The following is a 57,671-nucleotide window of genomic DNA, read 5'->3' on the forward strand; positions in this document are numbered from 1 at the left end:
ACCGCTCCGTCGACAGCCAGAAAAAAGTGCCGCACTTCGGCGCCAACAACTACAAGGGTGGCCAGGCGATTGGCGATTTTGTGAAAACCAAATTCCCCGACGGCGCGGAGATCATTCTGCTGACCGGTCAGCCGGGCTCTTCCTCCAACATTGAACGCACCAAAGGGATCCGCGACAGCCTGAAGGCGGGCGGGGATAAGTACAAGATCGTCGCCGATCAGACCGGCAATTGGATGCGTTCAGAAGGGATGCGCATCGTTGAAAGCGTCCTGCCTTCGCTGCCGAAACGCCCGCAGGTGATCCTCTCCGCCAATGACGATATGGCGCTGGGGGCGATCGAAGCCCTGCAGAGCCAGGGCGTGAAGCCGGGCGAAATTCTGGTCACAGGCTTTGACGCGGTGCCGGAAGCGCTGGCCCGCGTGCGCGACGGCTGGCTGGCGGTAACGGCGGATCAGCGTCCGGGCTTTGCGGTGCAGACGGCGATGAGCCAGCTGGTGGCCAACGTGCGTGAGAAGAAAGCCATCACCGGGGCTGACTACCCACCGACGCTGATCACCAAAGAGAACCTGCAGCAGGCTGAGCGGATCGGTGAGGCCGGTAACTAATATGTCCCGAGCCGCCTCTGGCGGCTCATCATGAGGAGGAGCAGACCGATGTCGCAACCCTTACTGAAAGTGACCGACCTGGCAAAAAGCTTTTCCGGCGTCTGGGCGCTGAGCAGCGCCCAGCTGACCGTCGGCAGCGGAGAAATTCACGCCCTGCTGGGGGAAAACGGGGCGGGAAAATCGACGCTGCTGAAAGCGCTTGCGGGCGCGCAGCCGCAAACCCGCGGGGAAATCTGGTTTAACGGCGAAACGTTGCCGGTGGATGACTCCCCGGTGGAGCGCCAGAACAAGGGCATTATCACTATCTATCAGGAATTCAACCTGCTGCCCAATATGACCGTCGCGGAAAACATGTTTCTCGGGCGCGAGCCGCGCAAGCGTAACCTGATCGTCGACGAAAAGGCGGTAAACCAGGAGGCGCAGGTCATTCTCGATTACCTGCAGCTGAACGTCGCCCCGACCACGCCCGTCGCCCGTCTGAGCGTGGCGCAGCAGCAGATGGTGGAGATCGCCCGGGCGCTGACCCTCAACGCCCGTTTAATCATTATGGACGAACCGTCCGCCGCGCTGAGCGACAGCGAGGTGGAAAGCCTGCACCGCGTGGTGCGGGAGCTTAAAACCCGTGGCGTGAGCATTATCTATGTCACCCACCGTCTGCACGAAGTGTTCCAGCTTTGCGATCGCTTCACCGTTTTCCAGGACGGCCGCTTCACCGGCACCGGCGCGGTGGCCGAGACCAACGTCGAACAGCTGATCCGCCTGATGGTCGGGCGCGATGTGGCCTTTAACCGTCGTCCCGCCAGCGAAACCCACCATGAGGACAAACCCGTTCGCCTGGCGGTGAAGGGGCTGAGCCGTGAGAAGCCGCCGCTGGATCCGCACGGCATCGCCCTGCATGACATCAGCTTCCACGTCCACGCCGGGGAGGTGTTAGGCATTGCCGGGCTGGTGGGCGCCGGGCGCACCGAAGTGGCGCGCTGCCTGTTTGGCGCAGACGCGTTTACCTCGGGCAGCTTTGAGCTGGACGGCGTGCCGTACCAGCCGCGCGACCCGCTGTATGCCCTCGAACAGGGCGTGGCGCTGGTACCGGAAGACCGTAAAAAAGAGGGGGCGGTGCTGGGGCTGTCGATTCGCGACAACCTGTCGCTCTCCTGCCTCTCCTCGCTGCTGCACTGGCGCTGGTTTGTGAACACCCGCAAAGAGGACGATCTGATTGAGTCCTACCGCCAGGCGCTGCAGATCAAAATGGTCAACAGCGCGCAGGAGGTGCGCAAACTCTCCGGCGGTAACCAGCAAAAAGTGATCCTCGCGCGCTGCATGGCGCTCAACCCGCGGGTGCTGATCGTTGATGAGCCGACGCGCGGCATTGACGTGGGAACCAAATCAGAAGTGCACCAGGTGCTGTTTGACATGGCGAAAAAGGGCGTGGCGGTGATCGTGATCTCCTCCGATCTGCCTGAAGTGATGGCGGTTTCCGACCGGATCATCACCCTGAGTGAAGGCCGGGTCACCGGCGAGATCCACGGCGATGAGGCCAACGAAGAGCGGCTGATGACGATGATGGCCATCAACCACAACGCCCTGAACGCGGCATAACGGAGTTACTCATGACGCAGATGATTTCTAAAACGCAGGTCCCGGTTAAACGTGCCGGACGCATCGATCCCATCGCCTTCTTCGAGCGCTTTGGGGTGCTGATTTTCATGATCCTGCTGCTGATCTTCTTCCAGTCGCAGAACAGCAATTTTTTCTCTGAACGCAATATTTTCAACATTCTGACCGAAGTCTCCATCTACGGGATCATGGCCGTGGGGATGACCTTCGTCATCCTCACCGCCGGGATCGACCTCTCCGTCGGCTCCATTCTGGCAGTGTGCGCCATGACCGCGGCCTACGTGATTAAGGGCGATAACTTCACCACCGTCGACCCGAACGCCTGGGGCGGCATGAGCTGGCTGATTGGGCTGGGGATCTGCCTGGCCATGGGCACGGCGATTGGCTTCCTGCACGGTCTGGGCGTCACCCGCCTGCGCCTGCCGCCGTTCATTGTCACCCTCGGCGGGATGACCATCTGGCGCGGCCTGACGCTGGTGATTAACGACGGCGCGCCGATCGCCGGTTTCGATCAGGGCTATCGCTGGTGGGGACGCGGGGAGCTGCTCGGCATCTCCATTCCAATCTGGATTTTTGCCATCGTCGCCGTCGGCGGCTATCTGGCGCTGCATAAAACCCGCTGGGGCCGCTTCGTCTACGCCATTGGCGGCAACCCGGAGGCAGCGCGTCTGGCGGGGGTGAACGTCAGGCGCGTGCTGGTCAGCGTCTACGTGCTGATTGGCTGTCTGGCGGGGCTGGCGGGCTTCATCCTCAGCGCGCGTCTGGGGAGCGCCGAGGCGGTGGCCGGGATCTCCTTCGAGCTGCGCGTCATCGCCTCGGTGGTGATTGGCGGCACCTCGCTGATGGGCGGCTACGGGCGCATCGGCGGCACCATTATCGGCTCCATCATTATGGGCATTCTGATTAACGGCCTGGTGCTGATGAACGTCTCGGCCTACTACCAGCAGATTATCACCGGATTAATTATTGTTCTGGCGGTGGCGTTTGACACCTACGCCAAGAGCCGTCGCGGCGCACTGTGAGGATCACGATGAAAGAGGTTCGTATTGGATTGATTGGCACCGGGTATATCGGCAAGGCGCATGCCATCGCCTATGCCCAGGCCCCGACGGTGTTCAACCTGCGCGGCAGGCTGGTGCGCGAGATGGTGGCGGAAGTCACGCCGGAGCTGGCGGCAGCGCGCGCCCAGGCGTTTGGCTTCAACCGCTCAACCGGAGACTGGCGGGCACTGGTGGCCGACCCGGCCATTGACGTGGTGGATATTTGTTCCCCCAACCACCTGCATAAAGAGATGGCGCTGGAGGCGATCCGCCACGGCAAGCACGTCTACTCGGAGAAGCCGCTGGCGCTCAACGCCCACGACGCGCGCGAGATGGTCGACGCTGCGAAGCGGGCAGGGGTGAAAACGCTGGTGGGGTTCAACTACATGAAAAACCCGACGGCGCAACTGGCGAAAGAGATTATCGCCCGCGGCGAGATTGGCGAAGTGATCCACTTCTACGGTACCCACAACGAAGACTATATGGCCGACCCGCTTTCGCCGATCCACTGGCACTGCTTCAAAGAGACCGCCGGGCTGGGGGCGCTGGGCGACCTCGCGGCGCATATCGTCAACATGGCCCAGTACCTGGTAGGGGAGATTGAGCAGGTTTGCGGTGATTTAAAAATCGTGGTTCCGGCGCGTCCGGCAAAGGCCGGTTCGTCGGAGATGATCGCCGTCGAAAATGAGGATCAGGCCCACGCGATGGTGCGCTTCGCGGGCGGGGCGCAGGGCGTCATTGAGACCTCCCGCGTCGCCTGCGGGCGCAAGATGGGGCTCTCGTACGTTATCACCGGGACGAAAGGCGCCATCAGTTTCACCCAGGAGCGCATGGCGGAGCTGAAGCTCTATCTGCATGACGATCCGGTGAACCGTCAGGGGTTCCGTACCCTGCTCGTCGGCCCCGCTCACCCGGACTATGGTGCGTTCTGCATGGGCGCGGGCCACGGGATTGGCTTTAACGATCAAAAAACGGTGGAGGTGCGCGACCTGGTAGACGGGATAGCCGCCGACGCGCCGATGTGGCCGGACTTCGAAGAGGGCTGGAAGGTGTCGCGCGTGCTGGACGCGATTGCACTCTCACACCTGCAGGGCCGCTGGCTGAACGTGAACGACATTGTCTGATGAGGTATCAACGTGGAAAAGCAGTTTGATGTGATATGCATGGGCCGCGTGGCGGTAGACCTCTACAGCCAGCAGATTGGTGCCCGCCTGGAGGATGTCTCGAGCTTCGCCAAATACCTCGGCGGCTCGTCCGGCAACGTGGCGTACGGCACCGCACGCCAGGGCCTGCGCTCGTCGATGCTGGCGCGCGTCGGCGATGAACATATGGGCCGCTTCCTGCGGGAAGAGTTAAACCAGGTGGGCTGCGATACCAGCCATCTGATTACCGACAAAGAACGCCTTACGGCGCTGGTGCTACTCGGCATTAAAGACCGGGACACCTTTCCTCTGATTTTTTATCGCGATAACTGCGCGGATATGGCCATTACGGCCAGCGATGTGGACGAAAGCTACATCGCCTCCGCACGGTGTCTTGCCATCACCGGGACTCACCTTTCTCACCCGCAGACCCGCGAGGCGGTGCTGACGGCGCTGGGCTATGCCCGCCGTCACGGCGTACGCACGGTGCTGGACATCGACTACCGTCCGGTGCTGTGGGGGCTGACCTCCTTAGGCGACGGCGAAACGCGCTTTATCGCCGCCGATAAGGTCACCCGTGAGCTGCAGGAGGTACTGCACCTCTTCGACGTCATCGTCGGCACCGAAGAGGAGTTTCACATTGCCGGCGGCAGTACGGATACCCTTCAGGCGCTGGAGCAGGTGCGTGCCGTGAGTCAGGCAACGCTGGTCTGCAAGCGCGGCGCGCTGGGGTGTTCGGTCTATACCGGCGCCATTCCGCCCCGTCTGGACGACGGCCTGACGGTGACCGGCGTGCGCGTGGAGGTGCTGAACGTCCTCGGCGCGGGAGATGCGTTTATGTCCGGCCTGCTGCGCGGCTACCTGAATGACGAGGGCTGGGAGCAGGCGTGCCGCTACGCCAACGCCTGCGGCGCGCTGGTGGTGTCGCGCCACGGCTGCGCCCCGGCGATGCCGAGCAAAATCGAGCTGGATGATTATCTCTCGCGCGCCGCAAGGGTGCCGCGCCCGGATCTCGACCCGCGTCTTAACCATCTCCATCGGGTCACCACCCGCCGTCGGGAATGGCCGGAGCTGTGTGTAATGGCCTTCGACCACCGCAGCCAGCTGGAGGACATGGCGCTGCAGTGCGGGGCGTCGATCGGGCGCATTCCGGCGCTGAAGCAGTTGATCCTGCAGGCCAGCCGCGAGGCGGCAAGCCGTGCCGGGCTGGAGGGCAAAGCCGGTCTGCTGTGCGACGGCACCTTTGGTCAGGACGCGCTGAACGCCATTACCGGCGAAGGGTGGTGGATTGGCCGCCCCATTGAGCTGCCCGGCTCGCGTCCGCTGGAGATGGAACACGGCAACATCGGCACCCAGCTTATCAGCTGGCCGCAGGAGCACGTGGTGAAGTGCCTGGTCTTCTTCCATCCGGAAGACGCCCACGGCCTGCGCCTGGAGCAGGAGCAGAAAATCGCCGAGGTGTACCACGCCTGCTGCCAGTCCGGGCACGAGCTGCTGCTGGAGGTGATCCTTCCGGCCAGCATGCCGCGCAGCGATGAGCTCTACCTGCGCGCCATCTCCCGCTTCTACAACCTCGGCATTTACCCGGACTGGTGGAAGCTGCCGCCGCTCTCAGCCGGTGGCTGGACGGCGCTGAGCGAGATTATTGCGCGCCGGGACCCGCACTGCCGCGGGGTGGTGATCCTCGGGCTGGATGCCCCGGCAGAACAGCTGCGCGCTGACTTCAAAGCCGCAGCGGGACAGGCGCTGGTGAAAGGGTTTGCCGTGGGACGCACGCTGTTTGGCGATGCCTCCCGCGCGTGGCTGAAACACGATATTGACGATGCGCAGCTGGTGGCGCGCATCCGGGACAATTACCTGCAGCTTATCGCCTGGTGGCGCGAGCGCGGACACGCATAATGGAGACGACAATGAGTGTACAACTGGGCATTAACCCGCTGACGTGGACGAATGACGATCTGCCTTCCCTCGGCGCGGAGACGCCGCTGGAAACCTGTCTGAGCGAGGGAAAAGAGGCCGGTTTTGCCGGGTTCGAGCTGGGCAATAAATTCCCGCGCGAAGCGCGCCTGCTTGGCCCCATCCTGCAGCGCCATGACCTGCAGCTGGTTTCCGGCTGGTACTCCGGCCGCCTGCTGGAGCGCAGCGTGGAGGAGGAGATCGCCGCCGTGCAGTCTCACCTGACGCTGCTGCGCGAGCTGGGGGCGAAGGTGCTGGTCTTTGCCGAAGTCAGCGGCTGTATTCACGGCGAGCAGCAGACCCCGGTTCACCTGCGCCCGCGCTTCCCGCAGGCGCGCTGGAAAGAGTACGGCGAGAAGCTCACCGAGTTTGCCCGCTATACGCAGCAGCAGGGCGTGCAGATTGCCTACCATCACCATATGGGCACGGTGATTGAGTCTGCCGACGACGTGGACAATCTGATGACCCACACCGGGGAGGCGGTCGGATTGCTGCTGGATACCGGTCATCTGACCTTTGCCGGGGCCGATCCGCTGGCAGTGGCGCAGCGCTGGGCGTCGCGCATCAACCACGTCCACTGCAAAGACGTGCGTGCCGACGTGCTGGCGGACGTGAAAAACCGTAAAACCAGCTTCCTCGACGCGGTGCTGAGCGGCGTGTTTACCGTGCCGGGCGATGGCTGCGTGTATTATCCGCCGATTATGCAACTGCTGAAGGCGCAGGATTATCACGGCTGGCTGGTGGTGGAGGCTGAGCAGGATCCGGCGATTGCCCACCCGCTGACCTACGCCCGCCTGGGGTATAACAACCTGAGCCGCCTGGCGCGCGACGCCGCGCTTATCTGAGGAGGTGACATGTCACGTTTGCTATCACGCTGGCAACAGCCGGACGCGGTGGGGCGCACCCAGTGCGTTACGCCGGAACGCGCCGGCTGGGGATATGTCGGCTTTGAGGCGTATGAGCTGCAGGAGGGGCAGACGCTGACGCTGCCCGCCGTCAGCGAAGAGCGCTGTCTGGTGCTGGTCGCCGGGCGCGCCTCCATCAGCACGCCTTCCGCGCAGTTTAATGACATTGGCGAGCGGATGAGCCCGTTCGAGCGCATCAGGCCGTGGGCGGTTTACGTCACCCCGCAGGAGACGGTGCAGGTGAAGGCGCTGACGAGGCTGGAGCTGGCGGTCTGCGCCGCCCCCGGAAAAGGCACATACCCGACACGGTTGATTGCGCCGCAGGATATCGATGCTGAAGCGCGGGGCAAAGGCCATAACCAGCGCTATGTGCACAATATTCTGCCAGAAGATAAGCCCGCCGACAGCCTGCTGGTGGTGGAAGTCTGGACCCATGAGGGCTGCACCAGCTCGTACCCGAGCCACAAGCACGACACGGATAACCCGCCGCAGGAGACGTATCTGGAGGAGACCTACTACCATCGCCTCAACCCCGGGCAGGGGTTCTGCATGCAGCGGGTTTACACCGACGACAGAACGCTGGATGAGTGCATGGCGGTCTACAACCGTGATGTGGTCATGGTGCCGAAGGGCTACCATCCGGTGGCGACGATGGCCGGGTATGACAGCTATTACCTCAACGTGATGGCCGGGCCGGTGCGCAAATGGATGTTCACCTGGGAAGAGGACCACGCGTGGATTAATCGCGATTATCCCGCGAATGGCGGGCGCTGAAGCGGGTTAGCCACCAGAACACCAGCGCCAGCAGGCTGACCGAGGCTCCAAGCAGGCAGACGCCCGGCCAGCCGGCATAGTCATACGTCATCGTCGTGCCGAGCGCGCCGAGCCCGCTGCCGACGGCATAAAACAGCATGTAAAGCCCGACCAGCCGGCTGTGCGCCTCGGGACGGGTATGGAAAATCATGCTCTGGTTGGTGACGTGCAGCGCCTGACCGCCCAAATCGAGCAGTATGATGCCGATAACCAGGAACCCGAGTGAATGCTCCATCAGCGACAAGGGCCACCAGGCTAACAGTAAGATACTAAGCGCTGCCGCGCTGGTGCGTTGGGCATATCCCCGATCGGCCCAGCGTCCTGTCTGGCCAGCCGCCAGCGCGCCCACAGCACCAGCCAATCCAAACGCGCCAATCGCTGTATGCGAAAAGTTAAACGGCGGTGCGCTCAGCGGCAGCACCAGCGCGCTCCAGAAAACGTTGAACGATGCAAACATCAGCAGCGCCAGCATGCCGCGTATCTGCAGCACTTTTTCCTGCCGCAGCAGCGTGAGCATTGAGCCAATCAGGCGCGGATAGCTCATCGTGGCAGTGACGGCTGGCAGGGCGGGGAGTCGCCACCACAGAGGTAACGCAATCATGAGCATCAGCGCGGCAGCACAAAGATAAACCCCGCGCCAGCCAGCGATATCGCTGATGCCACCGGCAAAGACGCGAGCGAGCAGCAGACCTATGAACACGCCGCCCTGTGCCGCGCCGACAACGCGCCCCTGTTCGTGGGGGGACGCGGCGCTGGCGGCGTAGGCGATCAGCCCCTGCGTCATAGCCGTACCCAGCATACCGGTCGCAAGCATACCGATAAGCAGCGCTGAAGAGGACTGTGCCATGCTGACGGAAACCAGCGCCACCACCAGAGCAATCAGCTGGATGGCCATGAGTCGTCGACGATCCACTTTGTCACCCAGAGGAACCACAAGCAAAAGGGCCAGCGCGCAGCCAATTTGTGTGGTGGTCACCACGCCGCCCACGGCCGCATGGCTGATGCCGAAATCGTTCGCCAGCGCGTCAAGCAAAGGCTGGGCATAGTAGACGTTTGCCACGCTTAAGCCGCTGGCGGTGGCGAACAGCCAGACCATGCTGCGCGGCATGTCGGCTGAAGGAAGGGCTGACGTCAGTGACATGTTCAAAATCCTCGCCTGTGATAACCTGGTTTCAAAATGAAACTAGTTGAATGCTAGGTTATGTGGTTTTAAAATGCAACTAGTTATAGGGTGGCCTTTGCGAGGAAAACAGGTAATGTCCCGAAAAACGGTAAAGGAGGAATATTGTCCCGTTGCCCGCAGCGTTGATCTGATCGGGGATCGCTGGTCGCTTCTTATTGTGCGAAATGCGTTTGACGGCATGACGCGCTTCGGGGATTTTCAGCACAGCCTGGGCGTGGCGCGCAACATCCTTTCTGACCGGCTTCGCAAGCTGGTTGAGGCGGATATCCTGACGTTACAGGGGGCATCAGACGGCACGGCTTATCAGGAATATGTCTTGACCGACAAGGGAGAAGCGCTTTTCCCCGTGGTCGTGGCGCTGCGTCAGTGGGGAGAGCAGAATCTGTTCGCGCAGGGCGAGCGCCACTCGCTGCTGGTCGACAGGCGGACGGGCAAGCCGGTTCCCTTTATGGCGCCAGCAGCGCATGACGGCACTGCGCTGCTGGCGATGGATACGGAAGTGCAGAAGATCGAATGAGTCACTCCGGTTAATCGCTGCTTATCGCCTGCTCAATCGTCCGGGCAACGATCTGCGGCTGGCTCACCATCGACACGTGGCTCGCCGCCACCTCGGTGGTTTTCGCGTGGATCGTCTTCGCCATCGCGCGTTCAAGCGCCGGGTTAATCATCCGGTCATCCTGACTCACCACATACCAGCTCGGTTTGTTGTGCCACGCGGCTTGAGTCACTTTTTCTGCGAAAGCGTCGCCCTTAATTGGCCCCTGCGTGGCCGCAATGGTCTGTTGTTCAGCCGGTTTCACATCCGGCGCGAAGTCCTTCCTGACGGCCTCCGTTGGCAGATATAAATAGCCGTCCGCCGTTTTGGCTATGCCCGCGCTGCCCGGCGGCGCAGGGACGCTTCCCGCGAGATCCGCCGTCGACTGGCCGGAGTCCGGCGCGAACGCCGCCACATACACCAGCGATTTCACCCGCGCATCGTTGCCCGCTTCACTAATCACGGTGCCGCCCCACGAGTGGCCCACCAGCACCACGTCGCCGTGCGCCCGGGCGATGGCTCGCTGCGTGGCGGCCACGTCATCTTTTAGCGAGGTGAGCGGCAGCTGGACGGCAATCACCTCTGCGTGCTGTTTCTGCAACAGGGTAATCACCTTATTCCAGCTGCTGCCGTCGGCAAACGCGCCGTGTACCAGCACGACGCTGGTTTTACTCTCCGCGAAGGCGCTGGCGGAAAGGGCCAGCAGACCTGCGGTCAGTACAGACAGTGCTTTCATTTTCAGATTCCTTAAAAATGGTGGATCGCCGCATGGGGCGGTACGGTGAATTCAAGGGTTTTGTGATCGACAGGCTTATGGGTCGGATCGGCCAGAATAATCGTGACCTTGTGTTTACCGGCGGGGAGTCCCACCAGAATCACCGGCTCTCCGCTGGTATCCGCCCAGTGCCACGGCGCGTCATCCACCACCACGTGAATGTGTCCGATGCGCGGGGTCACCCTGAGCGCATCAGGACCGAACACCGGCTCGATACGCAGATTTTCGACGCGATACTGAATAAAGACCGCCCCTTTGCTCAGCGGACCGGCGAGCGGTGGATCGACAATCAGCCTGGCGGGGGGCTGCGGGTGTTCCAGCGGGGCAACGGCAGCAGGGCCGTTGACGTCTGCGGCGCTGAGGTTGTCCAGGGGCGCGGCCCGGGCGCTGGCCGACACCAGGGCAAGTATCGGCAGCAGTAAAAATCGACGATTCATCTTTATCTCCTTATCCGTTGCGAGTGATAACGGAGACAGAAGACCATTTTTATGTATCGGCGATATTTGCCGGAGGGGGCGTTTTGTACCCGTTTGTCAGCGTGTCGCGCTGGATACAGTGCGTTACATTCTGCCTGCGCGAACGGCGCACAATCGTTATCGCCAGACCGGCAATCACCAGCGTTAACCCGGTGGAAACCCACATTGCCCCTGCGATCCCCAGCGTTTTGTTGAGCCATGCGTAAGCAAACGGCGACGCTGCCGCCATCAGCTGCGCGGGGATCAGCAGCAGACCGGTGCGGCGGGCATAGTTTTCCGCGCTAAACAGCGCCAGCGGCAGGGTGGCTTTAACGATAGTCACCAACCCGTTGATGGCCCCATAGCCCAGCACAAACCCGGCGGCGCACCAGACAAACAGGGCGCTGCTTATCCCCACAAGAAAACAGAGCGGCATGGCGAGAGCGGTAAAAAGCGTTAAGGAGAAGGGCGTTAAGCGGGCACCGGCCACGACCTCCAGCGCGCGGGCGCCCGTCTGCCCGAACCCCCACAGCATGCCGATGGCGACCGGCAGGCCGCAGCTTGCAATAAATTCCGGCAGATGGGTGGACGTACCGTTAGAGACAAAAGTGATGAGGGCAATGAAGGCGGCATAAAGCCAGCCGTTACGCCGTTCGTTTTTTAGCGGCGGCGCGCTGGCCTTTGTCGTCACCGCCAGCCGCTGCCGGGGAAGGGTGCGTATCAGCGCCGCGCTGAGCAGGCCTGCGAGGGCATAGACGCGTAACGCCACCTGCCAGCTCATGATGTGGAGCAGGCCATCGCCCAGCGGCCAGAAGACGGCGGAGGCCAGCCCGCCCGCCAGCGTGACGCGTGAGATCGTTCTTCGCGCCTGCTGCCCGTAAAGGTTGACCAGCGCGGCGAACAGCGCATCGTACAGCGACAGGCGCATCCCGACGCCGGTGATCAGCCAGGCGCAGTACCAGCCAGACAGCGTCTGGGTAGACGCCATCCCTGCGCAGCTGATGGCGATCAGCAATGTGCCGCTCATCACCACCGTCTGGCCGCCAAAGCGCGCCAGCAGACGGGCAACAAACGGCGAGACCGCCGCCATCACCAGCATCGCCAGCGTCAGGCCGAGGTAAATCTGCGGAGATGACCATCCCCGGTCGGCTGAAATGGCCAGCGCGAAGGTGCCGGGCATATAAAACGAGATCCCCCAGTTGATGAGCTGATTACAGCCCGCTGCGAGGGCGAGGCAGCGAGGCAGGGCCGGTGTTTCCATTGTTTTCACTCCGTTATGCAGTTGTCCTGAGCATAACGACCGCGGTATTGTGCTGGCAGGGCCGCAACCTTATGCGCGGTATAAGAGAAACTTTGAATGACGACGCTTAATCTGGGCTATCTCGCGACGTTCCGTCTGGTTCACCAGCGCGGGAGCTTTTCCGCCGCGGCGGATCTGCTGGGCATTTCCCAGCCCGCCGTCAGCCTGCAAATTCGCCAGCTGGAGCAATTTCTGCAAACGCGACTGGTGGAGCGTACCGGGCGGGGCATCAGGGTGACGGCAGCCGGAGAGGCTCTGCTGGCGCATGGGGAGCGCATTCAACAGGCGGTGGATGAAGCCATCCGCGCCGTGAGCGCCTTCAGCCATGATGTGAGCGGCACCATTACGCTCGGCACGGGCGCAACCGCCTGCATTCATCTGCTGCCCCCGCTGCTGGAACAGCTACGCCGCGACTATCCGCTTCTGAACGTGGGGGTAACCACGGGCAACACCCTGGATATCGTCAGGGCCATCGAGGAGAACCGTCTCGATATGGGGCTGGTGACGCTGCCGGTGAGTAGCAGAGCGCTGGACGTCCTGCCGGTGATGGAGGAAGAGTTTGTTTTTATCGCCTCGCGGGAGCAGCAGGAGGCTTTCAGGGCGTTTACCCCGGAGGCGTTATATGCTCACCCGCTGATTGCTTTTGAATCCGGCAGCGGTACCCGGGCGCTGATTGAGGGCTGGTTTGCTGCCAGTGGCTCAGGGGTCGCGCCGGTGATGCAGCTTGGCAGTATCGAGGCGATCAAGCGTATGGTGCGCGCAGGGCTGGGCTACAGCATTGTGCCGCGCATGGCGGTGGAGCAGGAGGCCGATCGTGACGGGCTATGCGTGAGGTCGCTGACGCCGGGGCTGCATCGGCAGCTGGCCGTGGTGATGCGACAGGATAAAATCCTCAGCAAAGGGATAGCAGGGATTATTCGGTTAGTGCAAAACTCTCCGGCGAGCTAGCGGTCAGCCGTGTCGACGGTCAGGCTGGTTTGCTGAGACTGGAGTTTGTCCTGATGGTGATACCAGGCGCCAATCGAAGAATAAACGAAGCGGCCAAAGAAAAAGAGGAAGCTGATTAACAGTATGATGCGGGTCATCCGGGTGTTAAATCGATGTCGTTTGCGCATACGCGTGACCTGACTCACTCTGTTTTTCCTGGGTAAGCCCTTTTGGGCGATGAGGATATTAAGGCACAGCGGGAAGATGGGGTCAATTCTGCAATGTGTAAATAACCGTCAACGTTTACATTATCTGATGTTATCGAAATTTATTAATGCATTTACCATCTTGATAACGTGAGGAAAATTATTTCAAAAAAGCGCCGCGAAACGTTATTTGCGTAAATTAGTTTGATTTAGGTCAACGGATTCTCAAGCCTGGTATTTAAAATCCTTCCTCCACACTGTTCGCCCTGCACGTTGCCGGGCGGCGCGTACGTCAGGTCGGATGCCTGTCTTTATGTTCCCCAGGGACTGAAAGGGGTTAAACCGGGCATCTATGAACATTCTCGCTTTCCTGAAACGCAATAAAGACCGCTGGTGGGCGCTGCCGCTTATTTTGCCAGTGGTTTTGCTGCCCGTGCTGAGTGCAGCCAATACCCTGACGCAGTTGGGCGACGGTATTGTGGCGCTCTATTATTTGCCGCTCTCTTTTCTGCTCGTATTAATGCTCTTCTTTGGCTTTGCCGCCGTGCCTGGAATTGTGTTATCGCTGTTTATCCGTTATTACGACGCGGTCGGGCTGTTTGAAACCGTCGCCGGTGTGCTGCATTTTATTGTTCCTCTCGTGCTGAGCTGGGGTGGTTATCGCGTTTTTGCCCCCAGACGCAATATGACGGGGTACGGCGATATCCGGCTGATGCCGCAGCGCCTGTTCTGGCAGGTCTTCTGTCCTGCAACGCTGTTTCTCGTGTTGTTTCAGTTTGCGGTCTATCTGGGCGTGTATGAGAGTCGTCAGAGCCTGGCGGGGCTCAACCCGCTCAATATTCGCACGCTCATTAACTATCAGGCGCTGCTGGTCAGCGGGCTGACAGGCGTGCCGTTGAGCTATCTGCTGATCCGCCTGATTCGTCATCCGCGCTATCTCACCCATTTTATCTCGCAGATCCGTCTTCAGATAGACAAAAAGGTGACGCTCGTTGAGTTTTTGCTGTGGGCGATTACGCTTGGCGGGTTGCTTTCGCTGCTGTTGCTCCCGATGAATGAAAACAGCTCCATTTTCACCACCAACTACACCCTGTCGTTGCTGATGCCGGTGATGCTCTGGGGGGCGATGCGTTTTGGCTATAAGCTGATATCGCTGATCTGGACACCGGTGCTGCTGGTGTCTATTCACTATTTTTATCACTATATCCCGGTGAACGCGGGGTATGACATCCAGCTGGCGATCACCTCTTCCAGTTACCTGGTCTTCTCGTTTGTGGTGATTTATATGTCGATGCTGGCGACTCGCCAGCGTGCGGTGAATAAACGCACCCGCAGGCTGGCGCTGCTCGACCCGGTCGTACATATGCCTAACCTGCGGGCGCTGTCGCGCGATCTGGCGAAGAACCCGTGGTCGGCGCTCTGCCTGCTGCGCATTCCGGAGCTGGAAATTCTGGGCCGAAATTACGGCGTGCTGCTGCGTATTTTGTACAAACAGCAGCTGGCGCAGTGGATTAACGGCACGCTTCAGCCTAATGAGCAGGTATATCACCTGACCGGCTGCGACCTGGCGGTTCGGCTTAACGCAGAATCACACCAGCAGCGCATTGATACCCTCGACGAGCATATCAAACAGTTCCGCTTTGTCTGGGATGGCATGCCGCTGCAGCCGCAGGTTGGCGTGAGCTACTGCTATGTCCGCTCCCCGGTTACTCATCTTTATCTGGTACTGGGCGAGCTGGGAGTGGTTGCCGATCTGTCGCTCTCCTCCAACCATCCGGAAAATCTTCAGCAGCGTGGCGCTGTCCATCTGCAGCGCAGCCTGAAGGATAAAGTCGCGATGATGAGTCGCCTGCAAAAGGCGCTCGATAACAACGCTTTTACCCTGCTGGCGCAGCCCGTTCGCGGCCTGCGGGGTGACCGCTATCATGAAATCCTGCTGCGGATGCCGGACGTAGACGGGCTATTGCTCTCCCCCGATCAATTCCTGCCCGTCGCGCAGGAGTTTGGTCTCTCCTCGCGGGTGGATTTGTGGGTGCTGGACCACACCCTGCGCTTCCTGGCAGAACACCGCGAGCAACTGCCCGGTCATCGTTTTGCCATTAATCTGGCCCCTTCAACCGTTTGTCGGGTGCAGTTCCCGCTTGAGGTGAGCCGTCTGCTGGCGAAATACGCCATTGAGCCGTGGCAGCTGATTTTTGAGGTGACGGAGTGCAGCACCTTCGGCAACGGGGAGCAGGCGCAACACATCCTCCAGCAGCTGCAGAAAATGGGGGTACGCATTGCGATTGATGATTTTGGCACCGGCTATGCCAGCTACGCGCGGCTGAAAAGCGTAGATGCCGATATTCTCAAGATTGACGGCAGCTTTATTCGCAACATCGTCAATAACAGCCTGGATTACCAGATAGTGGCGTCAATCTGCCATCTGGCGCGCATGAAGAAAATGCTGGTGGTGGCTGAGTACGTCGAGACCGAAGAGATACGCAGCGCGGTTCACGCGCTGGGTATCGATTATGTGCAGGGGTATCTGATTGGCAGGCCGATGGCGCTTGTCTCGCTGCTGGAGGCAGAGGCGTCCGTAGCGGACGCCTGAGCCGTTACGCCGCGACGTCGGCGCTCTCTTCTTCGATCTTGAGCCGCCAGCCGGTGACCGCTTCCCAGTACTGCTGCTCTTTTTCCAGGTCCAGCAGGACCAGCGCGTTCTGGCTAAACCAGTCGTGCGGGAAGCAGAGCGTCCAGTGATGGTCGTCGGTTTTCAGCTTCAGCGTGGGCGGGGTGGTGGTGGCCTGACGCTGGTTATTGAGCAGCACGCCCAGGCGCAGCAGCTGAATCAGCGGCAGGAACTGCTTCTTCTTGAACAGCGTGAAGCGCGGCAGATCGTCGAGCTTGATGGCTTTACGGTGATAGCGCACCAGGGTCGCCATCATGGTCTGCTGCTCCTGGTTGAAGCCCGGCAGATCGCTGTTTTGCAAAATGTAGGCCGAATGGCGGTGCATGCCGCTGTGGTTGATGTTCAGTCCCACTTCGTGCAGCATCGCGGCCCATTTCAGCAGGGCGGCGAGCTGCGGATGCGCAAGTTTAGGATTCTGCTCCTGCCATTGTTCGTACATCTGTACGGTGGTTTCCAGCACGCGCTTCGCCTGGTCGCGGTCGATGTTGTACTGGTTTGCCAGGCTTTGCGCGGTGCGGCTGCGAATATCCTGGTGGCGGAAGCGGCCTTCCATCTCGTAGAGCACGCCTTCACGCAGCGCGCCGTCGGAGAGACGCAGCTCCTTGATGGCCAGCGCATCGAACACGCCGCAGAGAATAGCCAGCCCCGGTACGAACACCGCTTTACGCTCGTCGGAAAGCCCCGGCAGGCTTAAGGCGTCAAAACTTTTATGTTTCAGTACTTCTTCGGTCAGCAGCGTCAGGCGCTCGGGGGTGATAAACCCGTCTTTTTCACCCATCGCCAGCAGCACTTCATGCGCCGCTTTGATGGTGCCTGATGCGCCCAGCGCCACGTTCCAGCCCTGGATCCGGTACTGCCAGGCCAGATTTTCCAGTTTCTGGACGGCTGCCATCCGCGCCCGCTGGAAGTTCTCACGGGTGATGGTGCCGCCCGGGAAGTACATCTGCGCGAAGCTGACGCAGCCCATCCGGCGACTTTCCACCAGACGCGGCTCAAAATCTTCACCGATCACAAGCTCTGTAGAGCCCCCGCCGATATCGATAACAAGCTTGCGCCCTTTTTCCGGCTGGGTATGCTCAACGCCCATAAAAATCAGGCGGGCCTCTTCGTTACCGGAGATGATCTCAATCGGGTAGGGGATCACTTTCTCCGCCCGCTTGAGGAACTCTGGCGCGTTCAGGGCCTGGCGTAGGGTATGGGTGCCCACGATGCACACGCTGGAGGGCGAAAAGCCCTGCAGGCGTTCAGCGAACAGCGACAGACAGTTTAAGCCGCGCTCCATCGCCTCTTCGCTAAGCATGCTGCGTTCATCAAGGCCATCCGCCAGGTGTACGCGCTGCTTCAGACGACCGATGATCTGCAGCGCGCCATCCACCTCACGGGCGATGACCATGTGGAAACTGTTAGAGCCTAGATCGACCGCGGCGAATTCCTGCGGGCGTGGGGTCTTATCATTTATCGGCATAGGTTAATCGGGTTGCTCGAGTGATTTGATATAGTCGTAAATCGCCAGTTGCGACCGCACTTTACGGCGGTTGCCGCGCGGCACATAGCGGTTACTCAGTTCTTTGTCGATATAGCGTGCTTTCACGGTATCGCTGAACAGAATCTCAATAATGTCGAGGATCTGCTGCTTCAGACGCGGATCCAGCAGCGGTGCCGCGACTTCAATTCGGTAGTCAATATTGCGCGTCATCCAGTCTGCAGAAGAGAGATAGACCTGCTTATCACCCGCATTATCAAAAATATAGACCCGATCGTGTTCCAGGTAGCGGTCAACAATGCTGATCACCCGAATATTGTCGCTGATGCCTTCCAGTTCCGGGATCAGCGAGCACATGCCGCGGATCAGCAGATTAACCGGCACGCCGGAGCTGGACGCCGCATACAGGCGGTCTACCAGACCTTTGTCGACCAGGTTGTTGAGCTTCAGGGTGATGCCGGACGACAGCCCTTTCTGAGCATTGGCGATCTCTTTGTCGATCATATCGTACAGCAGACGGCGCGAGTTCTGTGGGGACACCAGCAGATAGTCGAAGCTCACCGGGCGGTACGGGTTCTCAATAAAGTTGAACACCCGACGCACCTCGTTGGTGATGCGCGCATCGGCGGTCAGCAGCGAGTAGTCGGTATAAATTCGCGCGGTTTTCTCGTTAAAGTTCCCGGTACCGATGTGGGCATAGCGCACCACGTCGTCACCCTCTTTGCGGGAGATGAGGAACAGCTTGGCGTGAATTTTCAGCCCCGGCGCGGAGAAGATGACGTGTACGCCCGCTTCCGTCAGTCGGCGCGCCCAGTGAATGTTCGCCTCCTCATCGAAGCGCGCCTGCAGCTCCACCACCACGGTAACTTTTTTACCGTTGTGCGCGGCGTGGATCATCGCATCGATAATGCGGGAATCTTTGGCCACGCGGTAGATGTTGATTTTGATCGCCAGCACGCTCGGGTCGAAGGAGGCCTGACGCAGCAGCTCCAGCACGTGTTCAAACGTGTGATACGGATAGTAGAGCAGGACGTCGCGTTCGCGGATGGCGTCGAAACCGTTGCGGAATTTATCAAACCACAGATGGCGCAGGCGCGGCAGCGGTTTGTTTACCAGATTGGCCTTGCCGACGTTCGGGAAGCCAATAAAGTCTTTAAAGTTGTGGTAACGGCCACCCGGCACGATGGAGTCATAGCGCGAAATGGTCAGTTTCTCGCGCAGCATTTCCACCATCGCGTCCGGCATATCACGCTGATAAACAAAGCGCACCGGCTCCGCCGTCAGGCGCTGCTTGAGGCTGGAGGACATCAGCTCCATCAGGCTGGCTTCCATCTCGTGCACCAGGTCATATTCGGCGTCACGGGTCATCTTCATCGAGTAGGCGTTTAACGCGTCGTAATCAAAGAAGCCTTTAAAGATGTCATCCAGACAGTAGCGCAGGATGTTATCCAGCAGGATCATCGGCTTGCGTCTGCGCGGGGTTTCCGGCGGCAGGTTCACAAAGCGCGGCACCTTATCGGACGGGATCTCCAGCAGCGCGTATCGGATGGATTCACCGCGAATAATTTCCACCGCCAGGTAGGTGTAGTCATCTTTCAGGAACTGCACCAGATCGGTTTCGCGGTTGATCAGAATCGGGGTAATGTGCTGGCGCAGATATTGCTTGAAGTAGTGGCGCAGCCAGTTTTGTTGGTTAACGGAAAGCTGACGTTCGTTAATCAGGAAGATTTGATTGCGTGCCATCTCCAGCAGCAGTTCGTTATACAGGCCGTCAAATTCCTGATCGGCTTTCAACACGCGGGACTGGATTTTGCCCAACAGATGGCGCGAGTGAGAGTTTAAGCCCTGTTCTTCGCTGATGATGATGCGTCTTTTCAGCTCGGCAAAGCGAACCTTGTAGAACTCATCCAGGTTGTTGGAATAAATGCCCAAAAAACGCATGCGCTCGATCAGCGGGTTACTTTTGTCAGCCGCTTCCTGGAGGACACGTTCGTTAAATGCTAACCAGCTTAGCTCTTTCTCGATATATAACTTTTCCTGACCCATTACAGCTCACACTCCAGTTCAATCACAGGACGTGGTAAATCCGTCTCGTCCTTATTATGGCGAGCATTTCCACGATATGTCCAACAGTGCCAGAAAAGTATGACAGTTATTTTTTTTGTTGAGGATTTTAGAGGGTTGGAGAAGGGGATATCGGGTAAGCGCAGCGCCACCCGACATAACAAACTACTCTTCGGCCGCATAGCCCTGCGGAGGTAACTTCACGCCATCCAGCCATGCCGCGCCGTCGCGCATTTCGAGACGCCCGTCGACAAACCAGCTCACCACCAGCGGGTAAATGGCATGTTCCTGGGTCTGCACGCGTTCGGTCACGTCTTCTTCACTGTCGCCGTCAAAGACCGGGACTTTGGCCTGCAGGATCACCGGGCCGCCGTCCAGTTCGTCGGTCACGAAATGGACCGAGGTACCGTGCTCTTCATCGCCGTTTTCCAGAACCTGGCGATGGGTGTGCAGGCCGGGATATTTCGGCAGAAGCGAAGGGTGAATATTCAGCAAACGTCCGGCGTAGTGCGCGACAAAAGCCGGGCTCAGAATACGCATGTATCCTGCCAGCACCACGACGTCAGGGGCGTAGGCATCAATCTCCTGCACCAGTTCGCGGTCAAACGCTTCACGACCGGCAAACTGGCTGGCTTCCAGCGCGTGCGCGGGAATGTTTGCTTCCCGGGCACGCTCAAGGCCGAACGCATCGGCCTTGTTGCTGAAAACTGCCCGAATGGTGCCGTTGATTTTCTTCTGTTTGCAGGCGTCAATTATCGCCTGCAAATTGCTTCCGTTGCCGGAAATGAGCACCACGATGTTTTTCATTCAATGACCACACGCTGTTCGGAATCGGAGGCTTTAATCGTACCGATTTTCCACGCGTTTTCACCTTTCTCTGTCAGCAGCTTAACCGCTTTATCCGCTTCACTGGCTGGCAGGGCGATCACCATACCGACGCCGCAGTTAAAGGTGCGATACATTTCGTGAGAGCTCACGTTACCTGCGGTCTGCAGCCAGTTAAAGACGGCCGGCCACTGCCATGAGGATTCGTCGATCACCGCCTGCGTGTTGTCCGGCAGTACGCGCGGAATGTTTTCCCAGAAGCCGCCGCCCGTCAGGTGGGCAATGGCGTGCACGTCAACGTTCTCGATAAGTTCCAGCACGTTTTTCACGTAGATGCGGGTCGGGGCCAGCAGATGATCGGCCAGTGGTTTACCTTCAAGCTCGGTGGTCTGTGGGTCGCAACCGCTCACCTCGAGGATTTTGCGCACCAGGGAGTAGCCGTTAGAGTGCGGGCCGCTGGAGGCCAGCGCGATCAGCACATCGCCATCGGCCACTTTGCTGCCGTCGATAATTTCTGATTTTTCTACCACGCCGACGCAAAAGCCTGCGACGTCATAATCTTCTCCGTGATACATGCCCGGCATTTCAGCGGTCTCACCGCCGACCAGCGCACAGCCAGACTGCAGACACCCTTCGGCGATACCGTTAATGACGCTGGCTGCGGTATCCACGTCCAGTTTGCCGGTCGCGTAATAATCGAGGAAGAACAGCGGCTCAGCACCCTGAACCACCAGGTCGTTTACACACATCGCGACCAGATCGATACCGATTGTGTCGTGACGTTTTAAATCCATCGCCAGGCGCAGTTTTGTGCCTACACCGTCAGTACCCGAGACCAGAACAGGTTCACGATATTTTTGCGGCAGCGCGCACAGTGCGCCGAATCCACCCAGACCCCCCATCACTTCCGGGCGGCGGGTTTTTTTCACCACACCTTTGATTCGGTCAACCAGCGCATTACCTGCGTCAATATCAACACCGGCATCTTTGTAGCTGAGAGAAGTTTTGTTGGTCACGGCTCAAGTCCCCACGCGATTGCATAGCTAGTAAGAAAAATCGGCGCAATTCTAACAGTCCAGGCAAACGTTTGCGAGCCTATTCTCGGCGAGAGGATTTTTTTTTCTGTTCCCCCTCTGGCGGCGCGCAAACTTGACTCCGTTCACGAAAATGAAACCGGTTTCGGCGATCTGCTTGCCAGCGGTTTGCTGATTGAACATCATGAACTGAAACCGGTTTCAGTTTCATTCAGGAGGGATGAAGTCATGAGCATCGCCGCATTCGATATTGGTGGCACCGCATTAAAAATGGGTATTGCGACAGCGCAGGGAGAGCTTCTGCAAACGGATAAGGCCGCCATCAAGAACAGCGACGGCGAGGCCATCCTTTCGCACATGCTGAGCTGGGTGACGGCGCATCGCGCACTTGACGGGATCGCCATCAGCGCGCCGGGGTATGTTAACCCGCATACCGGGTTTATCGAGATGGGAGGGGCAATCCGCCGCTTCGACCAGTTCGCGTTGCAGGCCTGGCTTGAGGCGCAGACGGGGCTACCGGTGACCGTAGAGAATGATGCCAACTGCGTGCTGCTGGCGGAACGCTGGCAGGGGAAGGCGACGGGGATCGACAATTTTCTGGTGCTGACCATCGGTACCGGGATTGGCGGGGCCATTTTCTGCAACGGCAGGCTGGTTCACGGGGCGCGTTTTCGCGCCGGGGAGTTCGGCTACATGCTTACGGAAAGGGCGGACTCAAGGCGCGTTGCCCACCACTCCATGAATGAAAACTGCACGTTACGCACCCTGCGCAAGCGCTACGCCGACTTTCACGGGCTGGCGCTTGATGAGGTGACCGGCGAAGCCATCTTTGATGGTTATGACGCAGGCGACGTGGTATGCCGCCGCCTGGTGGATGATTTTCTTAACGGCATTGCGACAGGGCTCTACAACCTGGCGAATGTGTTCGATCCGCAGACCATTTTCATTGGCGGCGGTATCGCGGAACGACCCGGTTTTATGGGCCTGCTTCGCACCCATCTCACGTGGTTTGGCATCGCGGATATCGCCGATGTTGTCAGCCACGGCAACCGCGCCGGGTTAATTGGCGCGGTTTACCATTTCAGACAGCAGTATCCGTCAGCAATCCGCAACATCGAATGAGGGAAAGAGTATGTCAGGATTTAAAGCAGGTTTTCTGTGGGGCGGCGCGGTGGCCGCGCACCAGCTGGAAGGCGGCTGGCAAGAGGGCGGTAAAGGAGTGAGCGTCGCCGACGTCATGACCGCCGGCGCCCACGGCGTACCGCGTGAAATCACCAACGGCGTGCTGCCAGGGAAAAACTACCCGAACCACGAAGCCATCGATTTTTACCATCGTTATAAGGAAGACATCAAACTCTTTGCCGAGATGGGGTTCAAATGCTTCCGTACCTCTATCGCCTGGACGCGTATCTTCCCGAAAGGGGACGAGCGGGAGCCTAACGAGGCGGGCCTGAAGTTCTATGACGATCTGTTCGATGAATGTCTGAAATACGGCATTGAACCGGTTATCACGCTCTCTCACTTTGAGATGCCTTTCCATCTGGTCACGGAATACGGCGGATGGCGCAACCGTAAGCTGATCGACTTCTTCGTTCGCTTCGCAACCGTCGTATTCCAGCGCTATCAGCATAAAGTGAAGTACTGGATGACCTTCAACGAGATTAACAACCAGGCTAACTTCCACGAAGATTTTGCGCCGTTCACCAACTCCGGGCTGAAGTATGCGCCGGGTGAGGACCGGGAGCCGGTGATGTTCCAGGCCGCCCACTATGAGCTGGTGGCCAGCGCCCTGGCGGTGAAGGCGGGACGCGAGATTAACCCGTCGCTGCAGATCGGCTGCATGATTGCCATGTGTCCTATCTATCCGCTGACCTGCGCGCCCGACGATATGATGATGGCGATGAATGCCATGCACCGTCGTTACTGGTTCACCGACGTCCATGTGCGCGGTAAGTATCCGCAGCATCTGCTCAACTACTTCGAGCGTCGCGGTTTCGCGCTGGATATTACCGAGGAAGATAAAGCGGCGCTGACCCAGGGCTGCGTGGATTACATCGGCTTCAGCTATTACATGTCTTTCGCCACCAAAGCGACGGCGGACAACCCGGAACTGGATTACGACGAGAGCAAGAGCCTGGTCTCCAACCCGTACGTGCAGAAATCGGACTGGGGCTGGCAGATTGACCCGGTGGGTCTGCGCTACTCCCTGAACTGGTTCTGGGATCACTACCAGCTGCCGCTGTTCATCGTTGAGAATGGCTTTGGTGCCATCGACGTGCAGGAGAGCGACGGCACGGTGAATGATCAGTACCGCATTGACTATCTCGCCGCCCACATCCGTGAGATGAAAAAAGCGGTGGTGGAAGATGGCGTAGACCTGATGGGCTATACCCCGTGGGGCTGTATCGACCTCGTTTCTGCCGGTACGGGCGAAATGAAAAAACGCTACGGCTTTATCTTTGTCGATAAAGACAATGAAGGTAACGGCACGCTGAACCGCAGTAAGAAGAAGTCGTTCGACTGGTATAAGCAGGTGATTGCCAGCAACGGCGATAACCTGTAATTGTCGGGTGGCGCTAACGCTTACCCGACCTACACTACACGTAGCGCCACCGGGCAGAACCTCGCACATAAGCCGGAGACACCTCTCCGGTTTTTTTGTCTTCGCTTGATCCCTGTCAAGCAAGATGGGTATGGCCTAATCTGAAAAAAGCGGTATAATCCCGCGATTTTTTTGCGGATGCCACCTCAGAGGAGAAAGAGAATGAAGATTGTGGAAGTGAAACACCCACTCGTTAAACACAAGTTGGGCCTGATGCGTGAGCATGACATCAGCACGAAGCGTTTTCGCGAACTGGCATCTGAAGTGGGTAGCCTGCTGACCTACGAAGCGACCTCTGACCTGGAAACCGAAAAAGTGACCATCGAAGGCTGGAACGGCCCGGTGCAGGTTGAGCAGATCAAAGGTAAGAAAATTACCGTAGTGCCAATCCTGCGTGCCGGTCTCGGCATGATGGAAGGCGTGCTGGAGCACGTACCGAGCGCGCGTATCAGCGTGGTGGGTATCTACCGTAATGAAGAGACGCTGGAGCCGGTGCCTTACTTCCAGAAGCTGGTGTCTAACATCGACGAGCGTATGGCGCTGGTGGTTGACCCAATGCTGGCGACCGGTGGATCAATGATCGCCACTATCGACCTGCTGAAAAAAGCGGGCTGCAGCAGCATTAAAGTGCTGGTGCTGGTTGCGGCACCGGAAGGGATCGCGGCGCTGGAAAAAGCGCACCCGGATGTGGAGTTGTATACCGCGTCTGTCGACCAGGGGCTGAACGAGCACGGGTACATCATCCCGGGGCTGGGCGATGCCGGCGATAAGATCTTTGGTACGAAATAATCGAATAACGATAACGAAGCCGACTTTGATAGTCGGCTTTTTTTTGAATAAAACACACATAACTAACCATCTCAGAGGAAAACACTATGACGCGCCGTGCTATCGGGGTGAGTGAAAGACCGCCGCTTTTACAGACAATCCCGCTTAGTTTGCAGCACCTGTTCGCCATGTTTGGCGCAACCGTGCTGGTGCCAATCCTGTTTCACATTAACCCGGCTACCGTGCTGCTGTTCAACGGTATTGGTACGCTGCTGTACCTCTTTATCTGTAAAGGCAAAATCCCCGCGTATCTGGGATCGAGCTTTGCCTTTATCTCGCCGGTGTTGCTGCTGCTGCCGCTGGGTTATGAAGTGGCGCTGGGCGGGTTTATCATGTGTGGCGTGTTGTTCTGCCTGGTCTCTTTCATTGTGAAGAAAGCCGGTACCGGCTGGCTGGACGTGATGTTCCCGCCTGCGGCAATGGGCGCCATCGTTGCCGTTATCGGTCTCGAACTGGCGGGCGTGGCGGCCAATATGGCCGGTCTGCTGCCTGCTGACGGCCAGTCACCGGACTCCAAAACCATTATCATCTCGCTGGTGACCCTGGGCGTGACGGTGTTTGGCTCCGTGCTGTTCCGCGGTTTTATGGCGATTATCCCGATCCTGATCGGCGTGCTGGCGGGCTATGCGCTCTCCTTCGTGATGGGCGTTGTCGATACCACGCCAATCGCTCAGGCGCACTGGTTCGCCCTGCCAACCTTCTACACGCCACGCTTCGAATGGTTTGCTATCTTCACCATTCTGCCTGCCGCGCTGGTGGTCATCGCTGAACACGTAGGTCACCTGGTGGTGACGGCGAACATCGTCAAGCGCGATTTGATCCGCGACCCGGGTCTGCACCGTTCTATGTTTGCCAACGGCTTCTCGACCATTATCTCCGGGTTCTTTGGCTCCACGCCAAACACCACCTACGGTGAGAATATTGGCGTGATGGCCATTACCCGCGTCTACAGTACCTGGGTTATCGGCGGCGCGGCGATCTTTGCCATTTTGCTTTCCTGCGTCGGTAAACTGGCGGCGGCGATCCAGATCATCCCGGTGCCGGTGATGGGCGGTGTCTCTCTGCTGCTGTACGGCGTGATCGGCGCATCCGGTATTCGCGTGCTGATTGAGTCTAAAGTGGATTACAGCAAAGCGCAGAACCTGATCCTGACCTCCGTTATCCTGATCATCGGCGTGAGCGGCGCCAAGGTGCACATCGGTGCGGCCGAGCTGAAGGGGATGGCGCTGGCGACCATCGTTGGCGTGGGCCTGAGCCTGATTTTCAAGCTGATCTCCGTGATCCGCCCGGAAGAGGTGGTGCTGGACGCCGACGAAAGCGAAAAAGCGTCACATTGATCTTATATACACAAAATCATTCAAGCTGCATCAAGGCGGCAAATCTGAGAATCCCCAGGAGCTTACTCAAGTAAGTGACTGGGGTGAGCAGATGCAGCCAACGCAGAGGCAGCATGAAGGATGACGTGTATAATCGGGCGAAGGATCGCCCGGTTCTCTCCTGGCAGGTTCCGTGTTAAACTCCATGCCGATTTTATGTAAGATCTGGTTGAGGTACTTCTGAACGGACCGGCACAGCTCTCTCTGCCACTCTATCTCCCTGACGACGAAACTTTCGCGAGTTTCTGGCCGGGTGATAACCCCTCTTTACTGGCTGCACTGCAAAACGTGCTGCGCCAGGATCACAGCGGATACATCTATATCTGGTCACGCGAAGGCGCGGGGCGCAGCCACCTGTTGCATGCCGCCTGTGCGGAACTCTCCGCGCGAGGGGATGCGGTAGGCTATGTGCCGCTGGATAAGCGTACCTGGTTTGTGCCTGACGTGCTGGAGGGAATGGAACACCTCTCCCTGGTCTGCATCGATAATATCGAATGCGTGGCGGGGGATGAGCCGTGGGAAATGGCGATCTTTAACCTCTATAACCGCATTCTGGAATCGGGCAAAACCCGGCTCTTGATCACCGGCGATCGTCCGCCGCGCCAGCTTAATCTGGGGCTGCCGGATCTGGCATCGCGTCTGGACTGGGGGCAAATCTACAAACTGCAACCGCTATCAGATGAAGATAAACTGCAGGCGTTACAGCTGCGCGCAAAGCAGCGTGGATTTGAGCTGCCGGAGGACGTGGGTCGTTTCTTGCTTAAGCGTCTGGACCGCGAAATGCGCACGCTGTTCGACACGCTCGATCAGCTCGATCGCGCGTCAATCACCGCCCAGCGCAAGCTGACCATTCCGTTTGTGAAAGATATTCTCAAGCTTTGAGTTTGTTCGCCCGGTGGCGCTGCGCTTACCGGGCCTACGAAAATCCGCCACGATATGTAGGCCGGGTAAGGCGCAGCCGCCACCCGGCAAAACATTCAGGCACTATCCCCCAATAAATGCTCCACCAGCAGCGGAATCGGCCTCCCTGACGCCACGCTCCTGCCGTTTTCACGCCACAGCGCCGTACCGCTAATATCCAGATGCGCCCACGGGATCGTCGGCGGGCAGAAGTGATGCAGCAGCCACGCCGCCGAGGCGCTGATTGCCGCATTGTTGGTTGGGGTGTTGCACAGATCGGCGATGGCGCTGTCGGTCTGCTTTTTCAGCCGCGCGTCCAGCGGCAGGGACCACACTTCGTCGCCGCTCTGTTTCCCCGCCTGCGTCAGCGCCTTGCGCAGCGGTTCATCCTGGGTCATTAACCCGCTCAGCTCATACCCCAGCGCTTTGACCACCGCACCCGTTAGCGTCGCCATATCAATAATATAGCGCGCCCGGGGATGGCGCAGGCTGGCCCAGGCAATCGCGTCTGCCAGCACCAGTCGACCTTCGGCATCGGTATTGTTGATTTCAACCGTTGTGCCGTTGCAGGCCCGCGCGACCGTGCCGGGCTGCATGGCGTCCGGACCTATCGCGTTTTCCGCCAGTGCCAGCACGCCCATGATGCGAACGGGAAGACCAAGTTCTGCGACGGCAAGCATCAGGCCCAGTACGTTGGCCGCCCCGCACATGTCGTACTTCATGGTGTACATGCCGGCGCCTTCCTTCAGCCACAGACCACCGGTGTCGAAGGTAATGCCTTTACCTACGTAGCAACGCACCGGACCGTCAGAAACACCCTCATAGTGAATGGCCAGCAGCCGCGGCGGACAGGAAGCGCCTTTACCGACGGCATGAAGTAGCCCCAGACCCTGCGCAACGATCTGCTTTTCATCCAGCACCTCACACCGCAGGGCAGGGACGTCGGCGGACAATTTTTTCGCCTCTTCGACCACAAACTGTGGCGTACAGCGATCGGAAGGGATATCCGCCAGACGACGCGCAAAGATCATACCCCGGCTGATGGCCTGCTGCTGGCGGAAGATAGCTTCCAGCTTGTCCTGCTGTTCCGGCAGGCAAAGAGCGGTAACGTGGTGCAGACGCGCTGGCGTATCGTCGGGGCGCTTCAACTGCAGGTCGCTAAGACGGTGCGCCTGGTTGAAGAGAAAGCGCAGCACCTGCGCCAGCACAACGTTGTCGATATGGGTGACGTCGATGATCATATCAGGGCTGACAGGGGAGGCCAGCAGGGGGCGCAGTGCCGTCAGTAATCCTTCAGTGAGGCTGTCCTGCCAGAGCGCATCCGGCACCAGTGTGATCCGTGCAAAAGGGGCGCAGCCAAAACGGGTATCGGCAACCCCGTCCTGCCCGCGCATTTCCGCGATAAGCGGGGTGTCCGGCAGTAATGGACAGGCGGTCCGGGCGATGAAGTGACCGTGTGGTCTGGTGTTGGAAAGGGTGGTTGTCAGTTGCCAGGTAATCATTATTCCTCCTCAATCGGCGCGCGGATCCGCGCCGCGTAGGCCTGCATCCAAGCTTCATCCACGGCCTGATAATGCGTCTTTTCCTGCCGGCGCTCGGCGCGAAACACGGTCAGCGGCTGGCGGGCGGTGGCGACCACAAACGAGAAGGTTTTGATATTGGTCGCCGCGCCGAACTCGCCTTTATTATTCATGCACACCACGGAGAGATCCCCCGCGCGACCAAAGCGCGACATCAGCTTGTCTTCCAGCTCAAACACCACCGAATCCGCCGCCTGCTGGGGCGTCATGCCCTGGGCCATGCGGCGAACAATTTCGTAGCTGGTACAGCCTTTCATCAGATCTTCCCCCACGCCCGTGGCGGTGGCGGCGCCGGTTTCGCTGTCACAGTAAAAGCCGGAGCCGATAATCGGCGAATCGCCGAGTCGGCCGCGTTTTTTCATAAACAGGCCGCTGGTGGAGGTGGCGACGCTCATGGAGCCCTGTTTGTCGAGGCCGATAATCCCGACGGTGTCGTGGCCGTCGTACGGGCTTAGGCCTTTATCCAGCGTCTCCCGGCAGCGCTTGCGGTAATGCTGCATGGCGCGGTCGGTGAGCATGGTTTTGTCCGCAAAGCCCTGGCTCAGGGCCCATTCGCGCGCCCCCTGACCGACCAAAAGGCTGTTATACCGCTGGCGGCTGAGCGCCTGCGCCACGCGCACCGGGTTGGCGATATCCACCAGATTACCCACGGCACCAAACGCCAGCGTGTCGCCGTCCATGTACGCCGCGTCCAGCTCTACCTCGCCGTTTTCAGTGGGTAACCCACCGTAGCCGACGGATTTATAAAACGGAAAATCTTCGACGGCGGCAACGGCATCCACCACTGCCGCAGAGACCGGTTTTCCCGCAGCCAGCGCAGAGGCAGACTCCGTGACGCCTTCAAGCGCCATTCGCCAGGTGGCGATAATTCCCCACATGCTTTACTCCTGTTTTGCAAGTGTCGTGTCGGTTTGCGTAACGGTCGCCACTTCCGCCGCGCGGTACTGCTTGTCCACAATGCGCATAAAAGGCAGATACAGCATGGCGCCAATCAGCAGATTGATAAGCTGCATCACGCTGCCGCTGAGGTGCCCGGTGACGATAAAACCGCTGATCACCGGCGGCAGCGTCCACGGGATAAACACCCCGGTGGTCACGGCGACCGCGCCAATTTTCATCGCCGCGTACTGCACGCTCACCAGCACCAGCGGCACAAGATTGAAGGGGATCAGCATGATCGGGTTCATGATCACCGGCAGGCCGAACAGAATCGGTTCGTTGATGTTAAACACCGACGCCCCCGCGCCCAGGCGGGCGACTTCACGCATGTTTTTGCTGCGGGCGAAAATCAGCATCGCAATCACCAGCGACAGCGTGGCCCCTGCGCCACCCATCCAGATCATGTCAAAAAACTGTTCAGTAATGATGTGCGGCGGCGTGGTGCCAGCCTGAATGGCGGCGATGTTATCAGTCTGGTTCTCCATCCACAGGGGACGAATAATGCCGTTGATCATCGAGCCGGAGTTAATGCCCACTGACCACAGAATGGTAATGCTGAATACCGTCATCAGCGCGCCAAAGTAAGAGGTGCCGTAGTGGCGCACCGGCGTGGCCACAACCTCATAAATAAACTGATGGATCGTGTTGTAATGGGTGTTCTCAAAGACGATGCGGATAACCAGCACCAGGATCATCACCAGCAGCGCCGGGATCAGCGCGGCGAACGACTCCTGTACCGCTGGCGGCACGCCGTCCGGCATTTTGATGACCAGATTTTTGCGCTTCAGCCAGCAGAACAGCTCCGTCCATAGCAGCGAGCCAATCATCGCCACGAACAGTCCTTTACTGCCAATCCACTCCACCGGCATCACGGTAATCCCGCCGTTCTCCGCCACTTTGATAAACGGCGTCAGGATCAGAAACGCAACCAGCGCCAGGATGCCGCAGGAGATGCGGTCTTCGCCGTAGTGTTCGGCCAGGCGGAACGCCACCAGGAAGCTGATAAACAGCGACATGGTGGAAAACACCGCGTTGAACGGAATTTCGATGATGGCGCTCCAGCTCTCACCAAAGGCCTGAGACATAAACTGCTGATAGGTTTGATTCGGAAATGACGAGATCACCAGCAGAATCGAACCGACAATGATAAACGGCATGAACGACACGTAGGCGCCACGAATGGCCCCGAGGTGACGCTGCTGTGCCGTTTTGGCTGCCAGCGGCATCAGCTTTGCTTCAAGAAATCCCAGAACATTGTTCATTGTGAACTCCGTACAAGATTGAGTGGTGCGGTTTATGTTATGTCTGTGGATTATCAGTGAAGCGTGGCGGGCGAAAGGTGAAATCGGTCACAAAGCAACCGCGTGTGCTATATAAATCTCATATGATTAGTTAATGGAATTGTTGCGATGGAAATTAAACTGCATGCTAATGCCACCACCACGCCACGTATTCGCCGTTATCTCCAGCAGTCCGATAAGAGCGACAGAGAGCTGGCGACTGAGCTGGGGATCTCCATCACCACCGTCAGGCGCTGGCGTAACCGTGAGCAGGTTTCAGATAAGCAGACCACGCCAAAAGTGATACACAAAGCGATGAGACAAGAGCAGGCTGTGCTGGTGAATGCGTTGCGCGACATCCTGAACGCGCCGCTGGATGAACTGCTGCTTCTGGTTAATAACGTACTGGGGATCCGCGTGTCCCGGGCAACGCTGAATCGCTATCTCAAACCCGCTGGCGCCAAACCGAAGCGTGCGCCGCTGCGCGGTAAAAAAGCGCTGAAGGCCGGTATCGTGCCTCAGCAGCTGATGCTGCATCATTTGCCGTTATCGCTTCATATGGACGACGGTGGGGAGCAACATCTGCTGTGGGCGCGGGAGCCGGTGAGCGGTTGGTGCTATGCACGGCTCTATGCAGGGTTGTCGCCGCAGCTGTTGACGCACTGGACGCAGGCGCTGCTTGAGGCCTGTCCGGCCCCTGTACAATCTGTTGAGACTTTTGGTTTTGAGGTCACCCTGCCGGACAGTGAAATTGCCATCAACGAGCATCCCCGGGCCTCCCGGGCGGTGCAGGTCACGGTACCCTTGCAGGAGATTATTCCGCAGGTAAAAACGACGCCTGTCGGGGAACTGTTGATTCAACTGTGTGAGAGTTACAACCGGGGAAAAGCGCAGAAGACGTTAGGTGAAAGCACGCCGCAGGCCTTTCTGGAAGCGCTGCGGCGTAACGATTAGAGGATCTCGAGCACGTCTTCCGGCGGGCGACCAATGCGTGCCTGGCCGTTGGCCACCACAATCGGTCGCTCAATCAGCTTTGGATTTTCAACCATGGCCTGAACCAGCTCGGCTTCGGTGAGACGGCTGTCGTCCAGGTTAAGCGACTTATACAGATCTTCTTTCTGGCGCATCAGCTCTCGTGCACTGCCCATTCCCAGCATGTGCAGCAGCTGGCGGAGGGTTTGGGCATCAGGCGGGGTGTCGAGATACAGCACCACCTCAGGCTCAACGCCGTTAGATTTCAGCAGGCTCAGGGTATCGCGGCTCTTGGAGCAGCGAGGGTTATGATAGATTTTTACGGCGTCTGTCATGACGTACATTCTCCTTTATTACATCTTCTCATACGGCTTAAAGCGCTGCTGCAGGCCGCGCAGCTGATCGATACGCGCGTCGTAACGGGCCTGCTGGAGGCTGCCGAGTTTGACCTGCGCGCTGGCGCTGCTGAGCGTGGAAATCGCCTGATCGAGGCGCCCCACCAGGGCAAAGCCTTCGGCGCGCGCCGCCAGCTCCTGATCGCGGTTGCCCAACTGGGCTTCAGCCTGTGCAAGCAGGTCCCAGCCGTTTTGATCGTCTTTATTATTAAAGGTGTAGCGGTTCAGAATGGTCGCCGCTTCCCCAGGCTGGCCGCCCTGTAAGTAAGCGTTCGCCAGGTTAAGCTGCAGTACCGGGTTGGTACGAACGTCTTTCGCCCCTTTCAGGCGGTTAATCGCATCGGCAGGTTTCTTCTGCCCCAGATCGATATCCGTGGACAAATCGAGATACCACGGGTTATTCGGGTCGGCGGCCAGAAGCGGCTGCAGCGCTTTACGCGCCTCGTCGTATTTACTGGCTTCCATCGCCTGCAGCGCCTGGCCATACTGCGCGGCGTTTTTCTCACGCACGTTACCTTTCGCCAGGGCATCCAGCAGGTCGCTGGTGAGCTGGTTACGCCCGGAATTGTACATCCCCAGCGTTCTCACTTTCGCCATGTAGAAATCCTGCGAAGACTGGACCACTACCGGACGCATCTGGTTGGCACGGTTACGCGCATCTGACAGACGGCTTTCCGGTAACGGGTGCGTGAGCAGAATTTCCGGTGGGCGGGAAGAATAACGGGCCTGATCGAGCAGTTTTTCCAGGAAGCTCGGCATGGCCTGCGGGTCGAAGCCCGAGCGCTGCAGCACCTGGATGCCGATGCGGTCCGCTTCCTGCTCGTTTTGCTGGGTAAAGCTGATCATTCCCTGACGCGTACCGGCCAGCGTACCGGTTAAGGCTGCCATCCCGGCCTGCGGGCTGGCCATTGCCAGCAGAATAGAGCCCAGTGCGCCCACCCAGGTGAGCGGTGCGTTACGCTTCTGGTCTTCCATCGCACGCGCCAGGTGGCGCTGCGTGACGTGCGAAATTTCGTGCGCCATCACCGAGGCCAGCTGGCTTTCGTTGTCTGAGTAACGGAATAACGCCGAATGCAGCACCACGTTACCGCCAAAGAAGGCGAAGGCGTTGATTTCGTCATTATTAATCAAATAGAAGTGGAACGGCGTTTTTACCGAGTCGGCGTGCGCCACCAGACGCATCCCCAGCCCGTTGATGTACTGTACCAGCAAAGGGTCGTTAATCAGCGGAGCGCTGCCGCGCAGCTGGCGAACATAGTAATCGCCCATTTGCATCTCTTGCCCAATCGAGAGCGTGCTTCCTGCTGTGGTGCCCATGTCCGGCAATGAATCGGACGAGTCAGCAAAAGCGGGTAATACCTGACCGACCGTCACTGCGGCAATCAGTGTTGCAACCAGTGTTTTTCTCAACTGCCTGAACATAACCACTGTCCTGTAAATTGGATGTGCTAATTTGACCGATGAAGCGGCATATCGTTCATCTCTGCTGCCCAGCGAGTGTAGCCGTGTTGCCGCATGAAGAAAATCCCATTCATCATGCTTTTGCGGATTGTGACCGGGATACAAAAAGCGAAAGTCTTTTTTGTGACAGTTAGATACAATTCACCGTCTCACTCCCGCCATTCGATTCAGGGAAGGGTTGTATGCTCGAAATGTTAATGCAGTGGTACCGGCGCCGGTTCAGCGACCCGGAGGCCATTGCTTTGCTGGTTATTCTGGTTGCCGGGTTCGGTATTCTGTTCTTCTTCAGCGGTCTGCTCGCCCCTCTGCTGGTGGCTATTGTGCTGGCCTACCTGCTGGAGTGGCCAACGGCGCGTCTGGAACATATTGGCTGTTCCCGTCGCTGGGCGGCCAGCATCGTCCTGGTGCTGTTTGTCGGTATCCTGCTGTTGATGGCCCTGGTGGTGATGCCGGTGGCCTGGCAGCAGGGGATCTACCTGATCCGCGATATGCCCGGCATGCTGAATAAGCTTTCTGATTTCGCCGCCACGCTGCCGCGCCGTTACCCGGCCCTGATGGATGCCGGGATCATCGACGCGATGGCGGAAAATATGCGCGCCCGCATCATGACGATGGGTGATTCGGTGGTGAAGTACTCTCTGGCGTCGCTGGTGGGGCTGCTTACCCTGGCGGTCTATCTCGTGCTCGTGCCGCTGATGGTCTTCTTCCTGGTAAAAGATAAAGACCAGATGCTCAACGCCGTGCGGCGTATTCTGCCGCGCAATCGCGGTCTGGCGGGGCAAGTCTGGGAAGAGATGAACCAGCAGATCACCAACTACATTCGCGGCAAGGTGCTGGAGATGATGGTCGTGGGGGTCGCCACCTGGATTGGCTTCCTGATCTTCGGTCTGAACTACTCGCTGCTGCTGGCGGTGCTGGTGGGGCTGTCGGTGCTGATTCCGTACATCGGCGCGTTTGTGGTGACCATTCCGGTGGTTGGCGTCGCGCTGTTCCAGTTTGGCCTGGGAACCGAGTTCTGGAGCTGCTTCGCGGTGTACCTGATTATTCAGGGGCTGGACGGTAATCTGCTGGTACCGGTGCTGTTCTCCGAAGCGGTGAATCTGCATCCGCTGGTAATTATTCTGTCGGTGGTGATTTTCGGCGGGCTGTGGGGGTTCTGGGGTGTGTTCTTTGCCATTCCGCTGGCGACGCTGATTAAAGCGGTGGTGCACGCGTGGCCGGATGTGCCAGCGGTGGAAGAGAAGTAGGTTTGCCGGGTGGCGCTGCGCTTACCCGGCCTACTTATCGTTGTAGGTCGGGTAAGGCGAAGCCGCCACCCGACACTCACTTTCAGGCACTTTGTTTCAGCCAGTTCAACACTACATCGTGGTGGTTGCTGGTTTTGAAGTCGTCAAACACGTGTTCAATTTTACCGTCAGCGTCGATCAGGAAACTGATGCGGTGAATGCCGTCGTAGGTTTTACCCATAAACGTCTTCTCGCCCCAGATGCCGAACTGTTCGCACACCTGATGATCTTCATCAGAAAGCAGCGTGAAGTTCAGCAGCTCTTTTTCAGCAAATCGTGACAGCTTTTCGGGTTTATCCGTGCTGATACCCAGCACTTCCACGCCGGCTTTTTTCAACTCGTCCATGTTGTCGCGTAAGCCGCAGGCCTGTACGGTGCAGCCGGGGGTCATGGCTTTCGGGTAGAAATAGACCAGAACACGCTGTCCCTGGAAGTCGGTCAAATTTACTTGCTCGCCGTCTTGATCCGGTAAGCTAAATTTCGGTGCGATGTCACCGGCTTTCAGTGGATTCATTACTCAACTCCATCCTGTTCGTGCTGCGAATAATTTACGACGCTTATACTGCCCTGCGCGTTTAATTCTGTACAGAGGGCTTTGAACGCTTGCTCGATATTTGACGCATCCTGTGAAGCAGGGCTGTGTGCGGTAATCTGAATAAAGAGCGTGGGTACGGTGTTCTCGTCGCCCGGCTGTGTGCGGGAAACGAGCTCGGCGATGTTCATCTGATGGCTGTCAAACAGCGCGGTAAAGCGCTCGATCAGATGGGGGGAATCAGGGACTTCAACCTGCACCCAGACGGTAGCGGGCATGGCCGGACGTGGGCGCGCGGTGGTACGTTTCATTACGATGAGCAAATCCAGCTCCGCGCCTTTCAGCGGCAGGGTGGATTCGATAAGCGTAATGGCATTCCATGTTCCGGACAGCAGCATAATAAACGTGAACTCTTCGCCCAGCATCGCCAGACGGCTGTCTTCGATATTACAGCCGCAGCTGCTCACGTGACGCGTGATGGTGTTCACGATACCCGGCCTGTCGGCACCCAGCGCAGTGATAACCAGGTAATGTTGTGATGAGGTTGTCAAACCTGTTCTTCCTTTGCATGGTTAAGTCTTCCTAAGGAAAGCATAAAAAAAACATGCATACAACCGCCTGAGGGCCTCAGGTCGCTTGCTTTTATTACAGTTCCAAACGTACCATTGAGACTCTTGTTCGCACAGAGGATGGCTCATGTTCACGGGAAGTATTGTCGCGCTTGTAACACCGATGGATGAAAAAGGTAACGTCTGCCGGTCTAGCATGAAGAAGCTGATTGATTACCATGTCGCCAATGGAACCTCGGCGATCGTTTCGGTAGGGACTACCGGTGAATCTGCAACGCTGAGCCACGATGAGCACGGTGATGTGGTTATGCTGACCCTCGAACTGGCTGACGGACGTATTCCGGTCATCGCGGGGACAGGGGCAAATGCAACCGCAGAAGCGATCAGCCTGACTAAACGTTTTAACGACAGCGGCATCGTCGGCTGTCTGACGGTGACCCCTTATTACAACCGTCCTACCCAGGAAGGTTTGTTCCAGCACTTCAAAGCCATCGCTGAACATACTGACTTGCCACAAATTCTGTATAATGTGCCGTCCCGTACCGGCTGCGATATGCTGCCGGAAACCGTTGGTCGTCTCTCGGAAGTAAAAAATATTATCGGTATTAAAGAGGCGACAGGGAACTTAAGCCGCGTTCATCAGATCAAAGAGCTGGTTTCAGACGACTTTATCCTGTTGAGCGGTGATGATGCGACCGCGCTGGACTTTATGCAGCTCGGTGGCCATGGCGTGATCTCCGTAACGGCAAACGTTGCGGCGCGCGATATGGCTGAAATGTGCAAACTGGCCGCCGCCGGTCACTTTGATGAAGCGCGTGTCATTAATCAGCGTCTGATGCCGCTGCACAATAAATTATTTGTCGAACCCAATCCGATCCCCGTGAAATGGGCGTGTAAGGAGTTGGGGCTTGTAGCAACCGATACGCTGCGTCTGCCAATGACACCGATTACCGACCACGGTCGTGATATCGTCAGGGCAGCGCTGAAGCATGCCGGTTTGCTGTAAAGTTTAGGGAGATTTGATGGCTTATTCAGTACAGAAGTCGCGCCTGGCGAAGGTTGCGAGTGTTTCGCTTGTTATGCTGCTCGCTGCCTGTAGTTCAGACTCGCGCTACAAGCGCCAGGTGAGCGGTGATGAATCCTATCTGGATGCGACCCCGCTTGCTGAACTTCACGCACCGGCTGGTATGATCCTGCCGATTCAGAACGGCGATTATAATATCCCCGTGACCAACGGCAGCGGCCTGGTCGGTAAAGCGCTTGATATTCGTCCGCCGGCACAGCCTCTGGCGCTGGTGAGCGGGGCGCGTACCCAGTTCACCGGTGATACCGCGTCTCTGATGGTTGAGAGCGCGCGCGGTAGTACCCTGTGGCCGCAGGTTGTCAGCGTTATTCAGTCGAAGAACTACACCATCGATAAACGCGATGACGCCAGCCAGACGTTAACCACCGACTGGATCGAATGGAACCGTCTGGATGAAGATCAGCAGTACCGCGGCCGCTATCAAGTCTCCGTCAAACCACAGGGGTATCAGCAAGCGGTTAACGTGAAGCTGTTGAACCTGGAGCAGGCGGGTAAACCGGTTGCAGATGCTGCGTCCCTGCAGCGTTACAGCACCGAAATGCTGAACGTGATTGCCGCAGGTCTCGATAAGACTGCCACCGATGCCGCCAACGCCGCGCAGAGCCGCAATGGCGCGACCTTCGATGTGCAAAGCGGTGCGGATGATACCGGTCTGCCAATGCTGGTGGTGCGTGCACCGTTTAACCAGACCTGGCAGCGTCTGCCAGCGACCCTGGAAAAAGTGGGCATGAAGGTCACCGACAGCACGCGTTCAACCGGCAGCATGACGGCAACCTACAAGCCGCTCTCCGACAGCGCGTGGCAGGAGCTGGGTGCGAAAGATCCTCAGCTTGCCTCCGGTGATTACAAGATTCAGGTCGGTGACCTTGATAACCGCAGCAGTCTGCAGTTTATCGATCCAAAAGGTCACACGCTGACCCAGTCGCAGAACGATGCGCTGGTCGCTGTCTTCCAGGCGGCATTCAGCAAATAAAAACGAGGGCTGGTGAATCCAGCCCTTTTTATTTTCGTGCCACGCAAACGTGTGCGTGGCATAATATGCCCAGTTTTGAACACAAATCATCACACCAGGAGTAATGAAGATGCAGAAGCAAGCTGAGTTGTATCGTGGCAAAGCGAAGACCGTATACAGCACGGAAAACCCGGATCTGTTGGTGCTCGAGTTCCGCAATGATACGTCAGCAGGGGATGGCGCTCGCATTGAGCAGTTCGATCGTAAAGGCATGGTGAACAACAAGTTCAACCATTTCATTATGACCAAACTGGCCGAAGCGGGTATCCCGACTCAGATGGAAGCGTTGCTGTCCGATACGGAATGTCTGGTGAAAAAACTGGATATGGTTCCGGTTGAGTGCGTGATTCGTAACCGTGCAGCGGGCTCCCTGGTGAAGCGTCTGGGCATTGAAGAAGGTATCGAACTGAATCCACCGCTGTTCGACCTGTTCCTGAAAAACGACGCGATGCACGATCCGATGGTCAATGATTCCTACTGCGAAACCTTCGGCTGGGTGAATAAAGAGAACCTGGCGCGCATGAAAGAGCTGACCTACAAAGCCAACGACGTGCTGAAAAAATTGTTTGATGACGCGGGCCTGATCCTCGTCGATTTCAAGCTGGAGTTTGGTCTGTTTAAAGGCGAAGTGGTGCTGGGCGATGAGTTCTCGCCGGACGGTAGCCGCCTGTGGGATAAAGAAACGCTGGATAAAATGGACAAAGACCGTTTCCGTCAGAGCCTGGGTGGCCTGATTGAAGCGTACGAAGCGGTTGCTCACCGTTTAGGCGTTAAGCTCGACTAACTCCCTCACTTGCCAAAGGATGTTCGCATCCTTTGGCGTCTTACCTTTGTTTCCTATGGTAATCTTGCCGTTAACCGCCTACGATCATAGCTATTATTAATGGAATAGTTCGAGGTGGTTATGCGCTGGCAAGGGCGTCGTGAAAGTGACAATGTAGAAGACAGACGCAGCGATGGTGGCGGCGGTCCTTCCATGGGAGGGCCCGGTTTCCGGTTACCCAGCGGAAAGGGCGGCATCATTCTGCTGATTGTGGTGCTGGTTGCGGGATATTACGGCGTCGATCTCACTGGCCTGATGACCGGTCAGCCGCTGCAACAGCAGCAACATTCTCAGCGCTCCATCAGCCCGAATGAAGATGAAGCGGCCAAATTTACCTCCGTGATTCTCGCCACCACAGAAGATACCTGGGGTCAGCTGTTCGAGAAGATGGGGCGTACCTACCAGCAGCCGAAGCTGGTGATGTACCGGGGAGCAACCCGCACCGGTTGCGGTACCGGGCAATCGGTAATGGGGCCGTTCTACTGCCCGGCAGATGGCACCGTCTATATCGATCTCTCTTTTTACGATGACATGAAACGCAAGCTTGGCGCGGACGGTGATTTCGCCCAGGGCTACGTGATCGCGCATGAAGTTGGCCATCACGTGCAAAAACTGTTAGGGATTGAGCCAAAAGTGCGCCAGCTTCAGCAAAATGCCTCTCAGGCCGACGTGAACCTCCTCTCCGTTAAAATGGAGCTGCAGGCGGACTGCTTCGCGGGCGTCTGGGGCCACAGCATGCAGCAGCAAGGCGTTCTGGAATCCGGCGATCTGGAAGAGGCGTTAAATGCCGCTCAGGCTATCGGTGACGATCGTCTTCAGCAGCAGAGCCAGGGGCGCGTCGTGCCGGACAGCTTTACGCACGGGACCTCGCAACAGCGCTATAGCTGGTTTAAACGCGGTTTCGACAGTGGCGATCCGGCGCAGTGTAATACCTTCGGCAAAGCGATGTAATGCTGCGCTTTGAACAGCTGATAAGCGAGCTTGAGCGCACCGGCCATCGTCGGCTGGTGGTGCTCAGCGGCGATGCGCAGTGGAGCTTAGCCCAGGCAGAAGCGCTGCGAGACGCTATACCCGGAGACTGGGTTTGGCTGAACGAACACCCTTCAAAAGCCATCAGTAGCCTGCTGGGACGCGAGTTCCGGCATGCCGTTTTTGACGCGTGCTGCGGGTTCGATGTTGCCGCGTTCGCCGCGCTGAGCGGAACGCTGAGCGCCGGGAGCCTTCTGGTGCTGCGGGTTCCGCCGCTTGAGGCGTGGGCCGGGCTTCCTGACCGTGATTCCCTGCGCTGGAGCGACAGCACCGAAGCGATAGCCACTCCGCATTTTGTCCACCATTTCTGCCGGACCCTTGCCGCCGACCCCGACGCGATTGTCTGGCTTCAGGGCCGCGATTTATCCCTTCCGCCTTTACCCGATGCCCCAGACTGGCACCCAGCCAGTGGCGCGCCGCAGCGTGAGCAGGCGGCGATCCTGGAGGTACTTCAGGAAATGTCGCGGGGCATCGTGGCCGTTACCGCCGCGCGCGGGCGCGGTAAGTCGGCCCTGGCGGGAATGTTACTCCATCGTATTGCGGGCAGCGCCGTCGTCACCGCACCAACGAAAGGGGCGACAGAAAGTATCGCCCGCTTTGCCGGAGAGCGTTTTCATTTTATGGCCCCGGACGCGCTGTTAGCTTCTTCGCATCAGGCTGACTGGCTGATTGTCGATGAAGCTGCCGCGATCCCCGCCCCGCTGCTGGAAAAGCTGGTGAGCCGTTTCCCTTGCGTGCTGTTGACCACCACGGTGCAGGGATATGAAGGAACGGGCAGGGGATTCTTGCTCAAGTTCTGCGGTCGGTTTCCCGGGTTGCAGCGCTACAGCTTATCAACGCCGGTACGCTGGGCGGCAGGTTGTCCGCTTGAGCGGATCGTGGCCAGCGCGCTGCTGTTTGACGACACGCTGCTTGACCGCCGCCCGGAAGGCGAGGTGCGTATCACCTCTCTGACTCCCGCGGCATGGGAACGCCGTCCGGCGCTGGTCGCGAGCGTCTATGAGCTGCTCTGTGCGGCGCATTATCGCACCTCGCCGCTCGATTTACGCCGCATGATGGACGCGCCCGGGCAACAGTTTGCTGTTGCCGAAGCGAACCCTGTCATCGCCGGAGCGCTGTGGCTGGTGGAGGAGGGCGGGCTGTCCCCTGCACTTAGCCGCGCGGTGTGGGCGGGGTTCCGCCGTCCTCGCGGAAACCTGGTGGCGCAGTCTCTGGCGGCGCACGGCGGCTCTCCGCTGGCGGCAACGCTCAGAGGACGAAGGGTGACCCGTATTGCCGTACATCCTCACCGTCAGCGGGAAGGGATTGGCCAGGCGCTTATTCGCAGCGCCAGCGGGGAGGATTATCTGTCGGTGAGCTTTGGTTATACCGAAGAGCTTTGGCGTTTCTGGCAGCAGTGCGGCTTTGTGCTGGTGCGGATGGGAAGCCACCGTGAAGCCAGCAGCGGTTGTTACACCGCGATGGCGCTGCTGGCGCAGAGTGAGACTGGGCATCAGTTGTGTCAGCAGGCGCAGCAGCGTCTGAAGCGCGATGCGCGGGTGTTATCGGCCTGGAACGGTGAAAAGATCCCGGTGGAAGATGAGTGGGAAGCTACGCTTAATCATGACGACTGGCTGGAACTGGCGGGGTTTGCTTTTGCGCATCGCGCGTTTTCCACGTCGGTTGCCGCGTTGACACGGTTGTTGCTTGCCGTCGATATGCCGCTTCCGGCACTGCGGGGGAAGATGGAAGGGAAAACGGAAGACATCGGACAAAAAGCGCTTCTGGTAAAGTTGCGCAGTGAAACGGCGCAAGCGCTTGAAAGTCTTGACTCTCTCCGCTGCCAGCAGTTGAAAGAAGCCATTTTGCAATGGCAATTTTTTCAATGACTTCTTCAGTAAAGTGGCATGGTCATTCCCGCCGCGAGGCGTAGAATCCAGGTCATCTATTAAGGAGACCACCATGAAACACGACCATTTTGTTGTTCAAAGCCCTGACAAACCGGCTAAACAGTTACTGCTTCTGTTTCATGGTGTTGGCGATAATGCCGTCAATATGGGGCAGATCGGCAGCTGGTTTGCGCCGGTTTTTCCGCAGGCACTGATAGTCAGCATCGGTGGCGTCGAGCCGTGTGGTCCTAATGGACGGCAGTGGTTCTCTGTTCAGGGCGTGACGGAAGAGAACCGTCAGGCGCGCATTGATGCCATCATGCCCACGTTTATCGACATTGTCCGCTACTGGCAGCAGCAGAGCGGTGTGGGGGCCGACGCAACTGCCCTGATAGGCTTCTCACAGGGGTCAATCATGTCGCTGGAAAGCGTAAAAGCGCAGCCGGGTCTGGTTTCACGGGTGATCGCGTTTAACGGCCGCTTTGCGACACTACCGACCCACGCGACCACGCAGACGACCATCCACCTGATCCACGGTGGGGAAGACCGGGTGATTGAGCTCTCGCATGCGGTCGCCGCACAGGAAGCGCTGATTCGCGAAGGGGGGGATGTGACGCTGGATATCGTTGACGATCTGGGCCACGCGATTGATGACCGTAGCATGCAGTTCGCACTCGACCATCTGCGCTATACCGTACCGAAGCACTACTTTGATGAAGCGCTCAGCGGCGGTAAGCCGGATAATGATGATATCGTTGAGTTTATGTGAGGTTATCCCCTCTCCACAGGAGAGGGGATACAGACCGATTACTTCTTCTGGTCCTTCTTCGGCCAGTCGTCGTCATCGTCCCACTTGTCGTTAAAATCGCGGTGCGGGGGAAGATCCGGTTTGTTGGCGAGAAATTTTTTATGGTCAACGCGCTTAAGGTCTTTAATCACGTTCAGCAATACGCCGACCAGAAAAACCAACACCAGAACCCACCAGTACTTTGAAAGCCAGTCCATTCGCTATTCCTCTCAGAGCGTTCGTCAGGCGACGAGTTGCTCCATAATACGTTGATACATACGGGCCAGCAGTTGTAAATCTGCCGCATTAACACACTCATTGATTTTATGAATGGTCGCGTTCACTGGTCCCAGTTCGACAACCTGGGCACCCATACGGGCGATAAAGCGTCCGTCTGAGGTGCCACCCGTTGTCAGCAGCTGTGGCTTAATTTCATTATAGTGCTCGATGGCGTTGACCACCGCATCCACCAGCTTGCCGCGCTGTGTCAGGAACGGCTGGCCGGAAAGCCACCAGTCCACGGTGTAGCGCAGATTATATTTTTCCAGCAGGGCGATAACGCGCGCCTTGATCATCTCGTCGGTCAGTTCCGTGCTGAAGCGGAAGTTGAACTGGACGAAGTAATCCCCCGGGATCACGTTATTGCTGCCGGTCCCGGCTTTGACGTTCGCAATCTGCATGCTGGTCGGTGGGAAGAACTCGTTGCCTTTATCCCATTCAATTGCCACCAGCTCGCTCAGCATCGGCGCAGCGCGATGAACCGGGTTATCAGCCAGATGCGGATACGCAACGTGCCCCTGAACGCCGTGAATGGTCAGATTACAGGTCAGCGAGCCACGGCGGCCATTTTTCACCACATCACCCACCACTTCGGTACTGGACGGCTCGCCCACCAGGCAGTAGTCCAGGCGCTCGTTGCGGGCCATCAGCGCCTCAACAACCTTTACGGTGCCGTTATGGGCGCTGGCTTCTTCGTCAGAGGTGATCAGAAACGCGAGCCGGTTTTTATGGTTCGGATGTTGCGCGACAAAGCGCTCAGCCGCTACCACCATCGCCGCCAGCGAGCCTTTCATGTCTGCCGCACCGCGGCCGAACAGCATGCCATCGCGGATGGTGGGTTCAAACGGGGGATTGATCCAGCGGTCCGCATCGCCAGCAGGCACCACGTCGGTATGTCCGGCAAAGGCCAGCGTTTCGCCCTGGCCGCGCCAGGCCCAGAAATTCTGGGTGTCGCCAAAATCCATACGCTCCACGGTAAAACCGATAGCGCGCAGGCGCTCAATCATTAATGCCTGACAACCTGCGTCGTCCGGGCTAAGGGAAGGACGGCGAATAAGCTGCTGAGTCAGCTCAATGACCGGGCATGACATAAACTACACCTCAACGAATAAAGTCGGAATAAAGGGTTTCACTGAAACCCAGCAGCATAGGCTTCCCTGGCGCGCAGAGCAATGGGCGTTTGATTATTGCCGGCATGTCGAGCATCAGTTTTGCCGCGCTGTCGGCGTCATTGATGCTGGCGCGAAGAGATTCATCCAGTTTACGCCAGGTGGTGCCGCGGGTATTCAGCAAGGCTTCCCAGCCCAGCTCGTCGATAGCGGTATGCAGAAATTCTGCATCAAGCCCATCGGCACGGTAATCGTGGAAACGGTACTCTACGTTGTTCGCCTCCAGCCAGCGGCGGGCTTTTTTGATGGTGTCGCAATTTTTAATGCCGTACATCACAACCATGATGAATCCTTTTGTCGTTCTGGTGATTAAATGTTCAGTAAATTCGAAGATATATCCTTAAGTGGAATATAACACATTCAGGAATCGTCTGGATTTATGCGTCATCTTAATTCAACTAACAACTGTACGCTGAATATTCTTTCATCCTTTAAGCATAGATGTCCATAAGCTTTAAATGTCGAATAAACTCAGCGGGTAAAATAAAACTCACCCGTTAGTAGGGTTATTTCAGAATATTGCTGGCCGTCACAAAAAATTGAGGGCTCTCCGTTCATATTTATCATAAATCCCCGTATGACGTGGGGTACAATCGCAGCAATTGGTTAAATAGTCTTCACAATGATGATACGTTTTTGTAGAATGCGCATAATAATAAGAGAGGTTGTTATGATTGAACGTGAACTGGGGAACTGGAAAGATTTTATCGAAGGCATGCTTCGTAAATGACATTCAGTAAGAATTGCAAGAGCACTTAAATAAGTAAAATAACCATAGTGTGAATAAATCACACAATAAAAAGGCGGCCGAATAAGCCGCCTTTTTTTTATTTCAACCACTTACTCCGGACGTTCCTTTAGCGGGAAGCGGCGACGCACCAGCACAAAGAACAGCGGAACAAAATAGATGGCCAGGACGGTCGCCGAAATCATACCGCCCATGACCCCTGTGCCGACCGCATGCTGGCTGCTGGAGCCTGCGCCGGTGCTGGTTGCCATCGGCAGTACGCCAAAAACAAACGCCAGCGAGGTCATCAGGATCGGGCGCAGGCGCTGACGGCTGGCGTGCAGCGTGGCGGCCATCAGCTCGTGGCCTTTGGCATTCATCTCGTTGGCAAACTCAACGATCAGAATGGCGTTTTTCGCCGACAGCCCAATCACGGTGAGCAGCCCGACCTGGAAGTAGACATCGTTCTCCTGACCACGCATCCAGGTGGCGAGCAGGGCGCCAATGACACCAAGGGGCACCACCAGCATGACCGAGAACGGCACTGACCAGCTTTCATACAGTGCGGCAAGACAGAGGAAGACCACCAGCAGAGAGAGCGCGTAAAGTGCCGGTGCCTGTGCTCCGGAGAGGCGCTCCTGGTATGACATGGCCGTCCACTCCAGACCAAAACCGGCAGGCAACTGTTGCACCAGTTTTTCCATGATGTCCATGGCCGTACCGGTACTCACGCCTGGCGCGGCTTCCCCGACGATTTCAACCGCGGAATAGCCGTTATAGCGCTCCAGACGCGGCGAACCGCTCTCCCAGTGTGAAGTCGCAAAGGCAGAGAACGGCACCATTCCCCCGGCACTGTTTCTGACAAACCAGCGGTTTATATCATCCGGCAGCATACGGAATGGCGCGGCGGACTGGACATACACTTTTTTCACGCGGCCGCGATCCATAAAGTCATTCACATAGCTCGAGCCCCACGCCGTTTGCAGGGTGTCGTTGATATCGTTAATCGACACGCCCAGGGCCTGCGCCTTGCGCTGATCGATATCCACCTGAAGCTGCGGGCTGTCATCCAGACCGTTATGGCGAACGCGGGTCAGGCCCGGATCGTTGCCTGCGAGCGCCAGCAGCTTATCGCGCGCCGCCATCAGCGCCGTATGGCCCGCACCGGCGTGATCCTGGAGCTCCATATCAAACCCGGCGGAACTGCCCAGCCCGCTGATGGCCGGTGGGCTGCTGGCAAAGACACGGGCTTCTTTAATGTGCGCAAAGGCTTTTGTCGCACGCTCAATAATGGCAAATGATGTCCCCGTTTTGCTATCGCGTTCGTCCCAGTCCTTCAGGCGAACGAACATGCGGGCGACGTTTTGCCCGTTCCCGCCCGGGCCGGACCCGACGGTGGAGAAGACGGAGACCACGTTATCCTTCTCTTTGGTGAAGAAGTACTGCTCCACTTTCTGCACCACTTTCAGCGTTTGCTGCTGCGTTGCGCCACTCGGGAGCTGCACCGAGGTGGTGAACATGCCCCGGTCTTCCATCGGCAGGAATGAGGTGGGCAGGTGCAGGAACAGCCAGACCATCCCGCCCAGCAGCACAACGTAAATCATCATCCAGCGCAGGCTGCGGTGCAGCACGCGACCGACGGCAGATTCATACCGGGCGGCATTGCGGTTGAACATCCGGTTAAACCAGCCGAAGAACCCTTTCTGACCGTGATGTTCCCCTTTATGCAGCGGTTTCAGGATGGTGGCGCACAGCGCGGGGGTGAGGATCAGCGCCACCAGCACGGAGAGCACCATTGCCGAGACGATGGTAATGGAGAACTGACGGTAAATCGCCCCGGTGGTGCCGCCAAAGAAGGCCATCGGGATAAAGACCGCCGAGAGCACCATCGCAATACCGACTAGCGCCCCCTGAATTTGACCCATCGATTTGCGCGTCGCCTGGCGCGGAGAGAGTCCTTCTTCGCTCATGATGCGCTCGACGTTTTCAACCACCACGATGGCATCGTCCACCAGCAGGCCAATCGCCAGCACCATCGCGAACATCGTCAGGGTGTTAATGCTATAGCCGAACGCGTAAAGCACCGAAAAGGTCCCGAGCAGCACCACAGGAACGGCAATGGTTGGGATCAGCGTCGCGCGGAAGTTTTGCAGGAACAGGTACATGACCAGGAACACCAGCGCGATGGCTTCCAGCAGGGTTTTCACCACGTCCTCAATCGACGCTTTAACGAAGGAGGTGGTTTCATAGGCGACTTTGTACTCCAGCCCGTGCGGGAAATACTGCGACAGCTCATCCAGACGGTCTAACACCAGTTTCGCCGTGGCCATTTCGTTCGCGCCGGAGGCCAGCTTAATCCCCAGACCGGAGGCCTGATTGCCATTAAAGCGGCTCAGGTAGTCGTACTTTTCTGCGCCCATTTCCACCGTGGCGACATCGCCCAGACGCACTTCCGACCCATCCTGATTCACCCGCAGAGTGATGTTGCGGAACTGCTCCGGTGTCTGCAGCAGGGATTGCGAATTAATGGTGGCGTTCAGGGCCTGTTTATCAACGGACGGGGTTCCCCCGAGCTGCCCTACGGCAATCTGGGCGTTCTGGGCTTTGATGGCATCCGTCACGTCGGTTGCCGTCATCTGGTAGCTGTTGAGCTTGTTGGGATCGAGCCAGATGCGCATTGAATATTGTGAACCGTAAGCGTCGATATCCCCGACGCCGTTAATACGGCTGAGCGGATCCTGAATATTACTGGCGACGTAGTCCGCGATATCCTGTTTATCCATCGAGCCATCTGTCGAGACAAACGCGATGGTCAAAATATTGGTGTCGCCAGTTTTACGCACGGTCACGCCCTGGTTCTGTACCGCCTGGGGCAGTTTGCGCATGGCCGACTGCAGCTGGTTTTGTACCTGCTGCACCGCTTCATCCGGGTCAGTGCCTGCCTTGAAGCTCAGGGTCACCGTTGCCTGACCGGTGGCGCTACTTTGCGAGGACATGTACATCAGGTTATCCAGACCCGTCATGTTCTGCTCGATAACCTGCGTCACGGTATTTTCCAGCGTTTGTGCGGACGCGCCGGGATAGTTTGCGGTGACACGCACGTTAGGCGGAGCCAGATCGGGATATTGCTCAACGGGAAGTGACGTAATTGCCAGGACTCCTGTCAGACACAACAGAATGGCAATTACCCAGGCAAAAATGGGGCGATCGATAAAAAAATTCGCCATGAAAAAGTGACCTCGTTTTGCTGCTCGTCATTATTGTTTATTGCCCGCATAACTTTAGCGGTAAGGCTCAGGTCAAACGTGGAGAAAAAAAGGAGATAGTGTAAATTATCATGCGCTTTTCCCTGCGCTTCCTCCTTTACCGTTATTTACCCGCCGGTGCCTGCTGCACGGGGAACGTGACGCTGACCAGCGTGCCCCCGTTTTGTGGCTGCGAAAAGTGCAGTGCTCCCCCAAGCCGTTGCGCGCGTTCACGCATAATGTTCAGACCGTAGTGTCCCGGCGGCTCGCTGGCTTCGCCAATCCCGATGCCATTGTCACGAATGCTGACGCGGTGCGTACCGTCCACAGCCGTCACGCAGCTCACGGTGATCTCGCTGGCCTGCGCGTGCTTAATGGCGTTCAACACCGCCTCACGCACGATCTGTAACAGATGAACCTGCTTTTGCGCGTCGAGCGCCAGCGAGGAGAGGCGACAGTCGAGGTGCAGCTTCGCCTGCGTCTGGCTCTGCAGCGCGTCAAGAGACTCCTGCAACGCCGCGGGTAAATTCGCGTGGTTCAGCGTCAGGCGGAAGGTGGTGAGCAGCTCGCGCAACTGCTGCCAGGCGTTGTTCAGCTCGCGGGAGAAATCGGTAATGATGGTCTGCGCCGGGGTGTTCTCCTCCGGCACGGCGCGTTTCAGCAGCGTAAGCTGAATGCGCAGATACGACAGCACCTGCGCCAGCGAGTCATGCAGTTCGCGGGCAATGGTGGCGCGCTCTTCCATCAGCAGCAGCTGCTGGTAATGCTTCTGCGCCTGGTTAAAGTACAGTCCGCGCCCGAGCATGGTCGCCACGCTTCTCATCAGAGGGAGAGGGACGCTGTCCGTCTCGCTTTGCCAGCGCAGCTCGCCGTAGAGCGTGTCCTGCATCACTACCGGCAGGTTTTGCAGCGGGATGTCGCGTGACGCCGTCCCTTCACACAGCCGCCAGTCGTCGCTGGTGCGCAGTTCCAGATAGTTCATCTGCGTATAGTCATGGACAATCTGCAGGATATGCCGGAAACAGTGGCTGTCTATCTGGCCGGTATTCAGCGCCTGAGAGCACTTGAACAGCATGTCGAGCTGCTGGTGGGCGTCATGCAAATGCCGCGTTTTTTCCGCAACCGAGGCTTCAAGCGAGCGGTAGAGCGTCGCTAACTCGCCGGACATGTGGTTGAAGGCGCGCGAAAGCTGGCCCAGTTCATTCGGCAGGGCGGTATCCGGCGCAGGGGTGGCAAATTCTCCGCGCTCAATCCGTTCACTGGCGGCCACCAGATTGTTAAGCGGTAACACCACCTGACGACGAATGCGGCGCAGGGTAAACAGCGTCAGCAGCAGGATCCCCAGCGCGCCGGCCAGGGAGAGCAGGGTCACCGTCTGGATTTTATGCTCGGTGTAGTGCTGCAGGGCGAGCACAAAGGCATCAATGCGGCCGACAAAATCCTCAATGTGGGTCTGATACCAGGCGCTGTCGCCGCGGGCGATACGTTTATCCATCTCCTGCCAGGCCACCTGCAGCTGCTGATAGCGGGCGTTAACATTGTCCGGGACGTACCAGCGGTCCAGCTTCTGCAGTGCTGGCGCGCGCAACGTCTGTTGCCAGTGCTCGCGGTGCGCGGCAAGGGAAGGGCTGTTGCGCTGCATCTCATAGCCCAGTCGATAGCTCTGCATGCGCAGCGAACCCGCAATATTAATCGCCTCGGCATCACGCTGGCTGCTGGCCAGCGTCAGCAGTGCGACGGTACTGGTCAGCGCGGATAAGACAATGATCGAAAAGAAAGCCCAGGCAAGGCTTGCGGATACGGGTCGTTTAACGGTCACAGAACGGCTCTCTGAATAAAATTGATCTGCCACAGGTTCACTGGAAATAATTGGGTCTTCCGGGCATTTGCACATTGCCCGAACGCGCCGTGATGCGTAAATACCATACTCTTATAAAGAATAAGGATATTGAAGCAAAAACAGGTGTGGTTATGAATCGTTTTATTATGGCTAACAGCCAGCAATGCATTGGGTGTCGCGCCTGCGAAGTGGCCTGCGTCATGGCGCACAACGGTGAGCAACACGTTCTGAGCGAGCGCCATTTTCATCCCCGTATTACGGTCCTGAGGTCCGGCGGGAAGCGAAGCCCCGTTACATGTCATCATTGTGAAAATGCGCCCTGCGCACAGAGCTGCCCGAACGGCGCCATCAGCAAACGCGATGACAGCGTACAGGTGAATCAACAAAAATGCATCGGCTGCAAGGCCTGCGCGGTAGCTTGCCCGTTTGGCACGATGGAGATCATCGTCACCCCGCTCGACCACGGCGGCGTGAAGGCCTCGGCGAATAAATGCGATCTCTGCCTGACGCGTCCACAGGGCCCGGCCTGTATCGAAAACTGCCCGGCTGATGTCCTCTCCCTTGCGACACCTGCCGTGCTGGACACGCTGGTCAAATCGCGCCGCCAGCGTGCGGCCTGCCTGTCGGTCCAGCCCTGGCATGGAGAGGTCGTCAGAGACGAGCTCCCGCGCAGTAAGCTGCAGCAGATGCAGATGTCTCTGCCCCGCGGTGAGCCCGACAAACTGCCTGCCGCGGAACGCATTAGCCATTTTCACGAAATTTACCTGCCGTTTCGGGCCGAACAGGCCGCCCGCGAGGCGTCGCGCTGCCTGAAGTGCGGAGAGCACAGCATTTGCGAATGGACCTGCCCGCTGCATAACCACATCCCGCAGTGGATTGAGCGTCTGAATGCGGGGGATATTGCCGGCGCGGTCGAACTTTCTCATCAGACCAACTGCTTGCCTGAAATAACCGGCCGCGTCTGCCCGCAGGACCGGTTATGCGAAGGGGCCTGCACGCTTCGTGATGAAGCGGGGGCCGTTACCATCGGCAACATCGAGCGCTATATCGCCGACAGGGCGCTGGCGATGGGCTGGCGGCCGGATATGTCCGCCGTCACGCCGACGGGTAAACGTGTCGCGATCGTCGGCGCGGGGCCTGCCGGGCTGGCTTGCGCCGACGTGCTGGCGCGCAGCGGGGTGAGCGTGACGGTCTATGACCGGCATCCGGAAATCGGCGGTTTACTCACTTTTGGCATTCCGGCATTCAAGCTGGACAAATCGCTGCTTGCGCGGCGCAGGGAGATATTTACCGCGATGGGGATCCGCTTTGCGCTGAACTGCGAGGTGGGCAAGGACGTGCCGATGTCACAGTTAAAGGACGAGTACGACGCCCTGTTCATTGGCGTGGGTACCTATCGCTCGATGAAGGCCGGTATCCCGCACGAAGATGCGCCAGGGGTCTATGACGCGTTGCCTTTCCTGGTGGGCAACACGCGGCATGTGATGGGGCTGGACGCAACGGCCAGCGAACCATTCATCGATACCCGTGGGCTGAACGTGGTGGTGCTCGGTGGGGGCGATACCGCCATGGACTGCGTACGTACCGCGCTACGCCATGGCGCCGCGAAGGTGACCTGCGCCTATCGCCGGGATGAGGCCAACATGCCGGGGTCGAAGAAAGAGGTGAAGAACGCCAGAGAAGAGGGGGCAGCATTTGAATTTAATGTCCAGTCGGTTGAGCTGACGCAGGCTCCTGACGGGAAGGTCAACGGTATCCGGATGCTGCGTACCCGGCTCGGTGAGCCGGATGCGCAGGGTCGGCGTCGGCCCGTTCCGGTGCCCGGCAGCGAGTTTGTAATGGAGGCTGATGCGGTGATCATGGCGTTTGGTTTTAACCCGCACGCGATGCCGTGGCTGCAGGCGCAGGGTGTTGAAACGGATGAGTGGGGACGCATCGTGGCCTCGGTCGAAAGCCGCTACCGTTACCAGACGAGCAACCCACATATTTTCGCCGGCGGTGATGCGGTTCGCGGCGCGGATCTGGTGGTGACCGCGATGGCGGAAGGGCGTCATGCGGCGCAAGGGATACTCGACTGGCTTGGGGTTAGCGCTCCGAAACATCATTAAAGCGGCGGGCGACAAAGCGGGATTCACGGCGTAGTATAGGACCACTCATTATGTCGTGGAGCCCGTATGACCCTGAAAATTGACGTTATCAAAGACAAAATTCTCTCTGAAAACTACTTTGTCCTGCGTAACATCACCTACGATCTTACGCGTAATAACGGTGAAGTGATCCGCCATAAGCGCGAGGTTTACGACCGGGGTAACGGGGCGACCATTCTGCTCTATAACCGTGAAAAGCAGAGCGTGGTGCTGATCCGTCAGTTCAGGGTGGCGACGTGGGTAAACGGCAACCCTGACGGACGTCTGATTGAAACCTGCGCGGGCCTGCTTGATGACGATGAGCCGGAAGTCTGCATCCGCAAAGAGGCCGTAGAAGAAACCGGCTTTGAAGTGGGCGAGGTCAAAAAGGTCTTTGAGCTCTACATGTCCCCAGGCGGCGTCACGGAACTTATCCATTTCTTCATTGCGGAATACAGCGACGCCCAGCGTACGCACCGGGGCGGTGGCGTGGAGGATGAAGATATCGAGGTGCTGGAGTTGCCTTTCTCCCGGGCGCTGGAAATGATGCGTTCAGGCGAAATCAGGGATGGTAAAGCAGTGATATTGCTGCAGTATTTGCAGAGTACCGGCTTAATGAATACCACTTTCGAACGGATGTAGAGTGTTTTTCGGATAAATCTATCCGATAAATCCGATTGAGACGACCCGGCCGGAACACGAAGATACTGCCCAGTTACGCGTTTTCGTTCCGGGATTGTGTCATTCATGCGCTATAGCGTCTTTTTATTTTCCCTGTTTTGTCTGCTCCTCGCGCCGCAGGTGCGGGCTGCGCCTGCTCAGCAAGCTTTCTCTGACTGGCAGGTGACCTGTAATAACCAGAACTTTTGCCTGGCCCGCAACACCGGCGAACACCGGGGGCTGGTCATGACGCTCACCCGAAGCGCCGGCGCGAAAACGGATGCCACGCTGCGTATCGATCTCGGCGGGCTGGATACGCCCTCCGTCAAAGAGCCGGAGATTGCCACCCGGCTGCTGCTGGACAATGTGCCTCTGAAGCTGGACAAGCAGCGCTGGCAGCTCACGCCATGGCACCTGAAAACGGACGACGCGGCCACCATCACCGCCTTTCTGAAAAATATTCAGGAAGGGAAGGCCCTGACCCTGCGCGGCGGTAAGCAGGTGATTTCTCTGAGCGGTCTGAAAGCCGCACTGCTGTTTATTGATGCCCAGCAAAAGCGTGTCGGCAGTGAAACCGCGTGGATTAAGAAAGGTGACGATCCGCCGTTAAGCGTGCCGCCCGCACCCGCCCTGAAAAAGGTGGCGACCGTTAATCCTACTCCAACACCGCTTTCCCACGCCGAACTGAATGACCTGCTGGATTATGGCACCGGGCGGATGAACAGCAGCCAGTGCTCGCTGGATCCTAACCGCCGCGAAGTGCGCGTCACCGCGTTAACCGATGAAAAAGCGCTGTTGATCGTCAGCTGCGAGGCGGGGGCCTATAACACCGTCGATCTGGCATGGCTGGTGTCACGTAAAAAACCGTTCTCTGCCCGCAGCGTCAGGCTACGTCTGCCGTTTACGCCGTCGAGTGGCAGCAGTGAAATGGAGTTAATGAACGCCAGCTTCGATGAGAAGACGCGCGAACTGACCACGCTGGCGCTCGGGCGCGGTTTGGGAGATTGTGGCATCCAGACGCGCTGGCGTTTTGACGGCCAGCGTTTCCGCCTGGTGCGTTATGCCGAGGAGCCCAGCTGCGATAACTGGAATGGGCCAGATGCCTGGCCCACGTTGTGGATCACGCGGTAGCTTTGCCGGGTAAGCGATAGCGCCACCCGGCAATAAACAGACCGCACTACAGCACGCTCAGCGCCTTCTCTACCACGTTCTCAACGGTGAAACCAAAATACGGGAACAGCTTGTCGGCAGGGGCGGACTCACCGTAGCCGCGCATGCCCACAATCGCCCCTTTAAGGCCGACATATTTGTACCAGTAGTCGGCAATACCGGCTTCAACCGCCACGCGCGCCGCGACGTTAGAGGGCAGCACCGACTCACGGTACGCCTCATCCTGGGCGTCAAAAATATCCGTTGAGGGCAGGGATACCACGCGCACCGCGTGACCTTCGGCGGTCAGTTTTTCTGCCGCTTTCACCGTGATTTCGACTTCTGAACCAGTCGCAATCAGGATCACGTCCGGCTTGCCGCCGCTGTCTTTCAGGATGTAGCCGCCGCGGGCGATATTTTTCACCTGCTCCGGGGTGCGTTCAATCTGCGTCAGGTTCTGGCGTGACAGAATTAATGCCGTTGGGCCATTGTGGCGCTCCACCGCCAGCTTCCAGCCGACCGCTGCTTCAACCTGATCGCACGGACGCCAGGTGCTGAAGTTTGGCGTTAAGCGCAGGCTCGCCAGTTGTTCAACCGCCTGGTGCGTGGGGCCATCTTCCCCGAGACCAATGGAGTCATGGGTATAGACCATAATCTGTCGCGCCTTCATTAAGGCCGCCATGCGTGCTGCGTTACGGGCATATTCGACAAACATCAGGAAGGTGGCGGTGTAGGGCACGAAACCACCGTGATGAGCGATGCCGTTGGCAATGGCGGTCATCCCGAATTCGCGCACGCCGTAGTGGATGTAGTTCCCGGCAATGTCCTCTTTCAGCGATTTCGAGCCGGACCAGATGGTCAGGTTACTTGGGGCCAGATCCGCCGAGCCGCCAAGCAGTTCGGGCAGCAGCGGACCAATGGCATTCAGCGTGTTTTGCGAAGCCTTACGGGTGGCGATTTTCGCCGGGTTGGACTGCAGGTTTTCAATCAGCGCCTGGGTTTTATCGTCCCAGTCTTCCGGCAGGCCACCGCTCATGCGGCGAGAGAATTCGGCGGCCAGTTCCGGGTGTGCTTTTTTGTATGCGGCAAACTTCTCGTTCCAGGCCTGCTGGGCTTTTTCACCCGCTTCACGGGCGTCCCACGCCCGGTAAATCTCTTTCGGGATCTCAAACGGCGGATGTTTCCAGCCCAGTTTTTGCCGGGTCAGCGCCACTTCCTCTTCACCCAGCGCCGCGCCGTGCGCCTCTTCCTTGCCGGCCTTGTTCGGTGAACCAAAGCCGATAACCGTGCGGCAGATAATCAGCGACGGTTTGTCCTTCACGCTTTGCGCTTCCTGAATCGCTTTTTTCACCGCCTCAGGATCGTGGCCGTCGATCTCATGCACCACGTGCCAGTGGTAGGCTTCGAAGCGTTTTGCCGTGTCGTCGGTGAACCAGCCCTCGGTTTCCCCGTCGATGGAGATACCGTTGTGATCGTAGAAGCCAATCAACTTACCCAGCCCCAGGGTGCCCGCCAGGGAACAGACTTCATGGGAAATCCCCTCCATCAGACAGCCGTCACCCATAAACACGTACGTGTAGTGATCGACAATGTCGTGCCCCGGCTGGTTAAACTGCGCCGCCAGCGTGCGCTCGGCAATCGCCAGCCCGACAGCATTAGCCAGCCCCTGACCGAGCGGCCCGGTGGTCGTTTCTACCCCAGGCGTATAGCCAATTTCCGGGTGACCCGGCGTTTTTGAGTGCAGCTGGCGGAAGTTTTTCAGCTCCTCGAGCGGCAGGTCATAGCCGGAAAGATGCAGCAGGCTGTAGAGCAGCATCGAGGCGTGGCCGTTGGAGAGAATAAAACGGTCGCGGTCGTACCAGGTGGGGTCATTGGGGTTGTGTTTCAGAAAGTCGTTCCACAACACTTCGGCAATATCAGCCATGCCCATTGGCGCGCCGGGATGGCCGGAATTGGCTTTTTGCACGGCATCCATGCTGAGGGCGCGAATGGCATTGGCTAGCTCTTTACGGGACATAGTTCACTCCGTGGCAAGGTTAAAGTTTGGCGGCGAGAAGATCTTCAAGTTTGCGCTGGTCAACGGCGAACAGGCGGATACCTTCCGCCAGTTTTTCCACGGCCATGGCGTCCTGATTGTGCTCCCAGCGGAATTCGGCTTCGGTCATGGCTTTCGGTTTTGGCAGCACGGTAGAGGTGGGGATCAGCTTGCGGATAACCGTCTCTTCTTTGTCCTGTAGCTCTTTCAGCAGGTTAGGGGAGATGGTCAGACGGTCGCAGCCGGCCAGGGCGAGGATCTGCTCGGTACGGCGGAAGCTGGCCCCCATCACGATGGTTTCATAGCGGTGCTGCTTGTAATAGTCGTAGATATTACGGACCGATTTCACGCCCGGATCCTCATCCACCACGTACGGATCCATCGGCTGTTTCGCCTGGTACCAGTCGTAGATGCGGCCGACAAACGGTGAGACCAGGAACACGCCGGCTTCGGCACAGGCACGTGCCTGAGCAAAGGAGAACAGCAGCGTCAGGTTGCAGTGGATCCCCTCTTTTTCCAGCACCTCTGCCGCGCGGATGCCTTCCCAGGTCGACGCCAGTTTGATCAGAATGCGTGATTTATCGATCCCCTGTTCCTGGTAGAGTTCGACCAGGCGGCGGGCCTTATTGATGCTCTTTTCTTTATCGAACGAGAGGCGGGCGTCCACTTCGGTGGAGACGCGTCCCGGGATGCTTTTCAGAATTTCCGCACCGAAATTAACCGCCAGCTTGTCGCTGGCTTCGGCAACCTGCTGTTCCTGTGTTTTCCCGCGCTGTTTACCGTAGGCAATGGCGTCATCAATCAGATGACTAAAATGGGCAAGCCCGGCAGCCTTGAGCAGAAGCGAAGGGTTGGTGGTCGCATCTTCCGGCTGATAGTGGCGAATCGACTCGATATCGCCGCTGTCTGCAACCACGGTAGTGAATTGTTTGATGCCGTCTAGCTGGTTCATAAATGATTACTCCTTGGAAATAAAAGAGTTAGATGAGTGCGTTAGTTCACACTTCTGAGAAAATCATGATGGACTTAACAAAAAAGCATAGCAGACGGGGGAGGCATTGCTTTTGAGACGGGTAACATGGCTGTTATAAATTGATAACAATTTTTAATGTGTGATGGTGAGAGTTTGGCAGCCTTCAAAGTTTATGTGCTGTCCTGAGGCGATACTATCTGACCGATACGTAAAAGGAATAACAAGATGGACGATCAGTTAAAACAGAGTGCCCTCGATTTTCACGAGTTCCCTGTCCCGGGCAAAATCCAGGTCTCCCCAACCAAGCCGCTGGCAACCCAGCGCGATCTGGCGCTGGCCTATTCGCCAGGCGTTGCGGCACCGTGTCTGGAAATCGAAAAAGACCCGCTGGCGGCCTACAAATACACCGCGCGCGGCAACCTTGTGGCCGTTATCTCTAACGGTACGGCGGTACTCGGTCTCGGTAACATCGGTGCCCTGGCGGGTAAACCGGTGATGGAAGGGAAAGGCGTGCTGTTCAAGAAATTCGCCGGTATCGACGTGTTTGATATCGAGGTGGACGAGCTTGATCCTGACAAATTCATTAACGTGGTGGCCGCGCTGGAGCCGACC

The 57,671-nt window shown here is 58.0% G+C and carries 51 protein-coding genes (2 of these 51 cut by a window edge); 28 read left to right on the forward strand and 23 right to left on the reverse strand.

The annotated features are described in order from the left end of the window. The 7 genes in view from LDK53_RS07495 to iolB are tightly spaced (at most 48 nt apart) and all read left to right on the forward strand, a layout consistent with a single transcriptional unit that may run on beyond the window. A protein-coding gene (locus LDK53_RS07495) for a sugar ABC transporter substrate-binding protein (protein WP_025758918.1) crosses the window boundary here: on the forward strand, nt 1-605 show its 3' portion. 325 nt of this gene lie to the left of the window's left edge; the window shows 605 of its 930 coding nt (coding positions 326-930); its start codon lies beyond the left edge, outside the window; it ends in the stop codon at nt 603-605. A gap of 48 nt (nt 606-653) precedes the next feature. Further along, nucleotides 654-2,201: a sugar ABC transporter ATP-binding protein gene (locus LDK53_RS07500; protein ID WP_047959216.1), complete on the forward strand. Its 1,548-nt coding sequence runs from the start codon at nt 654-656 to the stop codon at nt 2,199-2,201. An 11-nt stretch (nt 2,202-2,212) separates the two neighbouring features. Continuing rightward, nucleotides 2,213-3,241 (forward strand): ABC transporter permease, encoded by a 1,029-nt coding sequence (locus LDK53_RS07505; RefSeq protein ID WP_025758920.1) that lies wholly within the window; start codon nt 2,213-2,215, stop codon nt 3,239-3,241. Nucleotides 3,242-3,249: 8 nt separating this feature from the next. Beyond that, nucleotides 3,250-4,383 (forward strand): Gfo/Idh/MocA family protein, encoded by a 1,134-nt coding sequence (locus LDK53_RS07510; RefSeq protein WP_045284573.1) that lies wholly within the window; start codon nt 3,250-3,252, stop codon nt 4,381-4,383. Nucleotides 4,384-4,395: 12 nt separating this feature from the next. After that, the gene (locus LDK53_RS07515) at nt 4,396-6,300 is read left to right on the forward strand and encodes a bifunctional 5-dehydro-2-deoxygluconokinase/5-dehydro-2-deoxyphosphogluconate aldolase (RefSeq protein WP_126800269.1); all 1,905 of its coding nucleotides are present in this window, start codon (nt 4,396-4,398) and stop codon (nt 6,298-6,300) included. An 11-nt stretch (nt 6,301-6,311) separates the two neighbouring features. Beyond that, on the forward strand, nt 6,312-7,202 hold the full coding sequence (gene iolE / locus LDK53_RS07520) for a myo-inosose-2 dehydratase (RefSeq protein ID WP_225285253.1): 891 nt from the start codon (nt 6,312-6,314) through the stop codon (nt 7,200-7,202). A 9-nt stretch (nt 7,203-7,211) separates the two neighbouring features. After that, a complete protein-coding gene (gene iolB / locus LDK53_RS07525; protein ID WP_225285255.1) occupies nt 7,212-8,036 on the forward strand; it encodes a 5-deoxy-glucuronate isomerase in 825 nt (274 codons plus the stop codon). Here the strand turns inward: iolB and LDK53_RS07530 are convergent. Further along, nucleotides 8,002-9,216 carry an MFS transporter gene (locus tag LDK53_RS07530; RefSeq protein WP_225285260.1) on the reverse strand — a complete coding sequence of 405 codons (1,215 nt, stop codon included), beginning with the start codon at nt 9,214-9,216 and terminating at the stop codon, nt 8,002-8,004. The genes iolB and LDK53_RS07530 overlap by 35 nt on opposite strands. A gap of 115 nt (nt 9,217-9,331) precedes the next feature. Here LDK53_RS07530 and LDK53_RS07535 point away from each other — a divergent pair, with 115 nt between their 5' ends. Next, nucleotides 9,332-9,775, forward strand: a complete 444-nt coding sequence (locus LDK53_RS07535; RefSeq protein ID WP_225285264.1) for a winged helix-turn-helix transcriptional regulator — start codon at nt 9,332-9,334, stop codon at nt 9,773-9,775. Between the two features lie 10 nt (nt 9,776-9,785). On the opposite strand, the gene LDK53_RS07540 is transcribed toward LDK53_RS07535, so the two are convergent. Genes LDK53_RS07540 through LDK53_RS07550 form a run of 3 tightly spaced genes read right to left on the reverse strand, consistent with a single transcriptional unit; the run spans nt 9,786 to nt 12,284 of the window. After that, on the reverse strand, nt 9,786-10,529 hold the full coding sequence (locus LDK53_RS07540) for an alpha/beta fold hydrolase (protein WP_225285265.1): 744 nt from the start codon (nt 10,527-10,529) through the stop codon (nt 9,786-9,788). A gap of 11 nt (nt 10,530-10,540) precedes the next feature. Beyond that, entirely contained in the window at nt 10,541-11,005 is a 465-nt protein-coding gene (locus LDK53_RS07545) for a DUF6130 family protein (protein WP_225285267.1), read from the reverse strand. Nucleotides 11,006-11,054: 49 nt separating this feature from the next. Then, nucleotides 11,055-12,284 carry an MFS transporter gene (locus LDK53_RS07550; RefSeq protein ID WP_225285269.1) on the reverse strand — a complete coding sequence of 410 codons (1,230 nt, stop codon included), beginning with the start codon at nt 12,282-12,284 and terminating at the stop codon, nt 11,055-11,057. Between the two features lie 96 nt (nt 12,285-12,380). Between LDK53_RS07550 and LDK53_RS07555 the strand changes: the two genes are divergently transcribed. Beyond that, nucleotides 12,381-13,271, forward strand: coding sequence for a LysR family transcriptional regulator (locus LDK53_RS07555; protein WP_225285271.1), 891 nt, complete (start codon nt 12,381-12,383; stop codon nt 13,269-13,271). On the opposite strand, the gene LDK53_RS07560 is transcribed toward LDK53_RS07555, so the two are convergent. Beyond that, a complete protein-coding gene (locus tag LDK53_RS07560; protein ID WP_025758931.1) occupies nt 13,268-13,456 on the reverse strand; it encodes a YfgG family protein in 189 nt (62 codons plus the stop codon). The genes LDK53_RS07555 and LDK53_RS07560 overlap by 4 nt on opposite strands. A 352-nt stretch (nt 13,457-13,808) precedes the next feature. Here LDK53_RS07560 and LDK53_RS07565 point away from each other — a divergent pair, with 352 nt between their 5' ends. After that, nucleotides 13,809-16,049 (forward strand): EAL domain-containing protein, encoded by a 2,241-nt coding sequence (locus LDK53_RS07565; RefSeq protein ID WP_225285273.1) that lies wholly within the window; start codon nt 13,809-13,811, stop codon nt 16,047-16,049. 4 nt (nt 16,050-16,053) lie between these two features. Here LDK53_RS07565 and ppx read toward each other — a convergent pair whose 3' ends face one another. The 4 genes from ppx to purM all read right to left on the reverse strand — a co-directional run bounded on the left by ppx (nt 16,054) and on the right by purM (nt 21,515). Continuing rightward, nucleotides 16,054-17,592, reverse strand: a complete 1,539-nt coding sequence (ppx, locus tag LDK53_RS07570) for an exopolyphosphatase (RefSeq protein WP_225285276.1) — start codon at nt 17,590-17,592, stop codon at nt 16,054-16,056. Between the two features lie 3 nt (nt 17,593-17,595). Beyond that, the gene (gene ppk1 / locus LDK53_RS07575) at nt 17,596-19,656 is read right to left on the reverse strand and encodes a polyphosphate kinase 1 (protein WP_025758934.1); all 2,061 of its coding nucleotides are present in this window, start codon (nt 19,654-19,656) and stop codon (nt 17,596-17,598) included. A gap of 183 nt (nt 19,657-19,839) precedes the next feature. Next, nucleotides 19,840-20,481 carry a phosphoribosylglycinamide formyltransferase gene (purN, locus tag LDK53_RS07580; protein WP_032675307.1) on the reverse strand — a complete coding sequence of 214 codons (642 nt, stop codon included), beginning with the start codon at nt 20,479-20,481 and terminating at the stop codon, nt 19,840-19,842. Continuing rightward, on the reverse strand, nt 20,478-21,515 hold the full coding sequence (gene purM / locus LDK53_RS07585) for a phosphoribosylformylglycinamidine cyclo-ligase (RefSeq protein WP_025758936.1): 1,038 nt from the start codon (nt 21,513-21,515) through the stop codon (nt 20,478-20,480). Before purM ends, purN begins: the two co-directional genes overlap by 4 nt. Nucleotides 21,516-21,761: 246 nt before the next feature. Here purM and bglK point away from each other — a divergent pair, with 246 nt between their 5' ends. The 5 genes from bglK to LDK53_RS07610 all read left to right on the forward strand — a co-directional run bounded on the left by bglK (nt 21,762) and on the right by LDK53_RS07610 (nt 27,221). After that, nucleotides 21,762-22,655 carry a beta-glucoside kinase BglK gene (gene bglK, locus LDK53_RS07590; RefSeq protein WP_225285278.1) on the forward strand — a complete coding sequence of 298 codons (894 nt, stop codon included), beginning with the start codon at nt 21,762-21,764 and terminating at the stop codon, nt 22,653-22,655. Between the two features lie 10 nt (nt 22,656-22,665). After that, complete coding sequence (locus tag LDK53_RS07595; RefSeq protein ID WP_045284562.1) at nt 22,666-24,096, forward strand: 6-phospho-beta-glucosidase; 1,431 nt, start codon at nt 22,666-22,668, stop codon at nt 24,094-24,096. A 201-nt stretch (nt 24,097-24,297) separates the two neighbouring features. Continuing rightward, nucleotides 24,298-24,924, forward strand: a complete 627-nt coding sequence (gene upp / locus LDK53_RS07600) for a uracil phosphoribosyltransferase (RefSeq protein WP_003860560.1) — start codon at nt 24,298-24,300, stop codon at nt 24,922-24,924. A gap of 86 nt (nt 24,925-25,010) precedes the next feature. Then, nucleotides 25,011-26,300, forward strand: a complete 1,290-nt coding sequence (gene uraA / locus LDK53_RS07605; protein WP_225285281.1) for a uracil permease — start codon at nt 25,011-25,013, stop codon at nt 26,298-26,300. Between the two features lie 219 nt (nt 26,301-26,519). After that, nucleotides 26,520-27,221, forward strand: a complete 702-nt coding sequence (locus LDK53_RS07610; protein WP_216821201.1) for a DnaA inactivator Hda — start codon at nt 26,520-26,522, stop codon at nt 27,219-27,221. Nucleotides 27,222-27,316: 95 nt separating this feature from the next. On the opposite strand, the gene LDK53_RS07615 is transcribed toward LDK53_RS07610, so the two are convergent. Genes LDK53_RS07615 through celB form a run of 3 tightly spaced genes read right to left on the reverse strand, consistent with a single transcriptional unit; the run spans nt 27,317 to nt 31,020 of the window. Then, nucleotides 27,317-28,741, reverse strand: coding sequence for a leucyl aminopeptidase family protein (locus LDK53_RS07615; RefSeq protein ID WP_225285283.1), 1,425 nt, complete (start codon nt 28,739-28,741; stop codon nt 27,317-27,319). Then, on the reverse strand, nt 28,741-29,697 hold the full coding sequence (locus LDK53_RS07620) for a N(4)-(beta-N-acetylglucosaminyl)-L-asparaginase (RefSeq protein WP_025758947.1): 957 nt from the start codon (nt 29,695-29,697) through the stop codon (nt 28,741-28,743). The genes LDK53_RS07615 and LDK53_RS07620 overlap by 1 nt, the downstream gene beginning before the upstream one ends. A gap of 3 nt (nt 29,698-29,700) precedes the next feature. Next, a complete protein-coding gene (celB, locus tag LDK53_RS07625; RefSeq protein ID WP_025758948.1) occupies nt 29,701-31,020 on the reverse strand; it encodes a PTS cellobiose transporter subunit IIC in 1,320 nt (439 codons plus the stop codon). 147 nt (nt 31,021-31,167) lie between these two features. Here celB and LDK53_RS07630 point away from each other — a divergent pair, with 147 nt between their 5' ends. Then, nucleotides 31,168-31,992: a hypothetical protein gene (locus LDK53_RS07630; protein ID WP_095452167.1), complete on the forward strand. Its 825-nt coding sequence runs from the start codon at nt 31,168-31,170 to the stop codon at nt 31,990-31,992. Here LDK53_RS07630 and arsC read toward each other — a convergent pair. After that, nucleotides 31,989-32,345 (reverse strand): arsenate reductase (glutaredoxin), encoded by a 357-nt coding sequence (gene arsC / locus LDK53_RS07635; protein ID WP_045284558.1) that lies wholly within the window; start codon nt 32,343-32,345, stop codon nt 31,989-31,991. The genes LDK53_RS07630 and arsC overlap by 4 nt on opposite strands. Nucleotides 32,346-32,363: 18 nt before the next feature. Next, entirely contained in the window at nt 32,364-33,827 is a 1,464-nt protein-coding gene (gene bepA / locus LDK53_RS07640; RefSeq protein ID WP_045284557.1) for a beta-barrel assembly-enhancing protease, read from the reverse strand. 221 nt (nt 33,828-34,048) lie between these two features. Between bepA and LDK53_RS07645 the strand changes: the two genes are divergently transcribed. Continuing rightward, the gene (locus tag LDK53_RS07645; protein ID WP_225285285.1) at nt 34,049-35,113 is read left to right on the forward strand and encodes an AI-2E family transporter; all 1,065 of its coding nucleotides are present in this window, start codon (nt 34,049-34,051) and stop codon (nt 35,111-35,113) included. A gap of 82 nt (nt 35,114-35,195) precedes the next feature. Here the strand turns inward: LDK53_RS07645 and bcp are convergent, their stop codons facing one another. Next, a complete protein-coding gene (gene bcp, locus LDK53_RS07650; protein WP_025758956.1) occupies nt 35,196-35,666 on the reverse strand; it encodes a thioredoxin-dependent thiol peroxidase in 471 nt (156 codons plus the stop codon). Then, on the reverse strand, nt 35,666-36,235 hold the full coding sequence (locus LDK53_RS07655) for a glycine cleavage system transcriptional repressor (protein WP_025758958.1): 570 nt from the start codon (nt 36,233-36,235) through the stop codon (nt 35,666-35,668). Before LDK53_RS07655 ends, bcp begins: the two co-directional genes overlap by 1 nt. Nucleotides 36,236-36,380: 145 nt before the next feature. Between LDK53_RS07655 and dapA the strand changes: the two genes are divergently transcribed. The 6 genes from dapA (at nt 36,381) to ypfH (ending at nt 42,838) form a co-directional block, all read left to right on the forward strand. Further along, nucleotides 36,381-37,259: a 4-hydroxy-tetrahydrodipicolinate synthase gene (gene dapA, locus LDK53_RS07660; protein WP_008501633.1), complete on the forward strand. Its 879-nt coding sequence runs from the start codon at nt 36,381-36,383 to the stop codon at nt 37,257-37,259. 16 nt (nt 37,260-37,275) lie between these two features. Further along, a complete protein-coding gene (gene bamC / locus LDK53_RS07665; protein WP_033146169.1) occupies nt 37,276-38,310 on the forward strand; it encodes an outer membrane protein assembly factor BamC in 1,035 nt (344 codons plus the stop codon). A 109-nt stretch (nt 38,311-38,419) separates the two neighbouring features. Beyond that, a complete protein-coding gene (purC, locus tag LDK53_RS07670; protein ID WP_008501631.1) occupies nt 38,420-39,133 on the forward strand; it encodes a phosphoribosylaminoimidazolesuccinocarboxamide synthase in 714 nt (237 codons plus the stop codon). A gap of 120 nt (nt 39,134-39,253) precedes the next feature. Next, nucleotides 39,254-40,123: a neutral zinc metallopeptidase gene (locus tag LDK53_RS07675; protein WP_225285287.1), complete on the forward strand. Its 870-nt coding sequence runs from the start codon at nt 39,254-39,256 to the stop codon at nt 40,121-40,123. Next, nucleotides 40,123-42,069 carry a tRNA(Met) cytidine acetyltransferase TmcA gene (locus LDK53_RS07680; protein ID WP_225285288.1) on the forward strand — a complete coding sequence of 649 codons (1,947 nt, stop codon included), beginning with the start codon at nt 40,123-40,125 and terminating at the stop codon, nt 42,067-42,069. Before LDK53_RS07675 ends, LDK53_RS07680 begins: the two co-directional genes overlap by 1 nt. Before the next feature lie 73 nt (nt 42,070-42,142). Beyond that, the gene (gene ypfH, locus LDK53_RS07685) at nt 42,143-42,838 is read left to right on the forward strand and encodes an esterase (protein WP_059385472.1); all 696 of its coding nucleotides are present in this window, start codon (nt 42,143-42,145) and stop codon (nt 42,836-42,838) included. A gap of 38 nt (nt 42,839-42,876) precedes the next feature. Here ypfH and LDK53_RS07690 read toward each other — a convergent pair whose 3' ends face one another. Genes LDK53_RS07690 through LDK53_RS07700 form a run of 3 tightly spaced genes read right to left on the reverse strand, consistent with a single transcriptional unit; the run spans nt 42,877 to nt 44,587 of the window. Then, the gene (locus LDK53_RS07690) at nt 42,877-43,074 is read right to left on the reverse strand and encodes a YpfN family protein (RefSeq protein WP_008501627.1); all 198 of its coding nucleotides are present in this window, start codon (nt 43,072-43,074) and stop codon (nt 42,877-42,879) included. A 24-nt stretch (nt 43,075-43,098) separates the two neighbouring features. After that, nucleotides 43,099-44,226: a succinyl-diaminopimelate desuccinylase gene (gene dapE / locus LDK53_RS07695; RefSeq protein ID WP_025758963.1), complete on the reverse strand. Its 1,128-nt coding sequence runs from the start codon at nt 44,224-44,226 to the stop codon at nt 43,099-43,101. 10 nt (nt 44,227-44,236) lie between these two features. Further along, entirely contained in the window at nt 44,237-44,587 is a 351-nt protein-coding gene (locus tag LDK53_RS07700; protein WP_045284553.1) for an ArsC family reductase, read from the reverse strand. Between the two features lie 387 nt (nt 44,588-44,974). On the opposite strand from LDK53_RS07700, the gene ypfM reads away from it, so the two are divergent. Then, complete coding sequence (gene ypfM, locus LDK53_RS07705; RefSeq protein WP_015572204.1) at nt 44,975-45,034, forward strand: protein YpfM; 60 nt, start codon at nt 44,975-44,977, stop codon at nt 45,032-45,034. Between the two features lie 110 nt (nt 45,035-45,144). On the opposite strand, the gene acrD is transcribed toward ypfM, so the two are convergent. Further along, on the reverse strand, nt 45,145-48,258 hold the full coding sequence (gene acrD, locus LDK53_RS07710; protein WP_225285289.1) for a multidrug efflux RND transporter permease AcrD: 3,114 nt from the start codon (nt 48,256-48,258) through the stop codon (nt 45,145-45,147). Between the two features lie 142 nt (nt 48,259-48,400). Continuing rightward, nucleotides 48,401-50,095, reverse strand: coding sequence for a nitrate/nitrite two-component system sensor histidine kinase NarQ (gene narQ, locus LDK53_RS07715; protein WP_225285290.1), 1,695 nt, complete (start codon nt 50,093-50,095; stop codon nt 48,401-48,403). Nucleotides 50,096-50,247: 152 nt separating this feature from the next. Between narQ and aegA the strand changes: the two genes are divergently transcribed. The 3 genes from aegA to LDK53_RS07730 all read left to right on the forward strand — a co-directional run bounded on the left by aegA (nt 50,248) and on the right by LDK53_RS07730 (nt 54,033). After that, the gene (gene aegA / locus LDK53_RS07720; protein ID WP_263643449.1) at nt 50,248-52,224 is read left to right on the forward strand and encodes a formate-dependent uric acid utilization protein AegA; all 1,977 of its coding nucleotides are present in this window, start codon (nt 50,248-50,250) and stop codon (nt 52,222-52,224) included. Between the two features lie 66 nt (nt 52,225-52,290). Further along, nucleotides 52,291-52,884: a GDP-mannose pyrophosphatase NudK gene (gene nudK, locus LDK53_RS07725; protein WP_025758800.1), complete on the forward strand. Its 594-nt coding sequence runs from the start codon at nt 52,291-52,293 to the stop codon at nt 52,882-52,884. Nucleotides 52,885-52,989: 105 nt separating this feature from the next. Beyond that, nucleotides 52,990-54,033, forward strand: coding sequence for a DUF1176 domain-containing protein (locus tag LDK53_RS07730; protein ID WP_095452161.1), 1,044 nt, complete (start codon nt 52,990-52,992; stop codon nt 54,031-54,033). 46 nt (nt 54,034-54,079) lie between these two features. On the opposite strand, the gene tkt is transcribed toward LDK53_RS07730, so the two are convergent. Both tkt and tal read right to left on the reverse strand, forming a co-directional pair. Beyond that, the gene (gene tkt / locus LDK53_RS07735; RefSeq protein ID WP_095449848.1) at nt 54,080-56,068 is read right to left on the reverse strand and encodes a transketolase; all 1,989 of its coding nucleotides are present in this window, start codon (nt 56,066-56,068) and stop codon (nt 54,080-54,082) included. Between the two features lie 19 nt (nt 56,069-56,087). After that, a complete protein-coding gene (gene tal, locus LDK53_RS07740; protein ID WP_025758795.1) occupies nt 56,088-57,038 on the reverse strand; it encodes a transaldolase in 951 nt (316 codons plus the stop codon). A 246-nt stretch (nt 57,039-57,284) separates the two neighbouring features. On the opposite strand from tal, the gene maeB reads away from it, so the two are divergent. Further along, on the forward strand, nt 57,285-57,671 hold the start of the coding sequence (maeB, locus tag LDK53_RS07745; RefSeq protein WP_225285291.1) for an NADP-dependent oxaloacetate-decarboxylating malate dehydrogenase. It continues 1,893 nt past the right edge of the window; 387 of the gene's 2,280 nt are visible here — the first part of the coding sequence; it begins with the start codon at nt 57,285-57,287; the stop codon falls past the right edge of the window.

The organism is Enterobacter sp. K16B (assembly GCF_020216105.1).
Lineage (GTDB): Bacteria > Pseudomonadota > Gammaproteobacteria > Enterobacterales > Enterobacteriaceae > Enterobacter > Enterobacter sichuanensis.

Bases quoted from the DNA above. Each gene is read 5' to 3' on its own strand.
- LDK53_RS07500 (WP_047959216.1), top strand. From the start codon at position 654: ATGTCGCAACCCTTACTGAAAGTGACCGACCTGGCAAAAAGCTTTTCC.
- LDK53_RS07505 (WP_025758920.1), top strand. From the start codon at position 2,213: ATGACGCAGATGATTTCTAAAACGCAGGTCCCGGTTAAACGTGCCGGA.
- LDK53_RS07510 (WP_045284573.1), top strand. From the start codon at position 3,250: ATGAAAGAGGTTCGTATTGGATTGATTGGCACCGGGTATATCGGCAAG.
- iolE (WP_225285253.1), top strand. From the start codon at position 6,312: ATGAGTGTACAACTGGGCATTAACCCGCTGACGTGGACGAATGACGAT.
- iolB (WP_225285255.1), top strand. From the start codon at position 7,212: ATGTCACGTTTGCTATCACGCTGGCAACAGCCGGACGCGGTGGGGCGC.
- LDK53_RS07530 (WP_225285260.1), bottom strand. From the start codon at position 9,216: ATGTCACTGACGTCAGCCCTTCCTTCAGCCGACATGCCGCGCAGCATG.
- LDK53_RS07535 (WP_225285264.1), top strand. From the start codon at position 9,332: ATGTCCCGAAAAACGGTAAAGGAGGAATATTGTCCCGTTGCCCGCAGC.
- LDK53_RS07540 (WP_225285265.1), bottom strand. From the start codon at position 10,529: ATGAAAGCACTGTCTGTACTGACCGCAGGTCTGCTGGCCCTTTCCGCC.
- LDK53_RS07545 (WP_225285267.1), bottom strand. From the start codon at position 11,005: ATGAATCGTCGATTTTTACTGCTGCCGATACTTGCCCTGGTGTCGGCC.
- LDK53_RS07550 (WP_225285269.1), bottom strand. From the start codon at position 12,284: ATGGAAACACCGGCCCTGCCTCGCTGCCTCGCCCTCGCAGCGGGCTGT.
- LDK53_RS07555 (WP_225285271.1), top strand. From the start codon at position 12,381: ATGACGACGCTTAATCTGGGCTATCTCGCGACGTTCCGTCTGGTTCAC.
- LDK53_RS07565 (WP_225285273.1), top strand. From the start codon at position 13,809: ATGAACATTCTCGCTTTCCTGAAACGCAATAAAGACCGCTGGTGGGCG.
- ppx (WP_225285276.1), bottom strand. From the start codon at position 17,592: ATGCCGATAAATGATAAGACCCCACGCCCGCAGGAATTCGCCGCGGTC.
- ppk1 (WP_025758934.1), bottom strand. From the start codon at position 19,656: ATGGGTCAGGAAAAGTTATATATCGAGAAAGAGCTAAGCTGGTTAGCA.
- purN (WP_032675307.1), bottom strand. From the start codon at position 20,481: ATGAAAAACATCGTGGTGCTCATTTCCGGCAACGGAAGCAATTTGCAG.
- bglK (WP_225285278.1), top strand. From the start codon at position 21,762: ATGAGCATCGCCGCATTCGATATTGGTGGCACCGCATTAAAAATGGGT.
- LDK53_RS07595 (WP_045284562.1), top strand. From the start codon at position 22,666: ATGTCAGGATTTAAAGCAGGTTTTCTGTGGGGCGGCGCGGTGGCCGCG.
- upp (WP_003860560.1), top strand. From the start codon at position 24,298: ATGAAGATTGTGGAAGTGAAACACCCACTCGTTAAACACAAGTTGGGC.
- uraA (WP_225285281.1), top strand. From the start codon at position 25,011: ATGACGCGCCGTGCTATCGGGGTGAGTGAAAGACCGCCGCTTTTACAG.
- LDK53_RS07615 (WP_225285283.1), bottom strand. From the start codon at position 28,741: ATGATTACCTGGCAACTGACAACCACCCTTTCCAACACCAGACCACAC.
- LDK53_RS07620 (WP_025758947.1), bottom strand. From the start codon at position 29,697: ATGTGGGGAATTATCGCCACCTGGCGAATGGCGCTTGAAGGCGTCACG.
- celB (WP_025758948.1), bottom strand. From the start codon at position 31,020: ATGAACAATGTTCTGGGATTTCTTGAAGCAAAGCTGATGCCGCTGGCA.
- LDK53_RS07630 (WP_095452167.1), top strand. From the start codon at position 31,168: ATGGAAATTAAACTGCATGCTAATGCCACCACCACGCCACGTATTCGC.
- arsC (WP_045284558.1), bottom strand. From the start codon at position 32,345: ATGACAGACGCCGTAAAAATCTATCATAACCCTCGCTGCTCCAAGAGC.
- bepA (WP_045284557.1), bottom strand. From the start codon at position 33,827: ATGTTCAGGCAGTTGAGAAAAACACTGGTTGCAACACTGATTGCCGCA.
- LDK53_RS07645 (WP_225285285.1), top strand. From the start codon at position 34,049: ATGCTCGAAATGTTAATGCAGTGGTACCGGCGCCGGTTCAGCGACCCG.
- bcp (WP_025758956.1), bottom strand. From the start codon at position 35,666: ATGAATCCACTGAAAGCCGGTGACATCGCACCGAAATTTAGCTTACCG.
- dapA (WP_008501633.1), top strand. From the start codon at position 36,381: ATGTTCACGGGAAGTATTGTCGCGCTTGTAACACCGATGGATGAAAAA.
- bamC (WP_033146169.1), top strand. From the start codon at position 37,276: ATGGCTTATTCAGTACAGAAGTCGCGCCTGGCGAAGGTTGCGAGTGTT.
- purC (WP_008501631.1), top strand. From the start codon at position 38,420: ATGCAGAAGCAAGCTGAGTTGTATCGTGGCAAAGCGAAGACCGTATAC.
- LDK53_RS07675 (WP_225285287.1), top strand. From the start codon at position 39,254: ATGCGCTGGCAAGGGCGTCGTGAAAGTGACAATGTAGAAGACAGACGC.
- LDK53_RS07680 (WP_225285288.1), top strand. From the start codon at position 40,123: ATGCTGCGCTTTGAACAGCTGATAAGCGAGCTTGAGCGCACCGGCCAT.
- ypfH (WP_059385472.1), top strand. From the start codon at position 42,143: ATGAAACACGACCATTTTGTTGTTCAAAGCCCTGACAAACCGGCTAAA.
- LDK53_RS07690 (WP_008501627.1), bottom strand. From the start codon at position 43,074: ATGGACTGGCTTTCAAAGTACTGGTGGGTTCTGGTGTTGGTTTTTCTG.
- dapE (WP_025758963.1), bottom strand. From the start codon at position 44,226: ATGTCATGCCCGGTCATTGAGCTGACTCAGCAGCTTATTCGCCGTCCT.
- LDK53_RS07700 (WP_045284553.1), bottom strand. From the start codon at position 44,587: ATGGTTGTGATGTACGGCATTAAAAATTGCGACACCATCAAAAAAGCC.
- acrD (WP_225285289.1), bottom strand. From the start codon at position 48,258: ATGGCGAATTTTTTTATCGATCGCCCCATTTTTGCCTGGGTAATTGCC.
- aegA (WP_263643449.1), top strand. From the start codon at position 50,248: ATGAATCGTTTTATTATGGCTAACAGCCAGCAATGCATTGGGTGTCGC.
- nudK (WP_025758800.1), top strand. From the start codon at position 52,291: ATGACCCTGAAAATTGACGTTATCAAAGACAAAATTCTCTCTGAAAAC.
- LDK53_RS07730 (WP_095452161.1), top strand. From the start codon at position 52,990: ATGCGCTATAGCGTCTTTTTATTTTCCCTGTTTTGTCTGCTCCTCGCG.
- tkt (WP_095449848.1), bottom strand. From the start codon at position 56,068: ATGTCCCGTAAAGAGCTAGCCAATGCCATTCGCGCCCTCAGCATGGAT.
- tal (WP_025758795.1), bottom strand. From the start codon at position 57,038: ATGAACCAGCTAGACGGCATCAAACAATTCACTACCGTGGTTGCAGAC.